This window comes from Streptomyces sp. NPDC050674 (assembly GCF_040654575.1).
In the GTDB taxonomy this organism is placed as follows: domain Bacteria; phylum Actinomycetota; class Actinomycetes; order Streptomycetales; family Streptomycetaceae; genus Streptomyces.
Genome location: NZ_JBFAIG010000018.1, coordinates 55,933 through 112,519, shown reverse-complemented (window position 1 = coordinate 112,519; position 56,587 = coordinate 55,933). Strand labels below are relative to the sequence as shown.

The 56,587-nt window shown below is 69.1% G+C and carries 54 protein-coding genes and 3 tRNA genes (1 of these 57 cut by a window edge); 31 read left to right on the top strand and 26 right to left on the bottom strand.

Features of this window, described 5'->3' with window-relative positions:
- The first annotated feature begins 24 nt into the window (after nucleotides 1-24).
- Together trxB and trxA are read left to right on the top strand one after the other, a co-directional pair.
- Nucleotides 25-993: a thioredoxin-disulfide reductase gene (gene trxB, locus AB0I06_RS27160; RefSeq protein WP_363121448.1), complete on the top strand. Its 969-nt coding sequence runs from the start codon at nucleotides 25-27 to the stop codon at nucleotides 991-993.
- Nucleotides 994-1,039: 46 nt separating this feature from the next.
- Nucleotides 1,040-1,372, top strand: a complete 333-nt coding sequence (gene trxA, locus AB0I06_RS27155; protein WP_030847066.1) for a thioredoxin — start codon at nucleotides 1,040-1,042, stop codon at nucleotides 1,370-1,372.
- A 90-nt stretch (nucleotides 1,373-1,462) separates the two neighbouring features.
- On the opposite strand, the gene AB0I06_RS27150 is transcribed toward trxA, so the two are convergent.
- From AB0I06_RS27150 to rpmH, 9 genes are all read right to left on the bottom strand, one after another.
- Nucleotides 1,463-2,080: a GNAT family N-acetyltransferase gene (locus tag AB0I06_RS27150; RefSeq protein WP_363121447.1), complete on the bottom strand. Its 618-nt coding sequence runs from the start codon at nucleotides 2,078-2,080 to the stop codon at nucleotides 1,463-1,465.
- Between the two features lie 320 nt (nucleotides 2,081-2,400).
- Nucleotides 2,401-3,501 (bottom strand): ParB/RepB/Spo0J family partition protein, encoded by a 1,101-nt coding sequence (locus AB0I06_RS27145; protein ID WP_363121446.1) that lies wholly within the window; start codon nucleotides 3,499-3,501, stop codon nucleotides 2,401-2,403.
- A complete protein-coding gene (locus AB0I06_RS27140) occupies nucleotides 3,498-4,574 on the bottom strand; it encodes a ParA family protein (protein ID WP_363121502.1) in 1,077 nt (358 codons plus the stop codon). The genes AB0I06_RS27145 and AB0I06_RS27140 overlap by 4 nt, the downstream gene beginning before the upstream one ends.
- 289 nt (nucleotides 4,575-4,863) lie before the next feature.
- Nucleotides 4,864-5,580: a 16S rRNA (guanine(527)-N(7))-methyltransferase RsmG gene (rsmG, locus tag AB0I06_RS27135; protein WP_363121445.1), complete on the bottom strand. Its 717-nt coding sequence runs from the start codon at nucleotides 5,578-5,580 to the stop codon at nucleotides 4,864-4,866.
- 125 nt (nucleotides 5,581-5,705) lie between these two features.
- On the bottom strand, nucleotides 5,706-6,218 hold the full coding sequence (locus AB0I06_RS27130; protein WP_363121444.1) for a R3H domain-containing nucleic acid-binding protein: 513 nt from the start codon (nucleotides 6,216-6,218) through the stop codon (nucleotides 5,706-5,708).
- A gap of 15 nt (nucleotides 6,219-6,233) precedes the next feature.
- Nucleotides 6,234-7,523 (bottom strand): membrane protein insertase YidC, encoded by a 1,290-nt coding sequence (gene yidC / locus AB0I06_RS27125; protein WP_363121443.1) that lies wholly within the window; start codon nucleotides 7,521-7,523, stop codon nucleotides 6,234-6,236.
- 3 nt (nucleotides 7,524-7,526) lie between these two features.
- On the bottom strand, nucleotides 7,527-7,901 hold the full coding sequence (yidD, locus tag AB0I06_RS27120; RefSeq protein WP_363121442.1) for a membrane protein insertion efficiency factor YidD: 375 nt from the start codon (nucleotides 7,899-7,901) through the stop codon (nucleotides 7,527-7,529).
- On the bottom strand, nucleotides 7,898-8,269 hold the full coding sequence (gene rnpA / locus AB0I06_RS27115) for a ribonuclease P protein component (protein ID WP_078615240.1): 372 nt from the start codon (nucleotides 8,267-8,269) through the stop codon (nucleotides 7,898-7,900). The genes yidD and rnpA overlap by 4 nt, the downstream gene beginning before the upstream one ends.
- 21 nt (nucleotides 8,270-8,290) lie before the next feature.
- Entirely contained in the window at nucleotides 8,291-8,428 is a 138-nt protein-coding gene (gene rpmH, locus AB0I06_RS27110) for a 50S ribosomal protein L34 (protein ID WP_005482975.1), read from the bottom strand.
- 374 nt (nucleotides 8,429-8,802) lie between these two features.
- On the opposite strand from rpmH, the gene dnaA reads away from it, so the two are divergent.
- The 11 genes from dnaA (at nucleotide 8,803) to AB0I06_RS27055 (ending at nucleotide 22,781) form a co-directional block, all read left to right on the top strand.
- A complete protein-coding gene (gene dnaA, locus AB0I06_RS27105; protein WP_363121441.1) occupies nucleotides 8,803-10,872 on the top strand; it encodes a chromosomal replication initiator protein DnaA in 2,070 nt (689 codons plus the stop codon).
- A 1,008-nt stretch (nucleotides 10,873-11,880) separates the two neighbouring features.
- Nucleotides 11,881-13,011: a DNA polymerase III subunit beta gene (dnaN, locus tag AB0I06_RS27100; protein WP_363121440.1), complete on the top strand. Its 1,131-nt coding sequence runs from the start codon at nucleotides 11,881-11,883 to the stop codon at nucleotides 13,009-13,011.
- 207 nt (nucleotides 13,012-13,218) lie between these two features.
- Entirely contained in the window at nucleotides 13,219-14,094 is an 876-nt protein-coding gene (gnd, locus tag AB0I06_RS27095; protein WP_363121439.1) for a phosphogluconate dehydrogenase (NAD(+)-dependent, decarboxylating), read from the top strand.
- Between the two features lie 54 nt (nucleotides 14,095-14,148).
- Nucleotides 14,149-15,270: a DNA replication/repair protein RecF gene (recF, locus tag AB0I06_RS27090; RefSeq protein ID WP_363121438.1), complete on the top strand. Its 1,122-nt coding sequence runs from the start codon at nucleotides 14,149-14,151 to the stop codon at nucleotides 15,268-15,270.
- Nucleotides 15,267-15,818: a DciA family protein gene (locus AB0I06_RS27085; protein ID WP_363121437.1), complete on the top strand. Its 552-nt coding sequence runs from the start codon at nucleotides 15,267-15,269 to the stop codon at nucleotides 15,816-15,818. The genes recF and AB0I06_RS27085 overlap by 4 nt, the downstream gene beginning before the upstream one ends.
- A gap of 431 nt (nucleotides 15,819-16,249) precedes the next feature.
- A complete protein-coding gene (gene gyrB / locus AB0I06_RS27080) occupies nucleotides 16,250-18,310 on the top strand; it encodes a DNA topoisomerase (ATP-hydrolyzing) subunit B (RefSeq protein WP_363121436.1) in 2,061 nt (686 codons plus the stop codon).
- Between the two features lie 42 nt (nucleotides 18,311-18,352).
- Entirely contained in the window at nucleotides 18,353-20,947 is a 2,595-nt protein-coding gene (gyrA, locus tag AB0I06_RS27075; protein ID WP_363121435.1) for a DNA gyrase subunit A, read from the top strand.
- Nucleotides 20,948-20,965: 18 nt separating this feature from the next.
- On the top strand, nucleotides 20,966-21,757 hold the full coding sequence (locus tag AB0I06_RS27070) for a DUF3566 domain-containing protein (protein ID WP_363121434.1): 792 nt from the start codon (nucleotides 20,966-20,968) through the stop codon (nucleotides 21,755-21,757).
- Nucleotides 21,758-21,870: 113 nt separating this feature from the next.
- Nucleotides 21,871-21,947 (top strand) — tRNA-Ile (locus AB0I06_RS27065).
- Nucleotides 21,948-22,054: 107 nt separating this feature from the next.
- Entirely contained in the window at nucleotides 22,055-22,249 is a 195-nt protein-coding gene (locus AB0I06_RS27060) for a hypothetical protein (protein ID WP_363121433.1), read from the top strand.
- A gap of 154 nt (nucleotides 22,250-22,403) precedes the next feature.
- Complete coding sequence (locus tag AB0I06_RS27055) at nucleotides 22,404-22,781, top strand: SH3 domain-containing protein (protein WP_363121501.1); 378 nt, start codon at nucleotides 22,404-22,406, stop codon at nucleotides 22,779-22,781.
- A gap of 117 nt (nucleotides 22,782-22,898) precedes the next feature.
- Here the strand turns inward: AB0I06_RS27055 and AB0I06_RS27050 are convergent, their stop codons facing one another.
- Complete coding sequence (locus AB0I06_RS27050; RefSeq protein WP_363121432.1) at nucleotides 22,899-23,273, bottom strand: DUF6344 domain-containing protein; 375 nt, start codon at nucleotides 23,271-23,273, stop codon at nucleotides 22,899-22,901.
- A gap of 337 nt (nucleotides 23,274-23,610) precedes the next feature.
- On the opposite strand from AB0I06_RS27050, the gene AB0I06_RS27045 reads away from it, so the two are divergent.
- Nucleotides 23,611-23,739 carry a DLW-39 family protein gene (locus AB0I06_RS27045; protein WP_003999697.1) on the top strand — a complete coding sequence of 43 codons (129 nt, stop codon included), beginning with the start codon at nucleotides 23,611-23,613 and terminating at the stop codon, nucleotides 23,737-23,739.
- Nucleotides 23,740-23,946: 207 nt separating this feature from the next.
- Entirely contained in the window at nucleotides 23,947-25,257 is a 1,311-nt protein-coding gene (locus tag AB0I06_RS27040; RefSeq protein ID WP_363121431.1) for a hypothetical protein, read from the top strand.
- A 37-nt stretch (nucleotides 25,258-25,294) separates the two neighbouring features.
- Here the strand turns inward: AB0I06_RS27040 and AB0I06_RS27035 are convergent, their stop codons facing one another.
- Both AB0I06_RS27035 and AB0I06_RS27030 read right to left on the bottom strand, forming a co-directional pair.
- A complete protein-coding gene (locus AB0I06_RS27035) occupies nucleotides 25,295-26,755 on the bottom strand; it encodes a protein kinase (protein ID WP_363121430.1) in 1,461 nt (486 codons plus the stop codon).
- A 244-nt stretch (nucleotides 26,756-26,999) separates the two neighbouring features.
- On the bottom strand, nucleotides 27,000-27,548 hold the full coding sequence (locus tag AB0I06_RS27030; RefSeq protein WP_363121429.1) for a DNA-binding protein: 549 nt from the start codon (nucleotides 27,546-27,548) through the stop codon (nucleotides 27,000-27,002).
- Between the two features lie 179 nt (nucleotides 27,549-27,727).
- Here AB0I06_RS27030 and AB0I06_RS27025 point away from each other — a divergent pair.
- From AB0I06_RS27025 to AB0I06_RS27015, 3 genes are all read left to right on the top strand, one after another.
- Nucleotides 27,728-27,800: transfer RNA gene (locus AB0I06_RS27025), tRNA-Ala, on the top strand.
- An 847-nt stretch (nucleotides 27,801-28,647) separates the two neighbouring features.
- Nucleotides 28,648-28,821: a hypothetical protein gene (locus tag AB0I06_RS27020; RefSeq protein ID WP_363121428.1), complete on the top strand. Its 174-nt coding sequence runs from the start codon at nucleotides 28,648-28,650 to the stop codon at nucleotides 28,819-28,821.
- A gap of 205 nt (nucleotides 28,822-29,026) precedes the next feature.
- A complete protein-coding gene (locus AB0I06_RS27015) occupies nucleotides 29,027-29,836 on the top strand; it encodes an SAM-dependent methyltransferase (RefSeq protein WP_363121427.1) in 810 nt (269 codons plus the stop codon).
- 33 nt (nucleotides 29,837-29,869) lie between these two features.
- On the opposite strand, the gene AB0I06_RS27010 is transcribed toward AB0I06_RS27015, so the two are convergent.
- The 3 genes from AB0I06_RS27010 to AB0I06_RS27000 form a co-directional block, all read right to left on the bottom strand.
- On the bottom strand, nucleotides 29,870-30,727 hold the full coding sequence (locus AB0I06_RS27010; protein ID WP_363121500.1) for a DUF5753 domain-containing protein: 858 nt from the start codon (nucleotides 30,725-30,727) through the stop codon (nucleotides 29,870-29,872).
- A 120-nt stretch (nucleotides 30,728-30,847) separates the two neighbouring features.
- Nucleotides 30,848-31,087: a DUF397 domain-containing protein gene (locus AB0I06_RS27005; protein ID WP_363121426.1), complete on the bottom strand. Its 240-nt coding sequence runs from the start codon at nucleotides 31,085-31,087 to the stop codon at nucleotides 30,848-30,850.
- A gap of 224 nt (nucleotides 31,088-31,311) precedes the next feature.
- Complete coding sequence (locus AB0I06_RS27000) at nucleotides 31,312-32,013, bottom strand: DUF5324 family protein (protein ID WP_363121425.1); 702 nt, start codon at nucleotides 32,011-32,013, stop codon at nucleotides 31,312-31,314.
- A gap of 337 nt (nucleotides 32,014-32,350) precedes the next feature.
- On the opposite strand from AB0I06_RS27000, the gene AB0I06_RS26995 reads away from it, so the two are divergent.
- Together AB0I06_RS26995 and AB0I06_RS26990 are read left to right on the top strand one after the other, a co-directional pair.
- Entirely contained in the window at nucleotides 32,351-32,878 is a 528-nt protein-coding gene (locus AB0I06_RS26995) for a peptidylprolyl isomerase (protein WP_309096457.1), read from the top strand.
- A gap of 88 nt (nucleotides 32,879-32,966) precedes the next feature.
- On the top strand, nucleotides 32,967-33,857 hold the full coding sequence (locus tag AB0I06_RS26990) for a rhomboid family intramembrane serine protease (RefSeq protein WP_363121424.1): 891 nt from the start codon (nucleotides 32,967-32,969) through the stop codon (nucleotides 33,855-33,857).
- Nucleotides 33,858-34,111: 254 nt separating this feature from the next.
- Here the strand turns inward: AB0I06_RS26990 and crgA are convergent, their stop codons facing one another.
- Nucleotides 34,112-34,366: a cell division protein CrgA gene (gene crgA / locus AB0I06_RS26985; protein ID WP_363121423.1), complete on the bottom strand. Its 255-nt coding sequence runs from the start codon at nucleotides 34,364-34,366 to the stop codon at nucleotides 34,112-34,114.
- A gap of 138 nt (nucleotides 34,367-34,504) precedes the next feature.
- On the opposite strand from crgA, the gene AB0I06_RS26980 reads away from it, so the two are divergent.
- From AB0I06_RS26980 to AB0I06_RS26955, 6 genes are read left to right on the top strand one after another with little or no spacing between them, the layout of a single operon-like run.
- Nucleotides 34,505-35,284, top strand: coding sequence for a DUF881 domain-containing protein (locus tag AB0I06_RS26980; RefSeq protein ID WP_363121422.1), 780 nt, complete (start codon nucleotides 34,505-34,507; stop codon nucleotides 35,282-35,284).
- Nucleotides 35,285-35,307: 23 nt separating this feature from the next.
- Nucleotides 35,308-35,985: a class E sortase gene (locus tag AB0I06_RS26975; RefSeq protein WP_363121421.1), complete on the top strand. Its 678-nt coding sequence runs from the start codon at nucleotides 35,308-35,310 to the stop codon at nucleotides 35,983-35,985.
- 17 nt (nucleotides 35,986-36,002) lie between these two features.
- Nucleotides 36,003-36,200 (top strand): hypothetical protein, encoded by a 198-nt coding sequence (locus tag AB0I06_RS26970; RefSeq protein ID WP_363121420.1) that lies wholly within the window; start codon nucleotides 36,003-36,005, stop codon nucleotides 36,198-36,200.
- Nucleotides 36,197-36,835, top strand: coding sequence for an aminodeoxychorismate/anthranilate synthase component II (locus AB0I06_RS26965; RefSeq protein WP_104779146.1), 639 nt, complete (start codon nucleotides 36,197-36,199; stop codon nucleotides 36,833-36,835). The genes AB0I06_RS26970 and AB0I06_RS26965 overlap by 4 nt, the downstream gene beginning before the upstream one ends.
- Nucleotides 36,832-37,983: a class E sortase gene (locus tag AB0I06_RS26960; protein ID WP_363121419.1), complete on the top strand. Its 1,152-nt coding sequence runs from the start codon at nucleotides 36,832-36,834 to the stop codon at nucleotides 37,981-37,983. Before AB0I06_RS26965 ends, AB0I06_RS26960 begins: the two co-directional genes overlap by 4 nt.
- Before the next feature lie 13 nt (nucleotides 37,984-37,996).
- A complete protein-coding gene (locus tag AB0I06_RS26955; RefSeq protein ID WP_363121418.1) occupies nucleotides 37,997-38,746 on the top strand; it encodes a class E sortase in 750 nt (249 codons plus the stop codon).
- Nucleotides 38,747-39,050: 304 nt separating this feature from the next.
- Here the strand turns inward: AB0I06_RS26955 and AB0I06_RS26950 are convergent, their stop codons facing one another.
- The 7 genes from AB0I06_RS26950 to AB0I06_RS26920 form a co-directional block, all read right to left on the bottom strand.
- Nucleotides 39,051-39,530 carry a hypothetical protein gene (locus AB0I06_RS26950; RefSeq protein WP_363121417.1) on the bottom strand — a complete coding sequence of 160 codons (480 nt, stop codon included), beginning with the start codon at nucleotides 39,528-39,530 and terminating at the stop codon, nucleotides 39,051-39,053.
- Nucleotides 39,531-40,214: 684 nt separating this feature from the next.
- Nucleotides 40,215-42,248 carry a Stk1 family PASTA domain-containing Ser/Thr kinase gene (pknB, locus tag AB0I06_RS26945; protein WP_363121416.1) on the bottom strand — a complete coding sequence of 678 codons (2,034 nt, stop codon included), beginning with the start codon at nucleotides 42,246-42,248 and terminating at the stop codon, nucleotides 40,215-40,217.
- 168 nt (nucleotides 42,249-42,416) lie between these two features.
- On the bottom strand, nucleotides 42,417-43,895 hold the full coding sequence (locus tag AB0I06_RS26940) for a penicillin-binding protein 2 (RefSeq protein ID WP_363121415.1): 1,479 nt from the start codon (nucleotides 43,893-43,895) through the stop codon (nucleotides 42,417-42,419).
- Nucleotides 43,892-45,340, bottom strand: coding sequence for an FtsW/RodA/SpoVE family cell cycle protein (locus tag AB0I06_RS26935; protein ID WP_363121414.1), 1,449 nt, complete (start codon nucleotides 45,338-45,340; stop codon nucleotides 43,892-43,894). The genes AB0I06_RS26940 and AB0I06_RS26935 overlap by 4 nt, the downstream gene beginning before the upstream one ends.
- A 22-nt stretch (nucleotides 45,341-45,362) precedes the next feature.
- On the bottom strand, nucleotides 45,363-46,916 hold the full coding sequence (locus AB0I06_RS26930; protein ID WP_363121413.1) for a Stp1/IreP family PP2C-type Ser/Thr phosphatase: 1,554 nt from the start codon (nucleotides 46,914-46,916) through the stop codon (nucleotides 45,363-45,365).
- A 140-nt stretch (nucleotides 46,917-47,056) separates the two neighbouring features.
- Entirely contained in the window at nucleotides 47,057-47,569 is a 513-nt protein-coding gene (locus AB0I06_RS26925; protein WP_097217959.1) for an FHA domain-containing protein, read from the bottom strand.
- A 10-nt stretch (nucleotides 47,570-47,579) separates the two neighbouring features.
- Complete coding sequence (locus tag AB0I06_RS26920; protein WP_363121412.1) at nucleotides 47,580-48,443, bottom strand: DUF3662 and FHA domain-containing protein; 864 nt, start codon at nucleotides 48,441-48,443, stop codon at nucleotides 47,580-47,582.
- Nucleotides 48,444-48,914: 471 nt separating this feature from the next.
- On the opposite strand from AB0I06_RS26920, the gene AB0I06_RS26915 reads away from it, so the two are divergent.
- A tRNA-Leu gene (locus tag AB0I06_RS26915) sits at nucleotides 48,915-48,998 on the top strand.
- A 102-nt stretch (nucleotides 48,999-49,100) separates the two neighbouring features.
- On the opposite strand, the gene AB0I06_RS26910 is transcribed toward AB0I06_RS26915, so the two are convergent.
- The 3 genes from AB0I06_RS26910 to AB0I06_RS26900 all read right to left on the bottom strand — a co-directional run bounded on the left by AB0I06_RS26910 (nucleotide 49,101) and on the right by AB0I06_RS26900 (nucleotide 52,930).
- Entirely contained in the window at nucleotides 49,101-49,634 is a 534-nt protein-coding gene (locus tag AB0I06_RS26910) for a helix-turn-helix domain-containing protein (RefSeq protein ID WP_363121411.1), read from the bottom strand.
- 138 nt (nucleotides 49,635-49,772) lie between these two features.
- Nucleotides 49,773-52,211 (bottom strand): FtsX-like permease family protein, encoded by a 2,439-nt coding sequence (locus AB0I06_RS26905; RefSeq protein WP_363121410.1) that lies wholly within the window; start codon nucleotides 52,209-52,211, stop codon nucleotides 49,773-49,775.
- The gene (locus AB0I06_RS26900; protein ID WP_363121409.1) at nucleotides 52,205-52,930 is read right to left on the bottom strand and encodes an ABC transporter ATP-binding protein; all 726 of its coding nucleotides are present in this window, start codon (nucleotides 52,928-52,930) and stop codon (nucleotides 52,205-52,207) included. Before AB0I06_RS26900 ends, AB0I06_RS26905 begins: the two co-directional genes overlap by 7 nt.
- Nucleotides 52,931-53,086: 156 nt before the next feature.
- Between AB0I06_RS26900 and AB0I06_RS26895 the strand changes: the two genes are divergently transcribed.
- The 4 genes from AB0I06_RS26895 to AB0I06_RS26880 all read left to right on the top strand — a co-directional run.
- Complete coding sequence (locus AB0I06_RS26895) at nucleotides 53,087-54,358, top strand: sensor domain-containing protein (protein WP_363121408.1); 1,272 nt, start codon at nucleotides 53,087-53,089, stop codon at nucleotides 54,356-54,358.
- Nucleotides 54,348-55,007: a response regulator transcription factor gene (locus AB0I06_RS26890; RefSeq protein WP_363121499.1), complete on the top strand. Its 660-nt coding sequence runs from the start codon at nucleotides 54,348-54,350 to the stop codon at nucleotides 55,005-55,007. The genes AB0I06_RS26895 and AB0I06_RS26890 overlap by 11 nt, the downstream gene beginning before the upstream one ends.
- Nucleotides 55,008-55,104: 97 nt before the next feature.
- The gene (locus AB0I06_RS26885) at nucleotides 55,105-55,773 is read left to right on the top strand and encodes a ScbR family autoregulator-binding transcription factor (RefSeq protein WP_363121407.1); all 669 of its coding nucleotides are present in this window, start codon (nucleotides 55,105-55,107) and stop codon (nucleotides 55,771-55,773) included.
- 117 nt (nucleotides 55,774-55,890) lie between these two features.
- Nucleotides 55,891-56,587: the 5' portion of a cytochrome P450 gene (locus AB0I06_RS26880; protein WP_363121406.1), read on the top strand. 629 nt of this gene lie beyond the right edge of the window; 697 of the gene's 1,326 nt are visible here — the first part of the coding sequence; its start codon is at nucleotides 55,891-55,893; the stop codon falls past the right edge of the window.

Here is a 56,587-nt window from a genome sequence, read left to right as displayed (position 1 = left end):
AGTCCAGAGACGAGGAATCCAGCCGTGAGCGACGTCCGTAACGTGATCATCATCGGCTCCGGGCCCGCCGGCTACACGGCGGCGCTCTACACCGCGCGCGCGTCGCTGAAGCCACTGGTGTTCGAGGGCGCCGTCACCGCGGGTGGTGCGCTCATGAACACCACCGAGGTCGAGAACTTCCCGGGCTTCCAGGACGGCATCATGGGCCCCGAGCTCATGGACAACATGCGCGCCCAGTCGGAGCGCTTCGGTGCCGAGCTCGTTCCGGACGACATCGTGGCCGTCGACCTGAGCGGTGAGATCAAGACCGTCACGGACACGGCCGGTACCGTGCACCGGGCCAAGGCCGTCATCGTGGCCACCGGCTCGCAGCACCGCAAGCTCGGCCTGCCGAACGAGGACGCCCTCTCCGGTCGTGGCGTGTCCTGGTGTGCCACCTGTGACGGCTTCTTCTTCAAGGACCAGGACATCGCCGTGATCGGTGGCGGCGACACCGCGATGGAGGAGGCCACCTTCCTTTCGCGGTTTGCCAAGTCGGTGACCATCGTCCACCGCCGTGACACGCTGCGTGCCTCCAAGGCCATGCAGGAGCGCGCCTTCGCCGACCCGAAGATCTCGTTCGTCTGGGACAGCGAGGTCGCCGAGATCCAGGGCGACCCGAAGCTCTCCGGTCTGAAGCTGCGCAATCTCAAGACCGGTGAGATCTCGGACCTGCCCGTGACCGGACTGTTCATCGCCATCGGACACGACCCCCGCACTGAGCTCTTCAAGGGCCAGCTCGACCTGGACGAAGAGGGGTACCTGAAGGTGGACGCGCCGTCGACGCGCACGAACCTCACGGGTGTCTTCGCTGCCGGCGACGTTGTCGATCACACCTACCGCCAGGCGATCACCGCGGCCGGCACCGGCTGCTCCGCGGCTCTCGACGCCGAGCGCTACCTTGCCGCCCTGGCGGACGAGGAGCAGGCCGAGCCCGAGAAGACCGCTGTCTGACCCCCTCCCTACCCGCCCCACGCACCAACCAGTTAAGGAGCCCGCCGTGGCCGGCACCCTGAAGAATGTGACCGACGACTCGTTCGAGCAGGACGTCCTCAAGAGCGACAAGCCCGTTCTGGTGGACTTCTGGGCCGCCTGGTGCGGTCCCTGCCGCCAGATCGCGCCGTCCCTCGAGGCGATCGCTTCCGAGTACGGCGACAAGATCGAGATCGTCAAGCTGAACATCGACGAGAACCCGGGTACGGCCGCCAAGTACGGCGTCATGTCCATCCCGACCCTGAACGTCTACCAGGGTGGCGAGGTCGCCAAGACCATCGTGGGCGCGAAGCCGAAGGCCGCGATCGTTCGCGACCTGGAGGAGTTTATCGCCGAGTGAACCGGCGCGGCCGTCGCATCGACGGTGCATGTTTCACGTGAAACACGAATGGGCCAGCCCGGAAGGGCTGGCCCATTCGTTTGCCTGCGGCTACAGCGGCCGGAGTGCCGGCTCCTTCTGCACTGCTCCCAGGAGGCGGTCCAACGCCATCTCGACATCTTCCTTCCAGGAGAGTGTCGACCGCAGTTCCAGCCTCAGACGGGGGTGAACGGGGTGCTGTCGAACCGTCTTGAACCCCACCGCCAAGAGATGGTCGGCGGGCAGGACACAGGCTGGTTCCTTCCAGCGTGCGTCCCCGAAGGCCTCGATCGCTTTGAAGCCCCGCCTCAGCAGATCCTTGGCCACCGTCTGAACCATCACCCGGCCCAGGCCCTGCCCCTGGTAGCCGGGAACGATGAACGCGGTCATCAGTTGCACCGCATCGGGCGAGACAGGACTCGTGGGGAACGCTGTGGAGCGCGGGACGTAGGCAGGGGGAGCGTAGAGCACGTAACCCACCGGCACGTCGTCGACGTACACAACTCGCCCGCAGGATCCCCAGTCCAGAAGAACCGCCGAGATCCAGGCTTCCTTCTCCGAGTCCGACGTGCCTCCCTTTACCGCTGCCTCACCGCTGACCGGGTCGAGTTCCCAGAAGACACACGAGCGACAACGCTTGGGAAGGTCCTGGAGGTTGTCCAACGTGAGCGGTACGAGCCGGCGGCCCATGACGGCTGATCCTCGCTTCCTTCGCCCGCCGCCGCATCGCGGGCGGCTGTCAGAGCGCTCCGTTCCTTGAGGAGGCCACCGATGAAACCACCGACGGCTCCCAGCCCCAAACCGGCACTCATCAGTCCGGTGCGGCTCATGGATCGCATGGCCCCTGCCTCCCTCTCAGAGGTGCTGCCAAGTCGTTGCGCCGTACCCGACCGCATCGTATCCACGATGCGATTCTCTCGATACCGCCAAAAAGGAAAGAGCGGACCTCGTTCCGGCACACACCGGACGCGGTCCGCTCTTTCGCAGATTCACCAGAGGCCCCTGGAGACTCAGGACTCGCTCTCCTCGGAGTCACCCTCCAGCAGACTCTTCTGAAGGACCGGCCCCTCGCCCGGAGCGAGGGAACCGAGGATCCGCTCCAGATCCTCCATCGAGGCGAACTCGACGGTGATCTTGCCCTTCTTCTGCCCCAGGTCGACCTTCACGCGGGTCTCGAAACGGTCCGAGAGACGTGTGGCGAGATCGGACAGCGCAGGAGAGACCCGGGCACCGGCACGCGGACCCTTGTGCTTCTGGGCCTTCTGAGGCCGCGACCCCATCAGCGTCACGATCTCTTCGACGGCCCTCACCGAGAGGCCCTCGGCCACGATGCGGTGGGCCAGCCGGTCCTGCTCCTCCGAGTCCTCGACGGAGAGCAGCGCCCGCGCGTGTCCGGCGGAGAGGACTCCGGCGGCGACACGGCGCTGCACGGCCGGCGACAGCTTCAGCAGACGCAAGGTGTTGGACACCTGCGGACGGGATCGCCCGATGCGGTCCGCCAGCTGGTCGTGCGTGCAGCTGAAGTCCCTCAGCAACTGGTCGTAGGCGGCTGCCTCTTCCAGAGGGTTCAGCTGGGCGCGGTGCAGGTTCTCCAGCAAGGCGTCCAGAAGGAGCTTCTCGTCCTCCGTGGCCCGGACGATCGCCGGGATCGCCTCCAGCCCCGCCTCGCGACAGGCCCGCCAGCGGCGCTCACCCATGATGAGCTCATAGCGGGAGGGACCCACCTGCCGTACGACGACCGGCTGGAGGAGCCCGACTTCCTTGATCGAGGTGATGAGCTCGGACAGCGCGTCCTCGTCGAAGACCTCACGCGGCTGCCGCGGGTTCGGCGTGATGGAGTCCAGGGGGATCTCGGCGAAGTGCGCACCGATGGGCGCCGCAGGCGCGACGGGAGCACTCGGCGGCGTCGGCTCCTCTGTTTCACGTGAAACAGTCGGCAGCGTAGCCACCTTCGCCGCGGCCACCCCGCGATCGTTCAATGCAGGCACGGCTGCGGGGGATGCGGAAGCAGTGCCCCCGGCCGCAGCAGCCTGGGCCACCGACTTCTCCGTCGGCGCAGCAGGGATCAGTGCGCCGAGACCACGGCCCAGCCCCCTCCGTCGCTCGCTCACTGAATGCCCTCCACCATGCTCGGGTCGTTCTGTTGTGCGCCGATGTGGGCGTGCGTCGCGTCATAGCTGATGCCGACACCCTTCAGCGCGATCTCTCGTGCCGCCTCAAGGTAGGAGAGGGCACCACTCGATCCAGGATCGTAGGTCAGTACCGTCTGCCCATAACTCGGCGCCTCGGAGATACGGACGGATCGGGGGATGCTCGTCCGCAGCACCTCGTCGCCGAAGTGGGTGCGCACCTCGTCGGCGACCTGAGACGCGAGGCGCGTCCGGCCGTCGTACATGGTGAGCAGGATGGTCGACACATGCAGGTCGGGGTTGAGGTGCCCCCGTACCAGGTCGACATTGCGCAGCAACTGCCCGAGACCTTCCAGCGCGTAGTACTCGCACTGAATCGGGATCAGGACCTCCTGGCCTGCCACGAGCGCGTTGACCGTCAGCAGACCGAGGGAGGGCGGGCAGTCGATGAGGATGTAGTCCAGCGGCTGCTCGTACGCCTGGATCGCACGCTGAAGCCGGCTCTCCCGCGCCACCAGCGACACCAGCTCGATCTCCGCACCGGCGAGATCGATCGTGGCGGGGGCGCAGAAGAGGCCCTCGACATCCGGTACCGGCTGGACGACCTCGGAGAGAGGCCTGCTGTCCACCAACACGTCGTAGATGGACGGGACTTCGGCGTGGTGGTCGATGCCCAGCGCGGTGGAGGCATTGCCCTGGGGGTCGAGGTCGACCACGAGGACCCGGCCGCCGTGCAGGGCCAGCGACGCGGCAAGGTTGACGGTCGTCGTCGTCTTGCCCACACCGCCCTTCTGGTTGGCGACCACCATGATTCGGGTCTGCTCGGGCCGTGGCAGGCCCTCACCGGCTCGGCCCAGAGCCTCCACCGCCAGTTGGGCAGTACGACCGATGGGAGTGTCGTCCATCGGAGGCGGTGTTTCACGTGAAACATCCGCCCCCATCGACTCGGTTCGGGGACCGGGGACCGGATCGGTCATCGGTCCCGCGATGTTGGCGTCGGACCGCAAGGATTCACTCTCCTCGACTTCAGGCTCGCAATGAACAGAGCCTCCCATGTCTTCGGGGTCGTGAACCAGTGAGGCCTGGCGTTCTGTGGAGAAATCCACCTCTGTGGATACCTCAGGTCCCTCATCGAGTGAACCGAGAGGCTTTCGGTCGCGGGGTTCGGCCGCAGCGCGGCCACGACTGATGATGCCGTGCAGCAGTGAGCGACGTTTCACGTGAAACACGATGCACAGCAGCCGTGGCCGAATTGTCGCGACACTCCGGCATGCATAGGTTTGGCAGCTTGTGTGGAGTACGTCTCGTCCTCAGGACGGATCAGCGCCGTCGGACAGCAGCCGCTCAGCGTCGACGACGCGTCCGCCCCGTGCGAGCCGCCTTGGCGCGCTTCGCGGCGAAGCGCACACCGCCCGGGCTCTCCCCGACCTCGACCCGCACGACGGTGGACATCGGATCGACCACGCCTTCACCCACATGCAGGATGGATGTCTCCACCGCACCCAACTTGCTCAGCGCCGCCGACGCGCTCTTCAGCTCCTCCTCGGCGGTGTCGCCCTTGAGCGCGAGCATCTCTCCGTACGGCCGCAGCAGCGGGATGCCCCAGGTGGCGAGCCGGTCGAGCGGCGCGACCGCCCGGGCCGTCACCACGTGGACCGGCTGGATCTTGCCCATGACCTCCTCGGCCCTGCCGCGCATGACGGTCACGTGATCGAGGCCGAGCAGCTCGACGACCTCGCTGAGGAAGTTGGTGCGCCGCAGCAGCGGCTCCAGGAGCGTGATCTTCAGGTCGGTGCGGACCAGCGCCAGCGGAATGCCGGGGAGGCCGGCACCCGAGCCGACATCGCACACCGTCACACTCTCGGGCACGACCTCGGAGAGCACCGCACAGTTCAGCAGGTGCCGCTCCCACAGACGGGGCACTTCACGCGGGCCGATGAGACCGCGCTGCACGCCCGCCTCAGCGAGCAGCTCGGCGTACCGCACCGCATCCGCGAAGCGGTCACCGAACACCGCGCGCGCCTGCTCGGGCGCGGGGGGAAGCTCCGCTGCCTCCGTCACGGGGGACCGTCCTTCCGTACCGCGTCAGCGCACCCGGCGCCGACACCTGAACCACCAGAACTATCAGGCTGACAAAGTTCGGCCCCGCCTGCGCAACAGACGGGGCCGGAGAACGTAGAGGCCGGTCAGGCGGGCAGCACGACGACGAAGCGCTGCGGCTCCTCGCCCTCGGACTCGCTGCGCAGCCCCGCGGCCTTGACCGCGTCGTGCACGACCTTGCGCTCGAAGGGGGTCATCGGCTTCAGCTTCACGGCCTGACCGCTGCTCCTGGCCTCCGCGGCGGCCTTGGCACCCAGCTCGGACAGCTCCGAACGCTTCTCGGCCCGGTATCCCGCGATGTCGAGCATCAGACGGCTGCGGTCACCGGTCTCCCGGTGCACGGCCAGACGAGTGAGCTCCTGGAGCGCCTCCAGCACCTCACCGTCACGACCGACCAGCTTCTGCAGATCACGGCCACCCGTGTCGCTGATGATCGAGACGGAGGCACGGTCGGCCTCGACGTCCATGTCGATGTCGCCGTCCAGGTCGGCGATGTCGAGCAGACCCTCCAGGTAGTCCGCCGCGATCTCGCCTTCCTGCTCCAGGCGAGTCAGGGTGTCTGCACCCTCGGCAGCGGCGGAGGTGGTGCCTTCCGTCACGGGATGGACTCCTTCTTACTTCTTGGACGGGGACTTGGGCCGCTGCGGACCCTTGCGCTGTCCGGACTGGGCCTTGCTGCGGGTACCGCCGGCGGGCTTCGCACCGCCCTTGGTGGCGGCCGAGGCGGGCTTGGCGTCCTCGGGCTCGTCGGCCTTGGTCAGCGACGTCTTCGGCTCGGTCTCACCGGCCGCCTTCGCGCCGGCCGGTCCACCGTGCTGACGCTGCGACTTGCTCTGCCGCTTGGGCTGCTGCCGCTTCGGGGTACCGGCGGCGGTGGTCGGCGAACCGTCCTCGGCCTGCGCCACGGCGGCGGTGTCGCTCTTGATCACGGTGCCGTCGGCCTGGGCGGCGAGGCCGGCCTTGCTCAGGCCGTTGATGAACTTGCGCTCGAACTCGTTGCGGTCACGGCCCTTGGCGACGATGGCCTTGACGATCACCCGGTCGCGGCGCTTGCCGACCTTGTGGTGCTGCGTGACGTGCTTGGCGAGGCGCTCGAGGTAGGCGGCCTGCGCCTTGGAGCCCGGGGTCGGGTTGTTGTGGATGACGTACATCTGCTGGCCCATGGTCCACACGTTGGTGGTCAGCCAGTAGACGAGGACACCGACCGGGAAGTTGATGCCGAAGACGGCGAACATGACCGGGAAGACGTACATCAGCATCTTCTGCTGCTGCATGAACGGGGTCTTCACCGTGGTGTCGACGTTCTTCGTCATCAGCTGGCGCTGGGTGAAGAACTGCGACGCCGACATCAGGACGATCATGATGGCGGTGACCACGCGCACGTCGGTCAGGGAGGCACCGAGTGCTTCCACCTTCGACGCGCTGTCGGTGAACTTGGCCGCCAGCGGCGCACCGACGATGTGGGCCTTCTGCGCGCTCTCCAACAGGCTCTTGTTGATCACGCCGATGGTGTCGCCGGAGGCGATGGCGTTGAGCACGTGGTACAGGGCGAAGAAGAAGGGGGACTGCGCCAGGATGGGAAGGCACGAGGAGAGCGGGTTGGTACCCGTCTCCTTGTACAGCTTCATCATCTCTTCGGACTGACGCTGCTTGTCGTTCTTGTAGCGCTCCTGGATCTTCTTCATCTCGGGCTGGAGCGTCTGCATGGCCCGGGTCGCCTTGATCTGCTTCACGAAGAGCGGGATCAGGCAGATACGGATCAGGATCACCAGGGACACGATCGACAGGCCCCAGGCCCAACCGGTGTCAGGGCCGAAGAGGGCGCCGTACACCGAATGGAACTGGACGATGACCCAGGAGACGGGTGTGGTGATGAAGCTGAAGAGGCTGGCAATCGTGTCCACTAATCATGCTCCTTGGGCATGGGACGGTGTCTCTGCGGCCGGGCTCGAAGGACTCGACGGACTTGTGGGAGAAGTCTGTCCTTCGCTGGCCGGTCCGGCGGCGGAGGGCCCGCCCTTGCGTGCACGCCACGCGTTGCGCAGCATTTCGTGCCACCGCGGGCGCTTGCGCGGCGGGACATGGTCCACACCGCCCAGCGACCACGGATTGCACCGCAGGATGCGCCAGGCCGTGAGTGCCGTTCCCTTGACGGCACCATGCCGGTCGATGGCCGTGAAGCCGTAGTGGGAGCACGACGGGTAGTACTTGCAGACCGGCCCGAGCAGGGGACTGATCGTCCACTGGTAGAGCTTGATCAGAGCCAGCAGCGGGTACTTCATCGCGCGCCCCCTCCCAGCAACCGCTGGAGAGCGGCATCCAGGTCTCGGGCCAGCTGTGCATGGTCGGCGTCGCCCGATCCGGGCAGCGCTCGTACGACTACCAGGCTACCGGGGGGCAGCTGGGCGACTCTCTCGCGCATCAGGTGGCGAAGCCTGCGCTTGACCTTGTTCCGCACGACCGCGCCACCCACGGCTTTGCTCACGACGAAACCCGCACGCGTCGGGGGAGCGCTCTCCCCAGGCGCGTGCGGGTCCGTGGAACCGCTCCGTAGATGGACGACGAGGAGCGGGCGTCCGGCCCGGCGTCCTCGTCGTACCGCGGTCGCGAAGTCCTCGCGCCGCCTCAGCCGATGCTCGGTAGGCAGCACGACGTCATGACCTGATCAGGATCAGGCGGACAGGCTGGCGCGACCCTTGCTGCGGCGGTTCGCGAGAATCGCGCGACCGGCACGGGTACGCATCCGCAGGCGGAAGCCGTGGGTCTTCGCGCGGCGACGGTTGTTCGGCTGGAAGGTGCGCTTGCTCACTCGGGGGCTCCAGAGAAAATCGGTAGTTGCGGGGTGCCGTCCTGGCTGTCACCGTGCGCCCACGAGTAGCTCGCAGTTACGCCCGAGTGCACCGCTGACCGATCACCCAAATGATCTGTGCCCATCGGAGGCAGGCGGCAGCAGCCATCGACAACTCGACCTGGTTACGGTACGCGCGGCTACGCCATCCGGTCAAACCAGGAGTCGCCGGGAGACACTTGTCCACAGGCTGGGGACAACAACTTGAACCGTACCGGCCGCCCTGACTACCGTGACGGAACTCCGATTCGTTCCCTTATCCCTGCCCCACCCGATTTACATCCCGAGCCGTCCCAGAACCACACGTTCGTGGGACCTGTGAGAGAGCGTGCCCTGTGGCTGACGTACCTGCCGATCTTGCCGCAGTGTGGCCACGCGTATTGGAGCAGCTCCTCGGGGAGGGCCGCGGCCAAGGGGTCGAGGGGAAGGACGAGCACTGGATCCGGCGCTGCCAGCCCCTCGCGCTGGTCGCGGACACCGCCCTGCTCGCCGTGCCGAACGAGTTCGCGAAGGGCGTACTGGAGGGTCGTCTCGCGCCGATCGTCAGCGAGACCCTGAGCCGCGAGTGCGGCCGCCCGATCCGGATCGCGATCACCGTCGACGACTCCGCGGGCGACCCGCCGCCCCCACCGGCACCCCAATCACGCCCTCAGTCGCGCTACGAGGAGCACGAGCTCCCCGCCACCCGCCAGGAGCGCGACGGCTACGACCGTCAGGACCGCGACGGCTACGAGCGCCAGGACCGTGAGGGATACGAGCGCCAGGAGCGCGACTACGAACGTAAGGACCGCGACGGCTACGAGGGGTACGGCCGCCACCGGGCCGACCAGCCGCCCGGCGACCAGCTGCCGCCTACGCGCGCAGACCAGCTGCCCACGGCCCGTCCCGCGTACCCCTCCGAGTACCAGCGTCCCGAGCCGGGCGCCTGGCCGAGGCCGGCGCAGCAGGAGGAGTACGGCTGGCAGCAGCAGCGCCTCGGCTTCCCCGAGCGTGACCCGTACGCGTCACCCGGGCAGGACTCGTACGGCTCCCAGGACTCCTACGGCCCCGGACCTCAGGACGCCTACGGGTCGAAGGACGCGTACGGATCCAAGGACTCCTACGGCGGCCCGCCCGCCAAGGACGCCTACGGCTCATCGCAGGACTACCGCCCGCAGCCCATGGAGCGCCCCTCCTACGAGAAGCCGCGATCCGACTACGAGACGTCGCGCGGCGACTACGACCAGCGGGACGGGCGCCGTGAACTGCCCGATCCGCCGGCCGGCTCGGGCCACGTCCACCGGGGCGGTCCGGTCGGGCCGAACCTGCCCACCACGGGTGCGCCCGGCCCGCTGGCCGCGCAGCCCGCGCCGGCGACCGGCCCGGGTGAGCCCACCGCGCGCCTGAACCCGAAGTACCTCTTCGACACGTTCGTCATCGGCGCCTCCAACCGCTTCGCCCACGCGGCCGCGGTCGCCGTCGCCGAGGCACCGGCGAAGGCCTACAACCCCTTGTTCATCTACGGGGAGTCCGGGCTGGGCAAGACGCACCTGCTGCACGCGATCGGGCACTACGCGCGCAGCCTCTACCCGGGCACGCGCGTGCGCTACGTGAGCTCGGAGGAGTTCACCAACGAGTTCATCAACTCCATCCGCGACGGCAAGGGCGACAGCTTCCGCAAGCGGTACCGCGAGATGGACATCCTGCTGGTCGACGACATCCAGTTCCTGGCGGACAAGGAGTCGACGCAGGAGGAGTTCTTCCACACCTTCAACACCCTGCACAACGCCAACAAGCAGATCGTGCTGTCCTCGGACCGGCCGCCGAAGCAGCTGGTCACCCTGGAGGACCGGCTGCGCAACCGCTTCGAGTGGGGACTGATCACCGACGTCCAGCCGCCCGAGCTGGAGACGCGGATCGCGATCCTGCGCAAGAAGGCGGTGCAGGAGCAGCTGAACGCGCCGCCGGAGGTGCTGGAGTTCATCGCGTCCCGGATCTCGCGGAACATCCGTGAGCTGGAGGGCGCGCTGATCCGGGTCACGGCGTTCGCCTCGCTCAACCGGCAGCCGGTGGATCTGGGGCTGACGGAGATCGTCCTGAAGGACCTCATCCCCGGCGGCGACGACTCGGCGCCCGAGATCACGTCGACGGCCATCATGGGCGCGACGGCGGACTACTTCGGGCTGACCGTCGAGGACCTGTGCGGCACCTCGCGCGGCCGCGCCCTCGTCACGGCCCGCCAGATCGCCATGTATCTGTGCCGTGAGCTGACGGACCTGTCGCTGCCGAAGATCGGCGCGCTGTTCGGCGGCCGCGACCACACCACGGTCATGCACGCGGACCGCAAGATCCGCAATCTGATGGCCGAGCGCCGCTCCATCTACAACCAGGTCACGGAGCTGACCAACCGCATCAAGAACGGCTGACGACGACGGCGGACAGCCGCCGAGGGCGCTCCCGGATTCCTCCGGGAGCGCCCTTCTCGTGTCCCGGCGCGTCGGTGCCAGGGACGCGGTTCCGGTCGCTGCCAGGGACGCGGTTCCGGTCGGCGCCCGGGACCCGGTTCCGGTCGCTGCCGCGGCCGTGCGGCCGGGTTTGCGAGCTCCGGCGGCGCGTCAGCGGCCCCCACCTCGCACACCGGGCCGCAACCTTGTGTTCGATTCATCGCCGGGTTACGGCCTCCCTCCACAGATTCGGTGACTTTCTGCCGTCCACAGACTGGGGACCGGGGAGTTGTCCAGATCGTGTCCACAGGCACCGCTGTTGAAAGACCATCAGACCAGCTCAGCTGGTTGTGGATCGGTGGACGAAGGATCTCCACAGACTGTGGACGACGGAATGATCCACAGGCTGTGCACCGAGTTGTCCACCGGCCGCCCACAGGCTGGGGGCGGTTGTCCCCAGCGATCGGTCGCTTCTCCACATGCCTGTCCACTGTTCGGCAACCCGACGCGCCTCCTCACCGGGTCGAGTGAAAGGCGTCACACGAAGGTGCCGGGATGGTCTGTGGGAAACGTGGGTAAACCTGGGGACGGCACTGGGGAGAACTCGCCCCTTCCTGTGCACGGCGTGTGCAGAACTTTCTGTTCTCCACAGATACGCCCGGTTGTCCACCGCCTCCACCCACAGGGCCCGTGGACAAAATTCCTGCCCTGAGCTGGGCAAACGAGGTTATCCACGGTATCCACAGGCCCTACTACTACTCCCGACTAGAGAGAGCTGGGAATCCGTTTCGAAGGGGGTCCTGTGCACAACTCGCTCTTCGGTGCCCGGCTGCCCCTCGTCACGACTTGACCCCGAGAGGCACCTACTGTCAGTGCGGTGCGTCAGACTGGTCCCCGGTGTCCTCCCCCTCACCGGGACCGTCGACACCGAGACAGACGACGAGGGCCAGGCAGAGCGAGAAGCGCCGGCAACAGCAGGAGGCGGCAACAGTGAAGATCCGGGTGGAACGCGACGTACTCGCGGAGGCAGTGGCCTGGGCGGCACGCAGCCTCCCGGCCCGTCCGCCGGCGCCTGTCCTCGCCGGCCTGCTGCTGAAGGCCGAGGACGGCCAGCTGAGCCTGTCCAGCTTCGACTACGAGGTCTCCGCGCGGGTCTCCGTGGAGGCCGAGGTCGACGAGGAGGGCACGGTCCTGGTCTCCGGCCGCCTGCTCGCGGACATCTGCCGGGCGCTGCCCAACCGGCCGGTGGAGATTTCCACAGACGGTGTACGGGCGACCGTGGTCTGCGGCTCCTCCCGGTTCACACTCCACACCCTGCCTGTGGAGGAGTACCCGGCCCTGCCCCAGATGCCGAACGCGACGGGCACGGTCCCCGGCGAGGTCTTCGCCTCCGCCGCCGCCCAGGTCGCCATCGCGGCCGGCCGTGACGACACGCTGCCCGTCCTCACCGGTGTCCGCATCGAGATCGAGGGCGACACCGTCACGCTGGCGTCCACCGACCGCTACCGCTTCGCGGTCCGCGAGTTCCTGTGGAAGCCGGAGAACCCGGAGGCCTCCGCGGTCGCCCTGGTGCCCGCCAAGACGCTCCTGGACACCGCCAAGGCCCTCACCAGCGGCGACCAGGTGATCCTGGCGCTGTCCGGCTCGGGTGCCGGCGAGGGCCTGATCGGCTTCGAGGGCGCCGGGCGCCGTACGACGACCCGGCTGCTGGAGGGCGACCTGCCGAAGTACCGCACGCTGTTCCCGACGGAGTTCAACAGCATCGCCGTCATCGAGACCGCCCCCTTCGTGGAGGCCGTCAAGCGTGTGGCCCTGGTCGCCGAGCGCAACACCCCGGTGCGGCTGAGCTTCGAGCAGGGCGTGCTCATCCTGGAGGCCGGCTCCAGCGACGACGCACAGGCTGTGGAAAGGGTCGACGCCCAGCTGGAGGGCGACGACATCTCGATCGCCTTCAACCCGACCTTCCTGCTGGACGGCCTGAGCGCCATCGACTCCCCGGTGGCCCAGCTGTCCTTCAAGACGTCCACCAAGCCCGCGCTGCTCAGCGGCAGGCCGGCGCTGGACGCCGAGGCGGACGAGGCCTACAAGTACCTGATCATGCCGGTGCGCCTCAGCGGCTGAGCCCGCCCGAGGGCCGGTGAGCCTCTGGGGATCACCGGCGGTTGTCCACAGGCTGAGGACAAACCCGCAGGTGAGGGCGTACGAGTGAGCGCGTATGCCCACAGATGTGCGCGAGCGTCCGGGTTTAGGCTCGGACGCGGGTACGAGAGTGCCCAGCGGTACGCACGTGCCGCCACGCCACGTCGCAGAACCTAAGGAACACAACTGATGGAGCTCGGTCTCGTCGGCCTCGGCAAGATGGGCGGCAACATGCGCGAGCGGATCCGCCGCGCAGGTCACACCGTCCTCGGATACGACCGCAACCCGGACCTCGCCGATGTCCACAGCCTGGAAGAACTGGTGGGCAAGCTCAGCGGCCCGCGCGTGATCTGGGTGATGGTCCCGGCCGGTGAGGCCACGCAGACCACGATCGACCGGCTCGCCGAGCTGCTGGAGCCCGGGGACGTCGTCGTGGACGGTGGCAACTCCCGCTGGACCGACGACGAGAAGCACGCCGAGGAACTGGCGGCGAAGGGCATCGGCTTCGTCGACTGCGGTGTCTCCGGGGGCGTCTGGGGCCTGGAGAACGGCTACGCGCTGATGTACGGCGGCGACAAGGAGAACGTCGCCAAGGTGCAGCCGGTCTTCGACGCCCTCAAGCCGGAGGGCGACTTCGGCTCGGTGCACGCCGGCAAGGTCGGCGCCGGCCACTTCGCGAAGATGGTCCACAACGGCATCGAGTACGCGATGATGCAGGCTTACGCCGAGGGCTGGGAGCTCCTGGAGAAGGTCGACTCCGTGACCGACGTCCGGGAGGTCTTCCGCTCCTGGCAGGAGGGCACGGTCATCCGCTCCTGGCTGCTCGACCTCGCGGTCAACGCGCTCGACGAGGACGAGCACCTCGACGAGCTGCGGGGTTATGCACAGGACTCCGGCGAGGGACGCTGGACTGTGGAGGCCGCCATCGACAACGCGGTGCCGCTGCCGGCGATCACCGCGTCGCTGTTCGCGCGGTTCGCCTCCCGCCAGGAGGACTCGCCCCAGATGAAGATGATCGCGGCGCTGCGGAATCAGTTCGGCGGCCACGCGGTCGAGAAGAAGTAGTCCACAGGGCTGCACGGCAGTCCACAACCGTCCGGGGAGGTCGGCGAAACGACCATGCACGTCACGCATCTGTCGCTGGCCGACTTCCGCTCGTACCCCCGGGTCGAGGTCCCGCTCGACCCCGGGGTGACGGCCTTCGTCGGGCCGAACGGGCAGGGCAAGACCAACCTCGTCGAGGCCGTCGGCTATCTCGCCACCCTCGGCAGCCACCGGGTCTCCTCCGACGCCCCCCTGGTCCGCATGGGAGCCGAGCGCGCGATCATCCGGGCCCAGGTCCGGCAGGGCGAACGGCAGCAGCTCATCGAGCTGGAGCTCAACCCGGGGCGCGCCAACCGCGCCCGCATCAACAGGTCCTCGCAGGTCAGGCCGCGTGACGTGCTGGGCATCGTGCGGACCGTGCTGTTCGCGCCGGAGGATCTCGCCCTGGTCAAGGGCGACCCCGGTGAGCGGCGGCGCTTCCTCGACGAGCTGATCACCGCGCGCTCGCCGCGCATGGCCGGGGTCCGCTCCGACTACGACCGGGTCCTCAAGCAGCGCAACACCCTGCTGAAGTCGGCCGCGCTGGCCCGGCGGCACGGCGGCCGCACCATGGACATGTCCACCCTGGACGTGTGGGACCAGCACCTCGCCCGCGCGGGCGCCGAGCTGCTCGCCCAGCGCCTGGACCTGATCGCCACGATCCAGCCGCTGGCCGACAAGGCCTATGAGCAGCTCGCACCCGGCGGCGGCCCGATCGCGCTGGAGTACAAGCCGTCGGCGCCGGGGGAGGCACACACCCGCGAGGACCTCTTCGAACAGCTGATGGCCGCGCTCGCCGAGGCCCGCAAGCAGGAGATCGAGCGCGGTGTCACCCTGATCGGCCCGCACCGGGACGACCTCCTGCTCAAGCTCGGCCAGCTCCCGGCCAAGGGCTACGCCTCCCACGGCGAGTCCTGGTCCTACGCGCTGGCACTGCGCCTGGCCTCGTACGACCTGCTCAGGGCGGAGGGCAACGAGCCGGTGCTGGTGCTCGACGACGTCTTCGCCGAGCTGGACACCCGCCGCCGTGAGCGTCTCGCCGAGCTGGTCGCGCCCGGCGAGCAGGTCCTGGTGACGGCCGCGGTCGACGACGACGTACCGCATGTGCTGTCGGGGACGCGGTTCGCCGTGTCCGAGGGGACGGTGGAGCGCGTATGACGGAGAACACACCCGGCGCGTCCCGGCCCGCCGAGCCCTCCGGGTCCCTCGAGCCCTCCGGTGTCGACCTCGCGCGCGTGGCGCTGCGCGCCGCCAAGGAGGCCGCCCGCGCGCGGGGAGACGCGGCGCAGCAGAAGAAGCAGGCGCGCCGCGGCGGTCTGCGCTCCGGCGCGCGCGCCGACGGGCGCGATCCCATGGCGCTCGGCTCGGCGATCAACCGGCTGATCACCGAGCGCGGCTGGGAGGCGCCGGCCGCGGTGGGCGGTGTGATGGGCCGCTGGCCGCAGATCGTCGGCGAGGACGTGGCCAAGCACTGCGTACCGGAGAAGTACGACGAGGACGAGTGCGTCCTGGTGGTGCGCTGTGACTCGACGGCGTGGGCGACGAACCTCCGGCTGCTCGCGCCCACGCTGGTCGCGCGCCTCAACGAGGACCTGGGGCACGGCAGGGTGAAGCTGATCAAGGTGCAGGGCCCGGCCGGTCCCGCGCGCCGCTTCGGTCCGCTGCGCGCCCCCGGCAGCACCGGTCCGGGCGACACCTACGGCTGAGCGGCACTGGTTTCCCACCCGTCGACAGCACGTGACTGACATCACATCAAGGGCTTCCGTCCGCTCTTTCGGAGCGTCGGCGGCCCTTCCTTCGTGCGCCCGCACACGGTTGCGAATCGCGACCTGACTCCTAAGTAGCCAAGGGTTGACGGCCGGAAGCGCTGAGTGCCTCCGTGAGCCTCTTGGAGCCCCCATCCGTATATCGGGAGTCGGGCGAGACCCATCGAGGGCGGCACATGCGGACTCAGGTACCGGCAAACCCCCATCAGTGTCAGTGCTACCGGTAGACTGGAAGCAATCCCGCCCCAATCGTGGGGACCGTCCGGGAAAAGCTGAGCAACGCTGATCAAGGCTTACCAACGCAACATGCCGCAGCCGCTCCGGCAACCCGCCGACGAGCCTGGCTCGTGCTGTGCCAGAAAGGGCGCTTCGTGGCCGATTCCGGCAACCCCAACGAGAACATCCCGTCCACCGACGCAGGCGTGACCAGCGAGGCGATCACCTCCAACGGCGAGGTCACCGCCTCGTACGACGCCAGTGCCATCACCGTCCTCGAGGGTCTGGACGCGGTCCGCAAGCGACCCGGCATGTACATCGGCTCGACCGGTGAGCGCGGACTGCACCACCTGGTGCAGGAGGTCGTGGACAACTCCGTCGACGAGGCGCTGGCCGGTCACGCGGACACCATCGACGTGACGATCCTCGCCGACGGCGGTGTCCGGGTCGTCGACAACGGCCGTGGCATCCCGGTGGGCATCGTCCCGTCCGAGGGCAAGCCGGCCGTCGAGGTCGTGCTGACCGTGCTGCACGCGGGCGGCAAGTTCGGCGGCGGCGGTTACGCGGTCTCCGGTGGTCTGCACGGCGTGGGTGTCTCCGTCGTGAACGCCCTGTCCACGAAGGTCGCCGTCGAGGTCAAGACGGACGGCTACCGCTGGACGCAGGACTACAAGCTCGGCGTCCCCACGGCACCGCTCGCCCGGCACGAGGCCACCGAGGAGACCGGCACGTCGGTCACCTTCTGGGCCGACGGCGACATCTTCGAGACCACCGACTACTCGTTCGAGACGCTCTCCCGGCGCTTCCAGGAGATGGCGTTCCTCAACAAGGGTCTGCGGATCAACCTCACCGACGAGCGCGAGTCGGCGAAGGCCACCGCCGGCGCGGACGAGGCGGGCGAGGACGAGAAGCACGAGGTCAAGAGCGTCTCGTACCACTACGAGGGCGGCATCGTCGACTTCGTGAAGTACCTGAACTCCCGCAAGGGAGACCTGGTGCACCCCACCGTGATCGACCTCGAGGCCGAGGACAAGGACAAGAACCTGTCCCTCGAGGTCGCGATGCAGTGGAACGGCGGCTACACCGAGGGCGTGTACTCGTTCGCCAACATCATCCACACGCACGAGGGCGGCACGCACGAGGAGGGCTTCCGCGCGGCGCTCACCTCGCTGATCAACAAGTACGCGCGCGACAAGAGGCTGCTGCGGGAGAAGGACGACAACCTCACGGGTGACGACATCCGCGAGGGTCTGACGGCGATCATCTCCGTCAAGCTGAGCGAGCCCCAGTTCGAGGGCCAGACCAAGACCAAGCTGGGCAACACCGAGGTCAAGACCTTCGTGCAGAAGGTCGTCTACGAGCACCTCACGGACTGGCTGGACCGGAACCCGAACGAGGCCGCGGACATCATCCGCAAGGGCATCCAGGCGGCCACCGCGCGCGTGGCGGCCCGCAAGGCCCGCGACCTCACCCGCCGCAAGGGCCTGCTGGAGACGGCGTCCCTGCCCGGCAAGCTCTCCGACTGCCAGTCGAACGATCCCACCAAGTGCGAGATCTTCATCGTCGAGGGTGACTCCGCCGGCGGCTCGGCCAAGTCCGGCCGCAACCCGCAGTACCAGGCGATCCTCCCGATCCGCGGCAAGATCCTGAACGTCGAGAAGGCGCGGATCGACAAGATTTTGCAGAACCAGGAGATCCAGGCGCTGATCTCGGCCTTCGGCACCGGAGTCCACGAGGACTTCGACATCGAGAAGCTCCGCTATCACAAGATCATCCTGATGGCGGACGCCGACGTCGACGGCCAGCACATCAACACCCTGCTGCTGACCTTCCTGTTCCGCTTCATGCGGCCCCTGGTCGAGGCCGGTCACGTGTACCTCTCCCGCCCGCCGCTCTACAAGATCAAGTGGGGCAAGGACGACTTCGAGTACGCGTACTCCGACCGCGAGCGCGACGCCCTGATCGAGATGGGCCGCAACGCCGGCAAGCGCATCAAGGACGACTCCGTCCAGCGCTTCAAGGGTCTCGGCGAGATGAACGCCGAGGAGCTGCGCATCACGACCATGGACCAGGAGCACCGCGTCCTCGGCCAGGTCACCCTCGACGACGCCGCCCAGGCCGACGACCTGTTCTCGGTCCTCATGGGCGAGGACGTCGAGGCCCGCCGCGCGTTCATCCAGCGCAACGCCAAGGACGTCCGCTTCCTCGACATCTGAGTCGGTCTCAGCTGACCGCATCAGGAAGGATCTTCACCAGCAATGACCGACGAGAACACTCCCGTGACGACGCCCGAGGGTGACGCCCTGGCCATGCGCGTCGAGCCCGTCGGGCTCGAGACGGAGATGCAGCGCTCGTACCTCGACTACGCGATGTCCGTCATCGTCTCGCGTGCGCTGCCCGACGTCCGCGACGGCCTCAAGCCCGTCCACCGCCGCGTGCTGTACGCCATGTACGACGGCGGCTACCGCCCCGAGCGCGGCTTCTACAAGTGCGCCCGCGTCGTCGGCGACGTCATGGGCAACTACCACCCGCACGGCGACTCCTCGATCTACGACGCGCTGGTCCGCCTCGCGCAGTCCTGGTCGATGCGCATGCCGCTCGTCGACTCCAACGGCAACTTCGGTTCCCCGGGCAACGACCCGGCCGCGGCCATGCGGTACACCGAGTGCAAGATGGCGCCGCTGTCGATGGAGATGGTCCGCGACATCGACGAGGAGACCGTCGACTTCACGGACAACTACGACGGCCGCTCCCAGGAGCCGACCGTCCTGCCGGCCCGCTTCCCGAACCTGCTGATCAACGGCTCGGCCGGTATCGCGGTCGGCATGGCGACCAACATCCCGCCGCACAACCTGCGCGAGGTCGCGGCCGGCGCCCAGTGGTACCTGGAGAACCCCGAGGCCTCCCACGAGGAGCTGCTGGACGCGCTCATCGAGCGCATCAAGGGCCCGGACTTCCCGACCGGCGCGCTCGTCGTCGGCCGCCGGGGCATCGAGGAGGCGTACCGCACCGGCCGCGGCTCCATCACCATGCGCGCGGTCGTCGAGGTCGAGGAGATCCAGAACCGCCAGTGCCTGGTGGTCACCGAGCTGCCCTACCAGGTCAACCCGGACAACCTCGCGCAGAAGATCGCCGACCTGGTCAAGGACGGCAAGATCGGCGGCATCGCGGACGTCCGCGACGAGACCTCCTCGCGCACGGGCCAGCGCCTGGTCATCGTGCTGAAGCGGGACGCGGTCGCCAAGGTCGTGCTGAACAACCTGTACAAGCACACCGACCTGCAGACCAACTTCGGCGCCAACATGCTGGCGCTGGTGGACGGCGTGCCGCGCACGCTCTCCCTGGACGCGTTCATCCGGCACTGGGTGACCCACCAGATCGAGGTCATCGTCCGCCGTACGCGCTTCCGGCTGCGCAAGGCCGAGGAGCGGGCGCACATCCTGCGCGGTCTGCTGAAGGCCCTGGACGCCATCGACGAGGTCATCGCGCTGATCCGGCGCAGCGACACCGTCGAGATCGCCCGCGGCGGCCTGATGGACCTGCTGCGGATCGACGAGATCCAGGCCAACGCCATCCTCGAGATGCAGCTGCGCCGGCTGGCCGCCCTGGAGCGCCAGAAGATCGTCCAGGAGCACGACGAGCTCCAGGCGAAGATCAACGAGTACAACGAGATCCTCGCCTCCCCGGTCCGCCAGCGCGGCATCGTCAGTGCCGAACTGGCCGCGATCGTCGAGAAGTTCGGCGACGACCGCAAGACGACGCTGATCCCCTACGAGGGCGACATGTCCATCGAGGACCTGATCGCCGAGGAGGACATCGTCGTCACGGTCACCCGGGGCGGCTACATCAAGCGCACCAAGACCGACGACTACCGCGCCCAGAAGCGCGGCGGCAAGGGTGTGCGCGGCACGAAGCTCAAGGAAGACGACATCGTCGACCACTTCTTCGTGTCCACCACGCACCACTGGCTGCTGTTCTTCACCAACAAGGGCCGCGTCTACCGCGTCAAGGGCTACGAGCTGCCCGACGCCGGCCGGGACGCGCGCGGTCAGCACGTGGCGAACCTGCTCGCCTTCCAGCCGGACGAGGCGATCGCCGAGATCCTGGCGATCCGCGACTACGAGGCGGTCCCCTACCTCGTGCTCGCCACCAAGGCCGGACTTGTGAAGAAGACGCCTCTGAAGGATTACGATTCGCCCCGCTCCGGCGGTGTCATCGCGATCAATCTCCGCTCGATGGAGGACGGTTCCGACGACGAACTGATCGGCGCCGAACTGGTCTCGGCGGACGATGATCTGCTTCTGATCAGCAAGAAGGCGCAATCCATCAGGTTCACCGCCTCGGACGACACCCTGCGTCCGATGGGCCGTGCCACCTCGGGCGTCAAGGGCATGAGCTTCCGCGAAGGCGACGAGCTGCTCTCGATGAATGTTGTTCGACCCGGTACGTTCGTGTTCACTGCCACAGACGGCGGGTACGCGAAGCGGACCGCCGTCGACGAGTACCGCGTCCAGGGTCGCGGCGGCCTCGGCATCAAGGCTGCCAAGATCGTCGAGGACCGTGGATCCCTCGTCGGCGCGCTGGTGGTCGAGGAGACCGACGAGATCCTCGCCATCACGCTGTCGGGCGGTGTGATTCGTACGCGAGTCAACGAGATCAGGGAAACCGGCCGTGACACCATGGGCGTCCAACTGATCAATCTGGGCAAGCGCGATGCCGTCGTGGGCATCGCTCGCAACGCCGAGGCAGGACGCGAGGCGGAGGAGGTCGACGGCGATGTGGTCGTCGACGAGACCGCCGAGGGTGCCGAGACCACCGGCACGGACGAGGGTGAGGCGCCCTCGTCCGAGTAGCACGAGGAGTGAGTCAGCGTGAGCGGAGCCACGGGCGCCGGACCGGCCGGAACCTCCAGGGGTACGGAAGCGGACGACGGCGGTCGTGGCTCCGCCGCGCGTGCGGCGGACCCGCACACGACCAACCTGAAGGCGATCAAGTCCCCGACCAAGGACACGCCCTCGCCTGACGCGCATGAATCACAGGGGGGAACTGTGACGGACACCCGAGGTCCGCAGACCCAGCAGCACAAGACCGGGGCCGGCCCGTCCGCCTCCGGCGCGAAGCCGAAGCCGGCCACGCAGGAGCCGGCCACGGCCTCTCCCCTGCCCGGGGAGCGCCAGACGCAGCAGCAGGCCGGTCCGTACCACCCGCCGCAGGCCTACCCGGCGCAGCAGGCGGCGGCCGGGGGGAACGCCGCCGTACGGCGTCCCCGCCCGGGAGCGGGCACCACTCCGCGCGTCCGCAAGGCGCGGCTGCGGGTGGCCAAGGCCGACCCGTGGTCGGTGATGAAGGTCAGCTTCCTGCTCTCCATCGCCCTGGGCATCTGCACGATCGTGGCGTCCGCCGTGCTGTGGATGGTCATGGACGCGATGGGCGTCTTCTCGACGGTCGGCGGCACGATCTCCGAGGCCACCGGCTCCAACGAGTCCAACGGCTTCGACCTGCAGGCCTTCCTGTCGCTGCCCAACGTCCTGATGTTCACGTCGGTCATCGCGGTCATCGACATCGTCCTCGCGACGGCCCTCGCGACGCTCGGCGCGTTCATCTACAACCTGTCCGCGGGCTTCGTGGGCGGTGTCGAGCTCACGCTCGCCGAGGACGAGTGACATCACCTCGGTCGTTGCCCTGACGATGTCCCGCCAACCGATTTTGGGACTGCGCATGTCGTGCGCTAATCTTCAGGAGTCAGCGCGCGGGACACACTCCCGAACAGCGCGGCGGGGCTATAGCTCAGTTGGTTAGAGCGCATCCCTGATAAGGATGAGGCCACAGGTTCAAATCCTGTTAGCCCCACCAGCGAAAAGACCCCCAGTCGACAGCGACTGGGGGTCTTTGGCATCCACGGCTGACGTCAGCCGATGATCGGGTCGCAGGTGTGCCGGCCTCGGAGCGAGGGGGGCGTCATGACCGAACGAGACTGGTACGACGACGGCGACTACGACAGCGCAGCCGAGCGGGCCGAGCGGATGGCTCGAACGGGATGGATGGCGATCCTGGGCGTGACAGGGCTGGCGGGGGTTGCCGCGCTTGCCGTCATCGGTGCCTGCCTCGCCGCTGCCGCAGGCATGTTCTACGTCGTCATGGTCATCACCCGCTAGCACGCCACCAGGCATGTCAGGAGCGCCCCGCTGGTCTGACCGGAGCGCCGGGGTCGCTCGCCTCCGGACATCGCCTGGGCTTGCTGGAAGGTGACGATGTGAAGCCCCTGCGCAAGGGCTGAGGGCGTTCCCCTGGCTTCCCCGCGTGCTCGATATGATCACTGGCCGACCGATCCGACCAGAGAACGGGGAAATGGTGCGCACAACACTGGCGTCGCTGCTCGGTGCCGCAGCGGTGACGGGTGCTCTGGTGATGGGGGTTCCAGCCACCGCCTCCGCAGCCAGCCTTCCCTCCGCCTGCCCGAAGGACCTCATCCTTCCCGTGCCGCAGACGCAGAAGACGTCGACCACCGTCAACCTGCGCAGCGGCCCCGGGACGAGCTACACATCCAAGGGTTCCCTGGCGAAGGGCACCAAGTTCGATCACTACTGCTCGACTTACAAGTCCCAGTCCTGGGTCTACGGCAAAGTGCTCTCCGGCGCCAACAAGGGCAAGTGGGGTTGGGTCGCCGAAAGCTACCTGAAGTACTAGTAGCTGCCGCGCTCATTCTCACCAGGAGCAACGCGGACCGCGAAACCCCCGGTCCAGTACGAAGACCCCCGACCTGTAGCGGTCGGGGGTCTTGTGTGTCCGGGGTCTTCCGCGATCTCAGCGTTGCAGGGGTGCGAAGCGGTCCGCCGTACTGTCGGGGTCGGCGTCGGGGTCCTCGTCGGTGCAGTCGGTGCCGGGGGAGAGCGCCGTGTCCGCGGACGAGCGGTGCCGGCAGCGGGGGGTCTTGCCGTGGGCCTCGGCGCGGATGCGCTGCTTCATCGTGGGGGGCAGGGCCTTGGGGGAGGACCAGGGGAAGGCCGCCGGTGCCGCCGTCCGCTGCTGCGGGATGCTCGCGCCGTTGCTGTTGCTCTTCTGCTCGCTCTGCGCTACAGCCGGGGCGGCCGTCGTGGTGACGAGTCCGAGCGCCGTGCACAGCGCGAGGAAGGCGGTGACGATGGCGGTCCACAGCTTCATGACCTTGTTCCGGGCCATGGCCCCTCACTTTCGGGTTGGGCGATTTGCGTACTTTCCTCATGATGTGTATGGGGGCCGAGAAGTGGTGGATCTCGACCCGTGGCGCGTCGATGTTCAGATCAACACCACTCGTATGGCCGCAAGAGGCCTGAAAACGTGAGGAGAGCGGCGAAGGGAGGTCAAAGTAACCGTCCGTCGGCGTGCGATCACCCTCCGATCGGAGCGGTGTACTCCGCTTCTATCCCGGTTCGCGGGAGGGGAGTTGAGGGCCGACTCAGGTCACCGATCGGTATCGGTCGGTGTGTATAGTCGGGCGCCAGAGGTCCCCTACGTCAAGGAAAGACGAGGTCGCGCGGTGAAGAAGCTTCTCCTGGTCGCACTGGCCGCCATCGGCGGGCTCCTCGTGTACCGCCAGATCCAGGCGGATCGCGCCGAGCAGGATCTGTGGACGGAGGCGACTGACTCCGTGCCCACGGGTTCGTGAGTCACGACAACCCAGACCAAGCACACCCCGGCCGCCTCGCGGTCGGGGTTTTGTGTGCCGAGGCCCGGTCGTGAACCCGGCCGGCGCGGCAGGATGGGCCACGGCTTCACGGATTCGTGGTCCGGCGAGGGTGAGGGGTGGCGCGTGAGGGGACCGTGTCGTACGGCTTGGGGACGGCGCACGAGTGCGTGGCGCCGCCGTCCGGCGGTGGCCGTACGCCTGGGGGCCGTGGCGGTGGTGCTGGGGACGACGGCGGCGGTGACCCCCGGACAAGCCGCCGCCATGGCGGGGCAGACCTTCGCCGCGGACGTCTCCAAGGCCGCGGACGCGCCGGGTTCCTATGCCTTCGCCGCCGACGCGCGGAGCGTCGAGGGGGCCAGGAATACCGGGGACGCCGCTCTCCTGAAGCCCGGCCGTACCTACAAGAGCTCCCTGCCCGCCGACGGCAAGGTCAACTACGGCCTGGAACTCGACGCCGCGTCGAACGCGTACGTCTCCGTCACCGCAGTCCCCTCCCCCGACAGCACCGTCTCCGTCGTCGACGGCGTCAAGGTGACCGTCCAGGACGCCGAGGGGAACACCTGCTCCGACGACACCACCGTCTTCGGGACCGCCCGCAGCCCGCACCCCGTCGCCGCCTGGGGCATGCGGGAGATCTCGCCCGGCAAGTCGCTGTGCCGCAAGGCCGGTGCGTACTACGTGTCCGTCGAGCGCGCGGACCCGGACGGTGAGGGCTCCTCGCCGGACACCTGGGACCTGGAACTCGTCACCCTGACGGAACCGCGCACCGCGAGGGCCGAGGCGACCGGCGCACCCCAGGTGTGGGACTCCGCCACGCCCCAGCCGGTCCAGGGACAGCCCGAGCGCCGGAAAGGCGGCGCGGGATTCACCGGCGCCACCCCCCTCGACCAGGGCGTCTGGCGGGATGACATCCGGCCCGGCCAGACGCTCTTCTACAAGGTGCCGGTCGACTGGGGACAGCAGCTCTCCGTCACCGCCGACCTCGGCAGCTCGGACTCCGGCGCCACCGGCTACACGCCCGACGCCCTGAACCTGGCCCTCTACAACCCGGCACGCGGTCACATCGCCGACGTGGGTGTCGGCTACGACGGCGACCAGAGCTCCAACAGTCTGCCTCCCCTCCCACCGGTCGACCACGCCAACCGACACGCCGCCACCGCGCAGGTGAGCGCGATGCGCTTCGCCGGCTCCTACTACCTCGTCGCCCACCTCGCGGAGGGTGTCGCCGACGCCTACGGGGACGGCCCGTTCGCGATGACGCTGCGGGTCCGGGTGAGCGGGCAGGCCGGGAGCGGGCCCGCCTACGCGGGGGAGTCCGAGCCGAAGGGCGTCTTCGAGGTGTCGGAGGCGGACCGGGAAGCGGCCGCGGAAGGCGTGGCCGGGGGCGACGACACCGCGATGAGGGCACTCGCCGTGGGCGGGATCGGCACCGGCAGCGCCCTGCTGGTGGGACTCGGGGTGTGGACCGTGGTCGCTCGGCGCAGGAGCGCCGGGTAAGGGAGACGGGCGCTCGCCGGCACGCGGCCGGCATCCCTCACAGGCGTGTCAGGGCCCAGAAGCCCACGGCGTAGCAGGCCAGCGCGAGGAGCAGCAGGGGCACCGCCACCTTGGCCGGAGGGCCGGGGCGGGGAGCGCGTCGTGCACGGTGCCGTGACGGGGTGGGGCTGTCGGAGCGGGCCGGTGGGCTCTGGGCGGTGTACGAGGCGGTGGAGGCGTCCGTGCGGTAGTGCTCCGCAGGGAGCGGCGGCGCGCCGGAGTACACCGGTGGGAGCGGCTGGGCGGGGGACAACCGGTGGGTCGGGTCGTAGGGGGAGGCGGATGCCGGCCGGTACGGGGCGGGCCGGGACGGCTCCGGCGTGGGTGACGAGGTGACGGTGGCCTGCGGGGGTGGCAGATGGAAGCTGCCGGTGTCCGACATCGAGGGCGTCCGGGCGGGGTCGGAGCCGGTGGCCCGTCTCGGGTCGGCCGGCGTCGCCGGGCCGTGTTGCCGGCGAGGCTCGGTGTGCTGCCCGCCGGGCACCGGCGTATCGCCCTCGCCGTCTGTCCGCCGGGGCGGCTCCTCGCCGGTCCGCGAGTCGGGCAGCCCCTGTCTCGGGCTCAGCCCCTTCGCTCGCTCCAGCGGCCCTTCGGGGGCGAATCCCCCAGGGAGCGGCCCGAGTTGGTCGAAGATCTCGATCAGTTCGTCGTCCGGGCCCGGCTCCGGGAGGAGCTCCACGGCGGCGGCGAGGGCCTTGCGGGCCCCTGTGGCCGTCCGGAACCGCGCTTCCGGGTCCGGCTGGAGCAACATGGCCACCACCTGCCACAGCGGCTCCGGGATGCCCTTGGGGGCCCCGGGTGTCCCGTGCTCGGCGAAGTACTGGATCAGCGCCTTGCTGTCCGGCTTGGCGCCCTCCAGCAGATACAGCGCGACCAGCCCCACGGCGAACAGATCGGCGGGGAAGTCCGGTTCGGCGCCCATCATCTGCTCGGGCGCGAGATAACCGGGCGTTCCGACCACGAGGTTGGTTTCGGTCAGGCGGGGCTCGCCCAGCCGCATCGCGATGCCGAAGTCGGACAGCCGCAGCCGCGGCCGGCCCGTGCCGGTGGCCTCCAGCAGGATGTTGGCGGGTTTCACGTCACGGTGCACCACGTCCTCCGCGTGCACCGCGGCCAGGCCCGCCAGCAGCTGGTCGAGCAGGGTGCAGACGAAGGCCGGCGGCAGCGGGCCGTAGTCCCCGACGAGATGGACCAGCGATCCGCCCGCCACCAGGTCCATGGTGAACAGGACCTTGTCGTCGTCGGCTGCCCAGCTGGTGGGGGCGAGCACATGGGGATGATCGATCCGCAGGGCCTGTTCGCGGACGAAGCGCAGCAGCGAATGCGCGTCGCTCTGGAGCAGGACCTTGGCGGCCACGTAGCGACGGCGGCGGTGGTCCCAGGCGCGCCAGACGGCGCCGACCCCTCCGCGCCCGATCGGGTCGACCAGTTCGTACCGGCCGGCGAAAACCTCACCCATGGCTGTACGTCGCTCCTCCCCCTGCGGCTTCCCCCCTTGCTTCCCCCTCGGTGAGCGCTACGACTCCCCGACGGGCGAAAGACTCCCCCGGCCCCCGGCTCCCCCGATGAGCGACACCTCCCCCTCGCGTCGAACGGTCCCCCGTACGGAACACGCCCCCTCGTGCCCGTCCGTACCGTGACGTGTCCCCCGTCACTTCACCCGCGGCCCGCTGCCGAACCCCCTTCGGCGGGCGGGCCGGGGATCAGCTCTGGTGGGACTGGTAGTGCGTGACCGCGTCCGAGGTGCGGCCGGCCCCGTAGACCCGGAGGAACTCTGCCAGCTCCGGATGGGTCGGGGCGAGGGTGTCGGCGGCGTCGATGATGTCGCCCGCCGCCGCGACCGAGCGCAGCAGCGACTGGATCTCGCGCACGACGCGCTTGACCGTGGGCGCCCCCGAACTGCTCGTCGTCTGCGTGGTGTTGCTGAGCACCGAGCCCCCCTGCGACTTCTTGATCTCCTCCATGCGTTCGGTGGCCTCGGCCGCGCTCACGTTGCCGTCCGCGACCTGCCCCGCCAGGTCCTGCAGCAGCTGCACCCGCTGCACCACAGCGGGGTTGCCGATCTTCGCCCGCTGACCGCTCATCAGCTGCGACAGCATCGGCGCGGACAGTCCCAGAACCCCCGCGAGACGAGCCTGGTTGAGACCAAGATCGTCGATGAGCCTACGGAAGAGCGCCCCCAGTGGCTCCCCGTACCAGTTCCGCTGCAGTTCCCGCGCTCTTGCGGTCGCTTCCTGCTGTGCGGCGTCCATTGCGTCTCCCCATCGCTTCCCCATACGGCGGTTCGCGGTAGCGAACCACGCCGAGCATCTTACGGAGAGTGGTCGGCGACGGGGACCCCCAATCTTTTTGCGGAACCACGGGGGTGACCCGGTACTCTTGTCTCCGACGCCCGCCGGGACGCGGTTCCTCCGGCTGGACGTCACTTTCCGGGGCCTTAGCTCAGTTGGTAGAGCGCTGTCTTTGCATGGCAGATGTCAGGGGTTCGACTCCCCTAGGCTCCACACTTCGAGAGCCCCTTCGGCCTGGGAAAACCCGGGCCGGAGGGGCTCTCTCCGTGCGCGGCCCGCTGGTGCCGGCCGGGCTCGGGGAAGGCGGTCGACGCCGGGTGATCGGCTACCCCCGCCGCCCCTTGGCGCCAGGCGTGTCCGCGGTGAGCGCCCGCAACGCTCGGTGCCCTGGGGCGCCGGACAATGTGGCGTGGCGTCCTCCTTGTGCGGCCTCGGGCGCGGCCATGCCCCGACCGCATGCTCCGGGCCGGACGGCGCACCCCCTGGAGGGCGCGGAGAAGGGGGCATCCCTTGCACTCTTATTGCATCTGCACGTGCAGATATCCGGAATGAAATGCTCCCGTCAGCCTTTCTGGGGCTCCGAGCCCGAGCTGTGAGGCCGCAGCGAAGGAAGCTCTACTGGAAGCGCTATCTGCTTCAGATGCCGACTGATCGATGCCTTATCGAAGAAAGTCGATCAAATGTGACCACGCTTCTAACGAAAGTGTTCTCGATTGGATTCCGCGGGCGTCACGTCCGATCTGCGTACGGTGGGGTGAAGCGCGGTGTGTTTAATGGTTGTCGCCGCAGGTTCAACAAATCCCGCTGTTGCATCGTCCGAACGCGTGGCGGGCCTTCGACGGGACCGCTACTGTGGCGACGTCATAGCGTGCGGCGCGCGCCCGTAAACGATTCAGCGCACGCAAATGCCCCAGGGTGCTGTCACACCCCGGGGCACGCGCGATCAAGGAAAGGAGAAATACTCCACGTGATCGACAGGTTTGGCCGAGGATGGATGAATGCGCTCCCGGCCGACAGTGAAGTTAGCAGTTGGCGCCAGTGGGGTCCACAAATTCGCCGGATGACCATCTGGAGAGTGGAAGTGGGCCTCGGTCTGCTCCTGGCGACCGGGGTGCTGGCGTGGCTCTTCGTGCGGGACCCCGGCTGGACGGCCATGGGTGTCGCGACCGGCGTCCTGGGCGTCGCCCTGCGGAGCCGCTCGTCCATCGGCTACATGCGTATCCGCGTCGAATGAGACGTGAGGGCCGGCCCCGCTGTGGTCAGAGCGGGGCCGGCCCTCACGGCTCGCGGCCGGCCGCGGTCCCGCGCCTGGAGACCGACGACCCGATCGCCGGCTGGCCCGATCGCCCGATCGTCACCTGTTGTTGCCCCAAGTGCGCCTCTACCATGGCTAGTTCACCCAGGACGCTGTCTGGGTGCCGCTCCGGGGAGGACGATGTATGGGCCATTACACGCCGACAGACCGCGAGATCGATGTCACGACTCCGAGCGTGGCTCGCATGTACGACTGGCTGCTCGGGGGAACCGACAACTACGCGAGCGACCGGGAAGCATGCGACCACCTGCTGCGGATCGCCCCCAGCAGCAGGGAACTCGCGCTCACCAACCGGGCGTTCCTGCGGCGGGTGGTCCGCTTCCTGGCCGAGGAGCGGGGGATCCAGCAGTTCATCGATCACGGCTCCGGCCTGCCCACGCAGGACAATGTGCACCAGATCGCGCAGAAGGCCGACGAGCTGGCGCGGGTGGTCTACGTGGACAACGACCCCATCGTGCTCGCGCACGGCCGCACCATGCTGGAGGAGAACGCTCGGACAGCGGTGCTGTGCGCTGACATGCGTGAGACCGACTACATCTTCGAGCACAGCGACACCCAGCGGCTGATCGACCCGACCCAGCCCACCGCAGCCCTCTTCGTCTCCGTCCTACACTGTCTCCCGGACGAGAGCGATCCCGGCGCGCTCCTGCGCGACGTGGCGCGTCGGCTGGCCCCGGGCAGCTACCTGGTGGTGTGCCAACTGGTCAGCGACAACAAGGCGGTCCGGGACGGTGTCACCGACCTGATGGCAACCGCGACCGGGGGGCGTTGGGGACGCGTCCGTTCCAAAGCGGAGGTGACGGAGTTCCTGCGGGACTGGGAGCCCGTCGAGCCGGGGTTGGTCGAGGTGAGCCAATGGCGACCCGATTCCCAGCCCACCGTATGGAAGCAGGGAAACGAGTGGGAGGAATGGGGCGGCGTCGTCGCCCTGTGAAAGAAAGAAGCGGCCATCCCAGAGTGCGCGGACTCACTGGTACTTTTCGATGGCCCTGCGCAGCAGTTCCTCCGTGCGCTTTCGGGAAGCCGCTCGTTCCATCAGGCGATTGAGAACCAACCGGTAGCGCTCCGTCTCCTCCGGGCGGGTCAGATACGTCGCACTGCCGATGCTCTCGACATAGACCACTTCCGTCGGCCGGCCGTCCCGCAATCGCAGATGCGTGATGGGATACGGAGGTGAGACATCCCCGCTGTGAACGAATTCGACGATCCGGATATTGGTCCCGGGCACCTGTCCCAGGGCCAGCAACTGTTCCAGCTGGCGTCTCATGACCCGCCGGCCTCCACGAGGCCGATGGAGCACCCCTTCGTCCAGCAGTGCTGTGAGCACAGGGCGATCCGGCTGCCGCAGAATCCGCTGCCTGTCCAGCCGCAGAGCGACCCGCCGCTCGTTCTCGGCGTCCATCGGAAGGGCGGCGGAGATCACCGCTCGTGCGTAATCACGAGTCTGCAATAAGCCCGGCACGACGAGGGCCTCGTACATGATGATCCGCTCAGCACCCTGCTCGAGGCTTATCAGCCTCTTCAGGAAGTCCGGGGTGACATCGCTGTACTGCGTGTACCAGGCGCCGTTGGAGGACTGGGAGAGCAGATACTCGATCTCCGCCAGCTCTTCCCGGCCGGCCCCGTAGAAGGCCGCGAGATCACGGACGTCCCGCGCTTTCGGCTGGGTGGCAGCCCGCTCGAGGCGGCTGATCTTGGCGGCGGAAGCACGGATCGTCACCGCCGCCTCACTCAAGGTCAGACCCCGCTGGAGACGCAGCCTGCGCAGCCGCTCTCCGAGGAGCCGTGCTGCGGGATCCGGCTGTGACTGCTGCCCCGAGGGCATCGACGCTGCAGGCCCATCAGATCCCACGCGTACGCACTCTCCTCTGCGAGATCAACGCTTGCCCGAGTCTCGCAGAGCGGAGAACCCGATGGGACCGGACAAGCGTCGTCCTGCGCAGGGCTACGCAGTCAGTCCGTCGAACTCACCGTCCCGAGCTCCGGCCACAAAGGCTGCCATCTCCTGCCGCGTGTACACCAGGGCGGGCCCCGAGGGGTGGCGTGAGTTCCGGACGGCGACGCGCCCGTCGGGGAGCCCGGCGACTTCAACGCAGTTGCCCGCCCCTTGACTTGCCGTGCTCTTGATCCACCGGGCGCCCTTGATCCGGTCGGCGGGAACACCGTTGTCGTACTGCATGTACATCGCCTCCGACAGTCATACGGTTGCAATTTCGCGTGCAATTGCACGACGGTGAGCTGTCACGATAGAGGCCGCCACCCCTCCGGAAAATCCCTCACACGGGTGTCTCACGAGCGACTCGCAGATCCAGGACAGCTCCCTGACCTGGAGGTCACGGTGACACAGCTCGGCGGGGCAGGAGACCCTCAAGTCTCCTGCCCCGCCGAGCTGTTGAACGTCAGGCGCTCTCAGGAACGGTCGTCGCGCCGGGCGGCTTCGTCCTCCGCCTGCTTGGCCTCGACCTCAGGGTCCAGGACCGCCTGGCCGGTGCCGTCCACGGAGGACAGGCGCCCCGACTCGGGAACCTCCGTCGCGGCCGGCGGCTCCACCAGCCAGTCCGGGTTGGCCTGCTTGTCCCACCACTTCCACGCGGCGAAAGCACCGCCCGCGACCGCGCCCAGAATCACCAGCGTCTTCACGGCCTTGCCGGCCCTGGCCCGCCGTTCGTGCTTGCGGACCAGCTTCTGGATCTCCTTGGACGTCACCTGACCGCGCAGCGCGGCCAGGGCGGCCGCACTCCGGGCGGCGGCCTCGGTCGTCACCGGCACGGCCGCGGCCATCGCCTGCTCGATCCTCGGCCTGGAGTACTCCGCCGCCTGACGGGCGGCCTTGCGGGTGCGTTCGGCGGCGTCCTGGGCGGCCTGGTCGACCTTCGGCGGCACATGCGTGCGGGCCTGTTCCAGATACGGCTGCACATGGGTGCCGTACTGGACGCGTGCCTGCCCTGCGGCCTGCGTCACCTTGGGCGCCAGCCGTACGCGTGCCTCGTGTGCGTAGTGGGCGGCCCTGTCCTTGGCCGTGTCGGCGTAGGGCGCCACCACTTCCGCGGCGTGCAGCACGCTGTCCTTCGCCGAACCAGTCGCGGCGCGCACGCTGTCGATGCGGGTCACGGGTTCCTCCTCCTCGGTGGCGTACGGTATTTCGACTTTCCACCCTTTTACGGATCATGCCTCCCGGTGCACGACCAGGCATGCGCGGACGAGCATCCGGGTCACGCGAACCGGCATCCAGTGCCGATCACGTGCGATAGCGGATGAATAGGGGGTAACAGGAGCTTGTCGTCGACAATGCCACGGATCGCCGCCGAGCGCCCCCGCCCCGGAACTACTCGACAGGTTTTCTGCCCGCCCCGCCGAGGGTTTCCCCCCGTCGCACCGAGGCCGGACGACGCGCGGGCCCGACCGTGCGAGGATCAGGGAGTCACAGAAAGACAACGGAAGGCAGATCGTGGCCGAGCAGCTCTACGCCACCCTGAAGACCAATCACGGCGACATCGAAGTCCGGCTCCTGCCGAACCACGCGCCCAAGACGGTCAAGAACTTCGTCGAGCTCGCCCAGGGCGAGCGGGAGTGGACCCACCCGGAGACGGGACAGAAGTCCACGGACAGGCTCTACGACGGCACGGTCTTCCACCGGGTGATCAGTGGCTTCATGATCCAGGGCGGTGACCCGCTGGGCAACGGCACCGGCGGCCCCGGCTACCAGTTCGAAGACGAGTTCCACCCGGACCTGCGCTTCGACAAGCCCTACCTGCTGGCGATGGCCAACGCCGGCCCGGGCACCAACGGCTCGCAGTTCTTCATCACCGTCTCCCCGACGGCGTGGCTGAACCGCAAGCACACCATCTTCGGCGAGGTCACCGACGCGGCCAGCCAGAAGGTCGTCGACACCATCGCCACGACCCAGACCAACCCGCGCACGGACCGCCCGCTGAACGACGTGGTCATCGAATCGGTCGTCATCGAGACCCGCTGAGCGCGAAGGCTCCCGCAGGGAACCAATCGCCCCGCTCATCCGTAAGGATGAGCGGGGCGGGCTTATCTCACACGACCTAGGGGAGACCATGGACGACCAGGCTGCGGGCAGCCCGCAGGACGCCCACAGCGTCCCCATGTGCTACCGCCACCCGGACCGCGAGACGGGCATCCGCTGCACCCGCTGCGACCGTCCGATCTGCCCCGAATGCATGGTCAACGCCTCCGTCGGCTTCCACTGCCCCGAGTGCGTGCGCACCGGCTCCGGCACGGGACACCCGCCCACGGCCGCCATTCCCCGGACGATCGCGGGCGGTTCCGTCGCCGCCGACCGCCGACTGCTGACCAAGATCCTCATCGGGATCAACCTGGCCGTGTTCATCGCCGTCCAGGCCGACAAGGCACTGCTGGCCGATCTCGTCCTGCTCGGCGCCTGGCCACCCGCACCCTTCACACCCACCCAGGGTGTGGCGGGCGGCGAGTGGTACCGCATGGCGACCTCGATGTTCACGCACCAGGAGATCTGGCACATCGCGTTCAACATGCTCAGTCTCTGGTGGCTCGGTGGCCCGCTCGAAGCCGCACTCGGCCGTGTCCGCTACCTCGCGCTCTACTTCATCTCCGGGCTCGCGGGCAGCGCGCTGGCCTACCTGCTGACTCCCCCCGAGACGGCCACGCTGGGTGCCTCCGGCGCGATCTTCGGCCTCTTCGGCGCCACCGCCGTGCTGATGCGCCGGCTCAACTACGACATGCGGCCGATCATCGCCCTGCTGGCGATCAACCTGATCTTCACCTTCAGCCCGGGTTTCAACATCTCCTGGCAGGCCCACATCGGCGGCCTGGTCGCCGGTGTCGTCGTGGGATACGCCATGGTCCACGCCCCGCGCGAACGCCGCGCCCTGGTCCAGTACGGCACCTGCGCCCTCGTCCTGGCCGTGGTCGTTCTGGTGACCGTTCTGAGGACCGCGCAGCTCGTCTGAGCAGGCGTTGTCCACAGCGTGTGGCCGATCCTGTGCACGCTGTGCGGGAACGCATGTGCCCCCTGTCACTGACCTAGGTTTCCGCAGGTCAGGCAGGGGGCGAACAGGTTTTCGAGTGCCGGTACTTCCGTCATACCGGCGTCAACGTCCAACGGGTTATCCACAGATCGTCTTCATTATCCCCATGTGGAAAACCGCTGTGGATAACTCAGCGAACACCCCTGGGCAGAGCTGCGTTCACCTTCCGGTGACCGCTACTTCCACTGGGTCGAGACGCCGAATCCGGCGGCGATGAAGCCGAAGCCCACCACGATGTTCCAGTTGCCCAGCGAGTCCAGGGGCAGCGAACCGTCGGTGACGTAGAAGACGACGATCCAGGCCAGGCCGATGAGGAACATGGCCAGCATGACGGGCGCGACCCAGGCACGGTTGGTCAGCTTGATCGCGGTCGTCTGCTTGGCAGGCGGCGGCGTGTAGTCGGCCTTCTTGCGGATACGTGACTTCGGCACGAGGGTCTCTCCTGTCGATGCGCTGCGTGGCCGCGCAGGTAACTGGTCGGTCTGGGGGCAGCGTGAGGGGACTCCGATTGCTCCCCCGGGCGTCCGTTAGCGTAGTGCTTCCGCCGCGCCGAAGGAGATAAGGGTACGTTGAGCAATTCTGCCGACTCCCCCGGGACGGGATCCACCCCTGAGCGCGCGCGCCGTTTCCGGCCGGTGCGCATCCTCACGGCGGCCGTCTTCGCTCTCGCGGGGCTCATCTTCTTCACCAGCTTCAACACGGCCAAGGGCACGAACATCCGCACGGACACCTCGCTGCTGAAGCTGTCCGACCTCATCCACGAGCGCAGCCGTGAGAACGGCGAGCTGGACGAGAGCAACGGTGCCCTGCGCACGGACATAGAGGCGCTGGCCGAGCGTGACGACGGCAGTACCAAGGCCGAGGACGACAAGCTCACCGCTCTGGAGAAGCGCGCGGGCACGCAGAAGCTCAAGGGCGAGTCGGTGACCGTCACGCTCAACGACGCCCCGCCGGACGCCACCGCCAAGCTCCCCGGCTATCCCGAGCCGCAGCCCGACTACCTGGTCATCCACCAGCAGGACCTCCAGGCCGTGGTGAACGCGCTGTGGCAGGGCGGGGCCAAGGGCATCAAGGTCATGGACCAGCGGCTGATCTCCACCAGCGCGGTGCGCTGTGTGGGCAACACCCTGATCCTCCAGGGCCGGGTCTACTCGCCGCCGTACAAGATCACGGCGGTCGGTGACCCCGACAAGCTGAAGAACGCGCTCGCGGCCTCCCCGGCGATCCAGAACTACATGGTCTACGTCAACGTCTACGGGCTCGGCTGGAAAGTCGAGGAGAACGGCCCGGTGACGCTGCCCGGGTACTCGGGCACAGTGGATCTGCACTACGCGAAGCCCGTGGAGTAGCGGCCAGGCCGGGGGAGCTGCCGGTGCGCGTGATCGTCAGGACCGTCAGCGAACTCTGCATCACCGTCGGCAGCGTGATCGTGCTGTTCGTCGTCTATGTGCTCTTCTGGACCGGTGTCCGGGCCGACGGCGTCATGGACGATCAGATCGACCTGCTGCGTAAGGAATGGTCGAGGCCCCGCCCGCCGGCCGGCGACTCCCCCGCGGGCCCGGGCCGGCCCGCGCCATACGCCCAGGGCAGGCCTTTCGCGATCATGTACATCCCGCGGCTCGGTTTCACGTGGAACAAGCCCGTGCTCGAAGGCACCGCCACCGGCATCCTGAAGAAGGGGCTCGGCCACTACGCCGAGACCGCCCAGCTCGGGCAGGAGGGGAACTTCGCGGTCGCCGGCCACCGCCGTACCCACGGCGACCCCTTCAAGGACTTCCCCCAGATCAGGCGCGGTGACGCGGTGGTGTTGACCGAGGGCACGACCTGGTTCACGTATCGGATCGACAAAGGCCCGTACAAAACAGTGCCCTCGGACATCGAGGTGATCGACCCTGTCCCACGTACCTCCGGGTACACGCGTTCGGGACGCTATCTGACGCTGACCACGTGCGAACCGGAATGGGGACACAGTCATCGGCTGATCGTCTGGGCGCACCTGGACTCCACCCAGCCTGTGGAGGCCGGGAAACCAGAGGCGCTGCGCCGTTAGTCTGGTGGCTGTACGGCGTGGGTCTGGTGCCGTGGTACGACGGAAGGGACGGCATGTACGGCTGGATCTGGCGGCATCTGCCGGGGAACACGTGGGCCAAGGCAGTGATCTCACTCGTCCTGGTCGTGGCCATGGTCTACGTCCTCTTCCAGTACGTCTTCCCGTGGGCGGAGCCGCTGCTGCCCTTCAACGATGTGACGGTGGACAACCAGTGAGCGCGCGCATTCTCGTCGTCGACAACTACGACAGCTTCGTCTTCAACCTGGTCCAGTACCTGTACCAGCTGGGCGCCGAGTGTGAGGTCCTGCGCAACGACGAGGTGTCCACGGCCCATGCCCAGGACGGCTTCGACGGTGTCCTGCTCTCCCCGGGTCCCGGCACGCCGGAGCAGGCCGGGGTCTGCGTCGACATGGTCCGGCACTGCGCCGACACGGGTGTCCCGGTCTTCGGTGTCTGCCTCGGCATGCAGTCGATGCAGGTGGCGTACGGCGGTGTGGTGGACCGGGCGCCCGAGCTGCTGCACGGCAAGACCTCGCTGGTCGAGCACGGTGGCGGGGGCGTGTTCGCGGGCCTGCCGTCGCCGTTCACGGCGACGCGTTACCACTCGCTGGCCGCCGAGCCCGCCACGGTCCCGGCGGAGCTGGAGGTTACGGCCCGTACGCACGACGGCATCGTGATGGGTCTGAGGCACCGCGAACTGCCGGTCGAGGGCGTGCAGTTCCACCCCGAGTCGGTGCTGACCGAGCACGGGCACCGGATGCTGGCCAACTGGCTGGTGGAGTGCGGCGACCAGGGCGCGGTGGCGAGGTCGGCCGGGCTCGCCCCGGTGGTGGGCAGGGCCACGGCGTGACCGCGCTGCGCCCCGAGCGCGAGTCCGACACCTCGTACGGGCAGCAGTCGTACGGGGCGCGGGGTGCGTTCGAGGAGTGGCGGGGTGGGGAGTCGTACGGGGTGTCCCCGCACTCGCAGCCGCAGCCGCAGCAGTCGTACGCGTCGTACGAACCCGTGCCGGAGTCGTACGGGCCCGTGCCGGACGAGCCGTATCTGCCGCCCGCCGACGAGGAGACGGTGGCGCTGCGGATACCGGATCCTCCGCCGGGGACAGGTGCCTCCACGACGGGCTCTGCGGCTTCCTCCGGCTCACGGCGGGACGGATCCTCCCATGAGGGCCGCGCGGCCCGGAGAAAGGCCGCCAAGCGCCGTCAGGGGCGTCATGGTGGGGCGTCGGGCGCGTCGGACACCTCGTCCGCTCCGGCCGCTGCCGGGGGCCGGTCGGGGGCGCCGCTGTCGCGGGTCGAGGCACGGCGTCAGGCCCGGGCGCGCAAGCCCGGTCCGGCGGTGGTCGCCAGCCGGGCGATAGGCGAGGTGTTCATCACCACCGGCGTGCTGATGCTGCTGTTCGTCACCTACCAGCTGTGGTGGACCAACGTCCGGGCGCACGCTCAGGCCGGCCGGGAGGCGAGCAGCCTCCAGAACGACTGGGCGAGCGGCAAGCGCAACCCGGGTGTCTTCGAGCCGGGGCAGGGCTTCGCCATCCTGCACATTCCCAAGCTGGACGTGGTGGTCCCGATCGCCGAGGGCACCAGCAGCAAGGGCGTGCTCGACCGGGGCATGGTCGGGCACTACGCCGAGGGCGCGCTGAAGACGGCGATGCCCGGTGACAAGAGCGGGAACTTCGGGCTGGCGGGCCACCGCAACACCCACGGAGAACCGTTCCGGTACATCAACAAGCTCGCTCCCGGTGATCCGATCGTCGTGGAGACGCAGGACGAGTACTTCGTCTACAAGATGGCGTCGATCCTGCCGGTGACGTCACCGAGCAACACGAGCGTCCTGAATCCCGTGCCCACGGGTTCCGGATTCACCAAGCCCGGCCGCTACATCACGCTGACCACGTGCACGCCGGAGTTCACCAGCAAGTACCGGATGATCGTCTGGGGCAAGATGGTCGAGGAACGGCCGCGCAGCAAGGGCAAGCCGGATGCGCTCGTCAGTTAAGGGCAGATGACCAGTGGCAGCGACCACCGACACCGACCACGACAAGCACACCGGCGGGGCGTCCCGGCCGCCTGCGGCGCGCCGCGGGCCCGGCCCGATCGCCCTGGCGGTCAGCTTCTTCGGGGAACTCCTCATCACCGTGGGCCTGGTCCTCGGGCTGTTCGTCGTCTACTCGCTGTGGTGGACGAACGTGGTCGCCGACCGGGCGGCCGGCAAGCAGGCGGACAGGGTCCGTGACGGCTGGGCGCACGGCCGGGGCGGTCCCGGCGCGCTGGACACCAAGAACGGCATCGGCTTCCTGCACGTGCCGGCGATGAGCGGCGGCGAGGTGCTGGTCGAGAAGGGCACGTCGAGCAAGATCCTCAACGACGGTGTGGCCGGTTACTACACCGACCCCGTCAAGGCGACCCTGCCGATGTCGGGCAAGGAGGGCAACTTCTCCCTGGCCGCCCACCGGGACGGTCACGGCGCGAAGTTCCACAACATCGACAAGATCAGGAAGGGCGACCCGATCGTCTTCGAGACGAAGGACAAGTGGTTCGTCTACAAGGTCTACGACATCCTCCCCGAGACGTCGAAGTTCAACGTCAAGGTCCTCTCCCAGGTCCCGAAGGAGTCCGGCAAGAAGAAGCCGGGCCACTACATCACGCTGACGACCTGCACGCCGGTGTACACGAGCACGTACCGCTACGTGGTGTGGGGTGAGCTGGAGCGGGTGGAGAAGGTGGACGCGGCGCGTACGCCGCCTCAGGAGCTGCGCTGAGCCGCGATGTACGGCGGTGATGCCGCTGTCGGCTGCGATGTTGAGGGCGTCGCGGGTTGCGGGGCATGTCGCCACGAACAGGGCCAGGTCGGAGTGGTGCAGGACCTTGGCCGCCCGATGAACTTCTGGACTTCGGGACTGGTGATGGAAAGGTAGGGCGCGAATCTCTTGCACTGGACGACGATGGGCCTCCAGCAGTGGTGCGGCCTGGCTACACGAACCGACAGCTCGCGATCGCTTACCAGGCCGCACTTCACCTCGCGGGTATCCTCACCTGGACCCGCCGCTGACCGAGAGCCAGAACCTAGTTCCAGTCGGTGCAGGAGTTGAGCTTCCTGTCGCCTTCGAAGCGCGCGACCTCGACCCCCGTGTGCTCAATGCCGTAATCGGCCTGTGCGGTTGTACTGACCGTCAGGGTCTCCCCGTTGCCCTTGGTGTTGGAGCGCCACGGCCACTTGAAAACCTGCTGGCTTCCGACAGGCTTTGTGAGAAGGCGGACTCGTACGTGGTGGTCGTCGGCGGACGTGTCCGTAACCGACAGTGCGATCTTGAACTCGTCGAAGGGCCAGTGGTCCCCTGAAGGTACAGAGGCTCCCATACTGCCTCGCGCCCCGGTCGTGGAGCAGCTCGCAGTGCCCACAGCACCTTGAGGGCCGAACGCAGCAGTTGCGGTTTCAGCCCCAGCTTCAGCGGCCCGGGGTGTGGCTGACGCCTGACCGCTCAAGGTGATAGAGGCCACCACCGCTGCTGTACAGGCCGTGGCTATGCGCGTGCGCGTCTTCATGCCGCTTCTCTCCTCTTGGTTGCCGGTGTCCCGATCTGTCTGTGGACGGGACCGCCGGGTGATCACGGGGAGTGATCGTGGTCGAGACTCTCAGAGAGCACAAGCTAATTTCGAACTGGTGGTCGATAATTAGCCACTGCTGAACGTGGGGAAATGCCCGACCTGGTGAGTTTTGCGCGCCGAGGAAGGCGAAGGGGTGATCGCCCCTCCACTCGTGTGGGCGGTAGCCGGTTCTGCACGTGTGATGCGCGGAACGAGCCATCGGTCCATCGGTCAGGTGAGGCGTTCGGAAAGGATCCATTGTCCGCCCGGAATTGACAGTCCGACGCCACCACAATTCTCGGCGGCAGAGTAACGGCGGCCATGTGTTCGGCATCAGCAGCTGAACCGAGCTGTAGGGTTCGCGCCCGGCGGCAGCGAGACGAATGCCCTGGCACTCGGACAGCACGTCCAGACCGGCAAAAGAACCAGGAATCGAGCGGGACGGGTTCCACTCAATCGCTTGAAATCGTCATTTGCCTAAAGCCCCGCCTTTCGGTCGTTCGGATGAGGCGGGTTTCCGGCTCCTTTCCCCACCCTGTGAACGACTTCAGGAGGCGTGACGTCCGGACCTCCGAATGGTGAAACCCCGGCATCTCTCAGGATGCCGGGGTTCTCCGTGATGGCGGGTCTTTCCGCCGGAGGTCAGTCGTCCTCGTTGCCGCCGGTGAGGCCGCCGAAGATGCCGCCGTTCCCGCCGCCTCCGTTGTCGTTGCCGCCGTTGTTGTTCCCGAAGCCGACGGTCTGGAGGGTGATCGTCGTCCCTGCCGGGTCGTCGACCTCCTGGTCGCCCTGCGGGGCCTGGGCGATGACGCGGGCGTTGTCGCTCTGGTCGCTGCCACCAGCGAACTGGATCTTGGTGAAGCCGGCCTGCGCCAGGATCTGCTTGGCCTGGCCGACCGTCTGGCCGACGACCTGCGGGACCTTGACCTTCTGCTGCTGCTTCTTCTTGCCGATCTGGATGTTGACCGACGAGTTCGGGTCGACCGACGTGCCGGCCTGCGGCGTGGTCTGGATGACCTTGCCGACCTGGCTGTCGTCGTCGGTCTCCACCTCGGTGCAGTTGCCGACCAGGTTGCTGGCCTGCATCTGCTGCTTGGCCTCATCACAGGTCCTGCCCAGCACGTCCGGGACGGTGGACTTCTCCGCCTCCTTGGCGATGGTCAGGGTGATCGTGGAGCCCTTCTCCACCTCTTCGCCCGTGGTCGGGTTCTGCTCCAGCACCTTGCCCGGTTCCTCGGGAGAGGTGCGGGTCTTCGTCTCGATCTTGAACTCGTACTTGTCGCCCGCCAGTTTTTCCTTGGCCTCGTCGACACTCAGGCCGGTGACGCTGGGAACCGTCACCTTGGGCGCCCCCGTCGACAGGACCAGGGAGATGGTGTCGCCCTTGTTGACCTCCGCCCGGAACTCCGGGTTCTGGGAGCAGACTTTGCCCTCGGGCTGCTTGTCGCAGGGCTTGCTGGAGAAGGACACCTTGAGGTCGGAGTTCTCGGCCAGCTTCTCGGCGCTCTGCTTCGTCTCGCCGACGAATTTGGGGGTGAGGACTGTGTCGTTGCTCACGCCGTCGCCGCTGACCGCCCACCGGCCGATCAGGATCGCGCCGACCAGGACCAGGAGGCCCGCCACGACCAGCAGGATGGTGGAGGTGTTGGACTTGCGCTGCTGCCCGCGGCGCCGGTCGGGGCGGTCGTCGTAGCCGTAGCCGCCGTCGTCCGGGTTCATCGGGGGCAGCATCGAGGTGGCGCCCGCGCCGGAGTCGGCGCGCAGGGCCGTCGTGGGCTGGTCGTCGGGGTAGCCGCCGTAGCCCACCGCGCCCATGGCGGCAGTGGCGGCGACCGGCTGGCCGTCGAGGCAGGCCTCGATGTCGGCGCGCATCTCGTCGGCCGACTGGTAGCGGTAGTCCGGGTCCTTGACGAGCGCCTTCAGCACGATCGCGTCCATCTCGGGCGTGATCTCGGGGTCGAAGACCGACGGGGCCTGGGGCTCCTCCCGGACGTGCTGGTAGGCCACGGCCACCGGGGAGTCGCCGACGAACGGCGGACGCACGGTCAGCAGTTCGTAGAGCAGACAGCCGGTGGAGTACAGGTCGGAGCGGGCGTCGACCTGCTCGCCCTTGGCCTGCTCCGGCGAGAGGTACTGGGCAGTGCCGATGACCGCGGAGGTCTGCGTCATCGTCATGCCGGAGTCGCCCATGGCGCGGGCGATGCCGAAGTCCATGACCTTGACCTGGCCGTTGCGCGTCAGCATGACGTTCGCCGGTTTGATGTCGCGGTGGACGATGCCGGCGCGGTGGGAGTACTCCAGGGCCTGGAGGATGCCGATGGTCATCTCCATGGACCGCTCAGGCAGCAGCTTGCGGCCGGAGTGCAGCAGCTCACGCAGGGTCGAGCCGTCCACGTACTCCATGACGATGTACGGGATCGACACGTTGTCGATGTAGTCCTCGCCCGTGTCGTAGACCGCGACGATCGCGGGATGGTTGAGCGAGGCGGCCGACTGGGCCTCCCGGCGGAACCGGGCCTGGAAGGAAGGGTCACGCGCGAGGTCCGCGCGCAGCGTCTTCACCGCCACGGTGCGTCCGAGGCGGGTGTCATGCGCGAGGTAGACCTCCGCCATGCCACCACGCCCGAGCACCTGGCCCAGTTCGTACCGGCCGCCGAGGCGACGCGGCTCTTCCATAGCTACCTACCAGCCCTCTCCGTCGGTCCCGACCGGCACGCTTGTACGGTCGAGGCTGCCGTCCGGGCCTACCGTACCCGGCTCGTTCTGTGTGACCTGGCCAAGCCCGTCAGCCGATACAGGACCGGTATCGCAACGTGCACCGATGTGAAGCAGACGTGATCGGGGTCACTTGTTGCTGTTGATGACCGCCTCCATCACGTTCCTCGCGATCGGTGCCGCGAGGCCGCCTCCGGAGATGTCGTCACGGACGGCGTTGTCGTCCTCGACGACGACCGCCACGGCGACCGGCGAGCTGCCGTCCTTGTCCTTGGCGTAGGAGATGAACCACGCGTAGGGGTTCTCGCTGTTGTCGACGCCGTGCTGGGCGGTACCGGTCTTGCCGCCCACCGTGACGCCGTCGATCTTGGCGTTGGTGCCCGTGCCCTTGTCGACGACCGTCTCCATCATCGACTGGAGGATCTGGGCGTTCTCCGCCGACAGCGGCCGGCTCAGCTCCTCGGGGTCCGTCTTCTCGATCGGGTCGAGGCCGGGCGACTGGAGCGCGTCGACCATGTACGGCTTCATCAGCTTGCCGTCGTTGGCGACGGCCGAGGCGACCATGGCCATCTGCAGCGGGGTCGCGGCGGTGTTGTACTGGCCGATCGACGACAGCGCGGTCTGCGAGGGGTTCATGTCGTCGGAGAAGACCGAGGCGTTGGCGCGGACCGGCGTGAACTGCTCCTCGTCGAAGCCGAACTTCTTGGCCATGTCCAGCATCTTGTCGTTGCCGAGGTCCGAGCCGATCTTGCCGAAGACGGTGTTGCAGGAGTACTGGAGGGCGACCCGCAGCGTGGCGTCCTTGCAGGGGATGTTGCCCTCGTTGGGCAGCTTGGTGGTGGTGCCCTTCATGATCCAGGGATCGGGCGAGTCCGTCTTTTCGTCGGCGCTGGTGTACAGCCCGTCCTCCAGCGCCGCGGCCGCGGTGACCACCTTGAAGGTGGAGCCGGGCGGGTAGGTCTCGCGCAGTGCCCGGTTGAGCATCGGGTCGTCCGGGTTGTTCTTCTTCTGCAGCTTCTGCCAGGCCTCGGTGTCCGTCGTCGTGGAGTTCCCCGCGAAGGACGATGGGTCGTACGACGGGAACGAGGCCAGGGCCAGGATCTTGCCCGTCGACGGCTCCAGGGCGACGACGGCGCCCTTGCCGCCCTGCTTCTTCAGACCGTTGTACGCGGCCTTCTGCGCGGCGGCGTTCAGCGTGGTGACGACGTTGCCGCCCTGCTGCTTCTTGCCCGTGAGCATGTCGAGTGTGTTGCGGAAGAACAGCCGGTCGTCGTTGCCCGTGAGGATGCCGTCCTCGATGGACTCGAGCTGGGTGGCGCCGAAGGCCTGCGAGGCGTAGCCGGTGACCGGCGCCCACATCGGGCCGTTCTTGTACGTGCGCTTGAACTTGAAGTCGCTGCCCGACGACTCGGCGGAACCGGTGACCGGCTTCCCGCCGACGATGATGTTGCCGCGGGGAGAGGCGTAACGCTCGATGGTGACGCGGCGGTTGTTCTTGTCGGTCCTCAGCTCGTCGGCCTGGACGTACTGGATCCAGTTGTCGCGGATCAGCAGGGCCAGGACGAGCAGGCCGCAGAAGATCGCGATCCGGCGCAGGGGCTTGTTCATGACGGGCGGACCACCTGGGTCATCTCGGCGTCGGGGTTGGCGGCGGGAGCGGGAGCCGGGCGGCGCGCGGTGTCGCTGATCCTCAGCAGGATGCCGATCAGCGCCCAGTTGGCGATCACGGAGGAACCGCCGTACGCCACGAACGGCAGCGTCATACCGGTCAGCGGGATGAGGCCCATCACACCGCCGGCCACGACGAAGACCTGGAGGGCGAAGGCGCCGGACAGGCCGATCGCCAGCAGCTTGCCGAACGGGTCGCGGGCCGCGAGGGCGGTGCGCACGCCCCGCTCGACGATCAAGCCGTAGAGCAGCATGATCGCCATGACGCCCGCCAGGCCCAGCTCCTCGCCGAAGGTGGCGAGGATGAAGTCGGAGTTGGCGGCGAAGCCGATGAGGTCGGAGTTGCCCTGTCCGAGACCGGTGCCGAGGGTGCCGCCGGAGCCGAAGGCCCACAGGGCCTGCATGGACTGCTCGGTGTGGCCCAGCTTGCCCTGTCGGCTCAGTTGGTACTCGAGCATCGGGTTCAGCCAGGCCTGCACACGTGTCTGGATGTGCGGTTCGAAGCTGGCCACGCCGACGGCGCCGGCCGCGGACATCAGCAGACCGAAGACGATCCAGCTGGTCCGCTCGGTGGCGACGTACAGCATGATGACGAACATCCCGAAGAACAGCAGGGACGTACCGAGGTCGGTCTCGAAGACCAGGATGAGGATCGAGATCACCCAGACCACGAGGATCGGGCCCAGGTCGCGGCCGCGCGGCAGGTACAGGCCCATGAAGCGGCGGCTGGCCAGGGCCAGGGCGTCCCTCTTGACCATGAGGTAACCGGCGAAGAACACCGCGAGGGCGATCTTCGCGAACTCGCCGGGCTGGAGCGTGCCGAGGCCGGGGATCTTGATCCAGATCTTGGCGCCGTAGATGTTCGCGCCGAGTCCGGGCACCAGCGGCAGGACCAGCAGGAGCAGCGCACCGGCCATGGAGATGTACGTGTAGCGCTGCAGGACGCGGTGGTCCTTGAGGAAGATCAGCACGGCCACCAGCAGGGAGACGCCCATCGCGGAGTACAGCAGCTGCCGGGGAGCCGCCTCGACGAACTGCTTGCTCGCCTGGAGCTTCTCCGACTGGTCCAGCCGCCAGATGACCACCAGCCCCAGCCCGTTCAGCAGGGTGGCCAGCGGCAGCATCAGCGGGTCCGCGTACGGCGCGAACTTGCGGACGACGAGGTGGCCGACGCCCGCGAGCAGGCCGAGCCCGAGTCCGTAGCTCAGCAGGCCCGGAGGCACCGAGTCGTGGAGGGCCAGGCCGACGTTGGCGTAGGCGAACACCGGGATGACGACGGCGAACACCAGCAGCGCGAGCTCGGTGTTGCGCCGGCTCGGCGCGCCGATGGCGCCGATCGTGGACGTGTGGTGCGTCGCCGAGTGCGACGTATTCGTACCGCTCATCGTGTGACAGGGCCTCTCACGGCTACTGCTTACCGCACAGCGAGACGACCTTCTGCTCTTCCTCAGAGAGGCTGGGGCCGGGGCTGGGAGTGGGTGCGGTCGTGGTCGGGGGCGTGGACTTCTCCGGTGCCGACGGTGAACCCGACGGGCTGGACGGGTTCGGCGTCGGTGTGGCCTTGGACGTGAAGGAGGCGGGAGTGGTTCCCGTGGTGCCCCCGGCCTCGCCTTCGCCGGTCTTGGAGTTGTTCTTGCTCTCGGCTTCGCGCCGCTGCGCCTGCTTCTTGCACGCGGAGGCCTGCACCGACAGTTCCTGGATCTTCGCCTGGGCGTCTTTCAGTCCGCCCTCGGGGATGGTCGCCTCGACCAGCTTCTGCTGGTAGGGCGGCAGGTACTTGAGTTCGATCTCGGGGTGGTCCTTCTCGACCTTCGAGAGTGAGACCCAGGCCAGGTCCTGGCTGATGCCCCGGTACAGCGCGACGTGTTCGTCCTCGGTGCCGACGTAGTACTGCGTCTGCGTCCAGCGGTAACCGCCGTACAGGCCGCCGCCGATGACGGCCAGCGCGAGGATGCCGTACAGGGATCTCTTCAGCCACCGGCCCTTTCTGCGGGGCTTGGTGAAGTCGTCGTCGCCGTAGTCGAAGCCGGACGCCGGGATGTAGCCGGTGGTGTCGCCGGAGCCGGGCGGGCCGAACTCGCCGCCGCCGCCCTGGCCGTGACCCCGGCGGCCGAGCCCGGAGGCACGGCCCGCGGGGGTCTGCATGATGCCGTTGTCGTGCAGCTGGTGCTGGTTCTCGGCGACGGCGCCGACCACGACCGGGGTGTCGGACAGCTGCCCCGCGAGGGTGTCGCCGGTGTCGAGGTCGAGGACGTCGGCGATGATGACCGTGATGTTGTCCGGGCCGCCGCCGCGCAGCGCCAGCTCGATCAGGTTCTGGACGGTCTCCTGGGGGCCCTGGTAGCTGGCGAGGGTGTCCTCGAGGGTCTGGTGGGACACGACCCCGGACAGGCCGTCGGAGCAGATCAGGTAGCGGTCGCCGGCGCGGACCTCGCGGATCGACAGGTCCGGCTCGACATGGTCGCCGGAACCGAGGGCGCGCATCAGCAGCGAGCGCTGCGGGTGCGTGGTCGCCTCCTCCTCGGTGATGCGGCCCTCGTCGACCAGGCGCTGCACCCAGGTGTGGTCCTGGGTGATCTGCGTGAGGACGCCGTCGCGCAGCAGGTAGGCGCGCGAGTCGCCGACGTGGACCAGGCCGAGGCGCTGGCCCGTCCAGAGCAGGGCGGTGAGGGTGGTCCCCATGCCCTCCAGCTGGGGGTCGTCCTCGACCATGGAGCGCAGCTGGTCGTTGGCGCGCTGCACGGCGGTGCCGAGCGAGGTGAGGATGTCGGAGCCGGGGACGTCGTCGTCGAGGGCGACGATGGTGGAGATGGCCTCGGAGGAGGCGACCTCACCGGCCGCCGCGCCGCCCATGCCGTCGGCGATGGCGAGCAGGCGGGGGCCGGCGTACCCGGAGTCCTCGTTGCCCTCCCGGATCATGCCCTTGTGCGATCCGGCCGCGAAGCGCAGTGACAGACTCATGCGCACCTCGCCTGTCGGCTCCGGGTACAGCCGGTCGTGTCGAGCCACACTGCCCACCCTCCGGTCGGGAGCGCGCCGGGGGCCGGGGTGGGGCCCGCCGCTGCGTGCTCGCTCCGCTCGCGCCTATCCATGATGTAGCACTACTTCCGCAGCTCGATGACGGTCTTGCCGATGCGGATCGGCGCGCCCAGCGCAATCGGTGTGGGAGTCGTCAGCCGGGACCGGTCCAGGTAGGTGCCGTTGGTGGAGCCGAGGTCCTCGACGATCCACTGGCCGTCGCGGTCCGGGTAGATCCTGGCATGGCGGCTGGAGGCGTAGTCGTCGTCCAGCACGATCGTGGAGTCGTGCGCCCGGCCCAGGGTGATGGTCTGGCCCTGGAGCGCGACCGTCGTGCCGGTGAGGGTGCCCTCGGTCACGACCAGCTTGGTGGGAGCGTTGCGGCCGCGGCGGCCGCCGGCGGGCTGCTGGCGCTGCGGCGGTGGTGCCTGGCGGGCGGCGGCCTGCTGCTGGCGGCCCGCCTCGCGGCGCGAACCGCGCTGGGTGACGCGCGTACCGAAAAGGTCGCTGCGGATGACCTGCACGGCCACGATCACGAACAGCCACAGTACGGCCAGGAAACCCAGCCGCATGACCGTGAGGGTCAGCTCTGACATTGCCCCCGCTTCACCCTTCGGCTTGCCGGTAAATGATGGTGGTGCTGCCCACGACGATCCGCGAGCCGTCGCGGAGCGTAGCGCGGGTGGTGTGCTGCCCGTCCACCACGATGCCGTTGGTGGATCCGAGATCCTGGATCGTCGAGGGCGTTCCGGTCCGGATCTCGCAGTGCCGGCGGGAGACGCCGGGGTCGTCGATCCGCACGTCGGCGTCGGTGCTGCGGCCCAGCACCAGCGTCGCGCGGGAGATCTGGTGGCGGGTGCCGTTGATCTCGATCCAGTGGCGGGTGCGTCCGCCGGCGGCCGGTGCGGCCGGGGGCCGCTGGGCGCCCGCGGCGGGCGGGTAGCCGTACCCGCCGGGGCGGCCGCCGGGGGGCGGCGAGGCGGGCATGGGCGGGGCGCCGCCGGGTGCGGCGGACGGCGGGTAGCCGTAGCCGCCGGGGCGTCCAGCCGGTGCGGCGGGCGCGGCGCCGCCCCCGGGGCCGCCCTGCTGGCTGCTGGAGGAGGCGAGCGTACGGCTGCGCACCCGGTACAGGCCGGTGTCGAGGTCGTCCGCCTTCTCCAGGTGCACCTTGATCGGGCCCATGAAGGTGTAGCGCTGCTGCTTGGCGTAGTCGCGCACCATGCCGGCGAGTTCGTCGCCGAGCTGGCCGGAGTAGGGGCTGAGCCGCTCGAAGTCCGGGGTGCTCAGCTCGACGATGAAGTCGTTGGGCACGACCGTCCGGTCGCGGTTCCAGATGGTGGCGTTGTTGTCGCACTCACGCTGGAGAGCTCCCGCGATCTCCACGGGCTGCACCTCGGACTTGAACACCTTGGCGAAGGTGCCGTTGACCAGACCTTCGAGACGCTGCTCGAACTTCTTCAGGACTCCCATGGGGCACCTCCTCCGTACTGCCGTCCTGTGTACTGCCCTGCGGGCCGATTGCCTGGTACTGCTTACTGATCGTATCCACGCGCCGCTCGATCGGCTGGTTCCCCCTGTCAGCCCCGCCGACGGGTGTCGACGCATGACGAAGTTCCCTGTGGAGCTCTCCTTCGAACTCCTCCGGTGCTACTGCTGCGCGTAACCGCCTCACGTATGCCTGACAAGGATCGTAGAGGCGGCCGGAGACCAGTGTCCCGCACCCGGCTGTGGACCCGGGCCCCCTCCTGCGGAGACGGCGGGTACCGGTACGAGGTTGATACGTGAACCGGTACGCGTTGATACGTGGCAGGGACATCGAAGGTTCGGCGGCGGGTCCGCAGGCGGCGATAAGGGATGTGAATCCACCCCTTCCAGCGTGCTAATGTTCTGGGTGTCGGAAGGCGCCCGCCCCAAGGGGCAGACGCCCAGGACACACCCAATGCGCGGGTGGCGGAATAGGCAGACGCGCTGGATTCAGGTTCCAGTGCCCGCAAGGGCGTGGGGGTTCAACTCCCCCCTCGCGCACCGTGGGAACGGGCGGCATCGATCAGATGCCGCCCGTTCTTCGTTTTGGGGGTGTGACGGTCGTCTCGGGCCGTCTCCCGCGTGCGCTGTGTGAGGAAGGTCTCAGGCCTGGTCGGTCCGGCTTTCCCCCAGGGTCCGCCCCGGGGCGAAGCGTTCCCGTACGGCCCGGGTGTCGAGGAGGCGGGCGGGGTAGCCCGGGCCGGTGCGGACGGACATGTCCCGCTGGCGCAGGGGCTCGCCGCAGGCGGAGCAGACGACCCGGGCCTCGGTGTCGTGGTCGCACGAGGTGTGGTGCAGGACCACCGGGGCTCCTTCGTCGCCGGCCAGCCAGCGGTCGCCCCAGGCGTTGATCGCGGCGAGGACGCCGAAGAAGTCGCGGCCCTTGTCCGTCGGCAGGTACTCGTGGCGGACCGGGTCGCTCTGGTAGGCGCGCCGCCGCAGCAGGCCCTCGGCCTCCAGGCGCCGCAGCCGGTCGGTGAGGGTGTTGCGGGCGATGCCGAGGGTGCCGATGAAGCCGTCGAAGCGGGTTTCGCCGTAGAAGACCTCGCGCAGGACCAGCAGGGTCCAGGCGTCGCCCAGGATGTCGGCGGTGCGGGCGATCGAGCAGGGCCAGGTGCCGAACGACGTCCTTCTCATGGGTTCACTGTAGAAGGCCGTTCCCTGTTCGGTCTCATGATGAGATCGACCCGGCCGGGCGCGGGACCCGCGCGTCGGCGCGGACGACCCTGCCGGTCGTGCGCGTCGGCGCGGTGCGATCCCGCCCGGCCGGGTGGGTCATGTGCGCGTCCCCGCGGAGCCCGCCGGGGCGCGGCGCAGGGCGAGGGCGGCCGGGACCGTCGCGGAGACCACGGCCAGCAGGGCGCAGAGGGCCGCCGTCGTGGCGAGGGCCTGCCACGGGAGGGTGACGGTGGGCCGGACCGACAGCAGGGCGAGGGCGCCCCACAGGCCGGCCAGGTTGACGCCGGTGACCAGGAGGCCGAGGAGCGCCCCGGCCGCGACCGCCGTCAGGGCCTCGGCACCGGTCAGCCGCAGGACCTGCCACCGGGTGGCTCCGGCCAGCCGCAGCACGACCAGGTCGCGGGCCCGGTCGGAGGCCGCCATGACCGTGGTGTTGACCACGGAGATGCCCGAGTAGAGCAGGGCGATGCCGAGGACCAGGAAGAGGCCGAGGCGGGTGGTGCGGTCGGTCTCCGGGCGGGTGGAGCTGATCCAGTCGTCCCCGGTGAGCACCCGGCCGCCTGCCGGGCCGACCGCCTCGCGCAGGGCGGCGGCCACGGCGGCCGGGGCCGTGCCGTCGCGGAGGGCCACGTCCACGCGGTCGACGGCGGCGCCGGGGGCGTTGCGCGGGGTGACGTAGACGCCGTTGTCGCCGGTGCCGGTGGTCATCACCGCGGCTACGCGGAGGGTGCGGGGTGTTCCGTCGCCGAGCCAGACCCGGACCCGGTCGCCCACCCGGTGCCGCTGCCACTCCTCGTTGACGACGATCGAGTTGTCGTCGAGGTCGCCGAGCCTGCCCCCCGCGATCGGCAGACGGGTGGTGGCCGCCAGGGCGCCGGGGGTCGCGGCGCGGGCCTCGGAGCGGATCAGGGCCACGCCGTCCTCCAGGACGTGGACGGCCGTCGAGGAGGTCGGGGAGATCCGGGCGTGCGGTATCGCGTGGAGCTTGCGCAGGGTGTTCGCGTCGAAACTCGTTCCGGCCGAGGGGGTGACGACGAAGGCCGCGGTGGTGCGGTCGCTCGTCTCGGTGGTCTTCGCGTCGTTCAGGGTCGCGGTGGCGCCCAGGAGTGAACCGGCGAGCGCGACCGTGACCAGGACGGGGGCGGCGAGCGCGGCGGTCCGGCGCACTCCGGTGGCGGTGTTCTCCCGGGCCAGCATGCCCACGGCCGACGGGAAACAGGTCAGCAGCCGGGTCAGGGGCCGCAGCACGAGGGGCGCGAGCAGGGCGCCCGCGGTGATCAGGAGCATCGGGCGGCTGATGTAGGTCTTGCGGTGCAGCAGGTCGGACGGGTCGCCGATGAGGGACCAGGCCGCCAGCGCGACGGCCGTGAGCAGCAGGACCGCGCCGCACAGCAGGCGGCCCCGGGTCAGCGGCGCGCTGTCCACGACTGCCTCGCGCAGGGCCTCGGTGGGGGCGGTGCGCCCGGCCCGCCAGGAGGCCGCGATCGCTCCGCACAGGGCGACGAGCAGGCCCGTCCAGAAGGCCGCGTGATACGGCCAGGTGTGCTCCCCGAGGGCGAACCAGGCGGGGGCGAGCCCTTCGTCGACGACCCGGGCCACCAGCGGCGGTGCCGCGTGGGCGCCCAGCGCACAGCCGGCGGCCGAGGCGAGGACGCCGACGGCGAGGGCCTCGGCAAGGACGGTCCGGCGGATCTGGGCCGGGGTCGCCCCGGCGGTGCGCAGCAGGGCGAACTCCTTGCGGCGCTGGGCGACCGCGAAGGCGAAGGTCGAGGCGACGACGAAGACGGACACGAAGGCGGTGACGCCGCCGGCGGTGCCGAACAGGGCGTTCGTCGCGGTGAGCGCCTCACCGTCACGGCCGGGATCGGCGTCGGCGAGGCGGCGCGCGGCACCGGTGAGGACCGAGGCGCTGCCGCCCACCGCCTTCCGTACGGACGCGGGGTCGGCACGCACCACCAACTGGGCGGCTTTCGGCTGTAGTCGGGCGGCGCGGGCGTCGGTGAAGAACACGGCGTTCTCGAAACCGCGTGCCGCGAGGGTGCCGACGACGCGGACGGGGCCCCGGTCGGTGCGGACCCGTTGGCCGGGGCGCGCCCAGTCGCCGGTGACGACGGCCTCGTCGGCCGCCAGCGGTGCCCGGCCGCCGGTGAGGTCGTAGGGGGCGAACGCGGCGGTGGACCAGGGGTGGCCCACCAGGTCGGCGGGGCCGCCCCGCGCCCGCACGGGGAACGCCCGGTCCTCGACGACCGGGCCCAGCTGCCGCAGTCGCGCGACGGTGGCGGGCGGTACGGGGCGCGGGTGGGCGAGGGGGGATTCCTTGGCGCCGACCGGGGTCGGGACGCGCAGGGTGTCCTGGCCCTTGACCACGACCGGCGCCGCCGCGAAGCGTTCGGGGCCGCGCTCCGGCGCGGTGGTGGTCGCGGCCAGGGCCAGGCCCATCACGGTGAGCAGGGCCACGCCCAGGCCGAGCGCGACGAAGCTGCCGGTGAAGGTGGTCCAACGGGTGCGCAGGGTGCGCAGGGTGACACTCAGCACGGCACGGCCTCCAGACGGGTCATGCGGGTGGCGATGGTGTCGGCGTCGGCGCCGGTCAGCTCCCCGGTCACGCGGCCGTCGACGAGGAAGACCACACGGTCGGCGTACGCGGCGGCCACCGGGTCGTGCGTGACCATCACGACCGTCTGGCCCTCCCGGTCGACCATGCCGCGCAGCAGCTCAAGCACCTCGCGGCCGGTCCGGGTGTCCAGGGCGCCGGTCGGTTCGTCGCCGAACAGCACGTCCGGCCGGATGATCAACGCCCGGGCCAGGGCGACGCGTTGCTGCTGGCCGCCGGAGAGCTGCGAGGGCCGGTGCCCGGCCCGGTCCGCGAGGCCGACCTGTGCCAGTGCCCGTCGTATGTGGTCCGCCGGGACACGGCGGCCTGCCAGGCGCAGGGGGAGGGCCACGTTCTGCGCGGCGGTCAGCGAGGGCAGCAGGTTGAACGCCTGGAAGACGAACCCGACACGCTCTCGCCGCAGCAGGGTGAGGCGGCGTTCGCTCAGCCCGGTCAACTCGGTGCCGCCCAGGGTGACCGAGCCGGAGGTGGGCCGGTCCAGGCCGGCCGCGCACTGGAGCAGCGTCGACTTGCCGGAGCCGGACGGGCCCATGACGGCGGTGAAGGTCCCGGAGGGGAACGCTAGGGAGACCGCGTCGAGCGCGGTCACGGAGCCGTAGGTCCTGGTGACCGTGTCCAGCCGAATGGCGTCGTGTGTCATGGGTTCCCCCCGGTGTCGGTGTGCTTCCACCAAACCGGGCGGGGGCGGGTCCGCGCACTGCGGCGGGGCCTAGACCTGGGGTAGGGCCAGGCATACCCCCGGGTCTCCGTCTGAGCCCATGGCCGGGGGCGGCCGCCCGCTTCTACGGTGATCCCCATGCATCCTCACAACGTGTGGCAGGCCCTGTCCCGCCCCGGCTATCCGCTGTCGGCGTGGCCGTGGCGCTCGGCCGTCTACCTGCTCACCGGCGCGGTGACCGGAGCCGTCGTGCTCGTGGGGATCGTGGTGTCGGCGGTGGCCGGCGGGGTGCTCGCGCTCGCCCTGGTGGGGCTGCCGCTGCTGCTCGGGACGGCCCTGGCGGGCCTTCCGGTGGCGGCGGTGGAGCGGCTGCGGCTGCGGCTGGTCGACGCGGAGCCGGCGCCCGATCCGCACCGGGCGCCCACGGAGCCGGGGCTGCGGGCCTGGCTGTCGACGCGGTTGCGGGAGCGGGCCACCTGGCGGGAGCTGGGTCACGCCCTGCTGTTCGCGGGGCTGTTGTGGCCGGTCGACGCCCTCGCGTTCGCCGTTCTGCTGCTGGGGCCGCTGTCCGTGGTGGCGACTCCCGTGCTGATGGCCGTCCTCGGCGAGGCGAAGGTGCTGAAGGTGTGGCTGGTCACCACCTGGCCGGCCGCCGTCGGGTGGGCCGCCCTCGGGCTGGTCCTGCTCGTGCTGGGCGTCTATCTGCTGGGTGTGGTGGCCGGGGCCCGGGCCGGTCTGACCCGGCTGCTGATCGCGCCCCGGGAGGCCGATCTGGGGGCCCGGGTGGTCGAACTGGCCCGCTCCAGGGTGCGGTTGGTGGACGCCTTCGAGGCGGAGCGGCGGCGTATCGAGCGCGATCTGCACGACGGGGCGCAGCAGCGGCTCGTCGCCCTGACGATGACGCTCGGGCTGGCCCGCCTCGACGCCCCGCCCGGCCCGCTCGCCGACCAGCTCGCCAAGGCGCACCAGGAGGCGGGCGCGGCCCTGGCGGAGCTGCGCGAGCTCATCCACGGCATCCATCCCAAGGTCCTCGCCGACTACGGCCTCGAAGCCGCCGTCGCCGACGCCGCGGACCGTTCGGCCGTGCCCGTGGACGTCGATCTGGAGCTGCCCGGACGGCTCTCCCCGGCGGTGGAGGCCGCCGCCTACTTCGTGGTGTGCGAGGCGTTGGCCAACGTGGGCCGGCACAGCGGCGCGGACCGGGCCGAGGTGAGCGGCGGGCACCGCGACGGGCGGCTGCTGCTGCGGATCCGTGACGACGGGCGCGGTGGGGCGCGGGCCGGGGAGGGCAGCGGGCTGACCGGGCTCGCCGACCGGGTGTCGGTGCTCGATGGCAGACTCTCCCTGTCCAGTCCGCCGGGCGGACCGACCCTGCTGTGTGTGGAGATCCCTTGTGAGCCTGCGAGTTGAGCGACCGCTGCGCGTCGTCCTGGCGGAGGACAGCGTGCTGCTGCGGGACGGGCTCGTCGGACTGCTGACGCGCTGCGGGCACGAGGTGGTGGCGGCCGTGGGGGACGCCGAGGCGCTGGTCGCGGCCGTCGGGGAGCACGACCCGGACGTGGTCGTGACGGATGTGCGGATGCCGCCCGGCTTCCAGGACGAGGGCCTGCACGCGGCCGTGCGGCTGCGCCAGGAGCGGTCCACGCTGCCCGTGCTGGTGCTCAGCCAGTACGTGCAACGCCGGTACGCCGCCGAACTGCTGGACTCCGGCGACGGCACGGGCGTCGGCTATCTGCTCAAGGACCGCGTCGGCCAGGTCGAGGAGTTCGTGGAGGCGCTCGGCGACGTGGCGGACGGCGGCACGGTCGTCGACCCGGAGGTCGTGCGGCAGCTGCTGCGGCGCCGCCGGGACCCGCTGGAGCGGCTCACCCCGCGTGAGCGGGAGGTGCTGGCGCTGATCGCCGAGGGCCGGTCCAACAGCGCGATCGCCCGCGAACTGGTCGTCTCGGAGGCGGCCGTGGGCAAGCACGTCTCCGGCATCCTCACCAAGCTGGACCTGCCGCCGGCGGACTCGACCCACCGCCGGGTGCTGGCGGTGCTGGCGTATCTGCGGTCCTAGGTCGTGTCCGCACGCGCGGGCCGTATCGACGCGTTGTATAAAAACCAGCGAGTTGGTTTCATTGCGTCGCCATCAGAGCCCTGCAGGGGAGCCACGGGTGACCAAACAGGACCGGGCCGTCCGGACCCGACGCGCGCTGATCCGTTCGGCGGCCGAGCAGTTCGAGGACCGGGGCTATGTCCGGGCCAGTCTGGCGGAGATCAGCGCGGGAGCCGGAGTCAGCTCCGGCGCGCTGCACTTCCACTTCGCCAACAAGGCCGCCGTCGCCGAGGCCGTCGAGCACGCGGCGGCCCGCGCCCTGCGCGCGGTCGCGGTCCGCGGCCACGGGGGCGACGGCTGTGCCCTGCAACGCCTCGTGGACCTCACGCACCACGTCGCCCGGCTGCTGTGCGCGGACGTCGTGGTGCGGGCGGGACTGCGGCTCAACGCCGAGGGGGTCGCCGGGCGGGTGCGGGATCTGCGCCGGGAATGGCGGGAGTGCGTGCTCGGGCTGCTGGCCGAGGCGGAGCGCCGGGGTGAACTCGCCGCGGGTGCGACGCCGCACCGCACCGGGGCCGTCGTCGTCGCCGCCACGACCGGCATCGAGGTGCTGGCCCGGGAGGACCGCGGGTGGCTCGCCCGGCCCTCGCTGACCGACGTGTGGCAGCTGTTGCTGCCGTGCGTGGCGGAACCGCGGCTGGCCGGGACGCTGAATCCGGCGGGGAGTGAAGCGGCGGCCCCGGATTCCCGGGCGGAGCCGGGCCAGTTGGGGCTCGTGGTGCGGTAGGACGCGCCTCGGTCGACGGTGGGTGAAGCCGTGGCCAAAACAAACCGGATCCCAAGTTTTTTCGGCCCGCGAACCGCAGGATGGTCCTCCAGCATCTGGACCAAGGAGCGATGAGTCATGGCACAGCGGGCCTGCCCCTTCCTGTCGGTCGACCCGTCCGGTCAGGACCTCTACGGCGAGATCGCCCGGATCCGTGCCGAGGGCCGGGCCGTGGAGGTCGAACTCCCCGGCGGTGTCCGGGTGTGGTGGATCACCGGCCTTGAGCTGAACAAGCGGCTCCTGGCCGGTCCCGAGTCGAGCAAGGACGCCTACCGGCACTGGCCGGCCTGGATCAACGGCGACATCTCCCGCACCTGGCCGCTGGCCATCTGGGTCTCGGTGCGCAACATGGTCACCGCCTACGGCGCCGACCACACCCGGCTGCGCAAGCCGATGGCCGCCGCCTTCACCAAGCGCCGCGTGGACGCGCTGCTGCCGCGCGTCCAGGCGATCGTCGACCGGGCACTGGACGGCCTGGAGCGCGTCCCGGAGGGCGAAGTCGTCGACCTGCGGGCCGCGTTCGCGGCGCCGGTGCCGCACGAGGTGGTGTGCGAGCTCTTCGGCGTACCGCCCGGCGAGGACGGCCCGCGCGCGGCCCTCTACCGCATCATCAACCGCTTCTTCGACACGGCGATCAGCCTGGAGGACGCCCAGGCCAACGCCGTCGACCTGTACGGCACACTCACCGCGTTCCTCCGGCACAAGCGCGAGCACCCCGCCGACGACCTGACGACGGCGCTCATCGCCGCGCGTGACGAAGGCGAGCTCAGCGAAC

What these genes read in the sequence shown, in the direction of transcription:
- AB0I06_RS27005 (WP_363121426.1), bottom strand. Translation starts at nt 31,087, where the DNA reads ATGTACATGCAGTACGACAACGGTGTTCCCGCCGACCGGATCAAGGGC.
- AB0I06_RS26990 (WP_363121424.1), top strand. Translation starts at nt 32,967, where the DNA reads ATGGACGACCAGGCTGCGGGCAGCCCGCAGGACGCCCACAGCGTCCCC.
- AB0I06_RS26895 (WP_363121408.1), top strand. Translation starts at nt 53,087, where the DNA reads ATGCATCCTCACAACGTGTGGCAGGCCCTGTCCCGCCCCGGCTATCCG.
- AB0I06_RS26935 (WP_363121414.1), bottom strand. Translation starts at nt 45,340, where the DNA reads ATGAGCGGTACGAATACGTCGCACTCGGCGACGCACCACACGTCCACG.
- AB0I06_RS27150 (WP_363121447.1), bottom strand. Translation starts at nt 2,080, where the DNA reads ATGGGCCGCCGGCTCGTACCGCTCACGTTGGACAACCTCCAGGACCTT.
- AB0I06_RS27055 (WP_363121501.1), top strand. Translation starts at nt 22,404, where the DNA reads ATGATCACTGGCCGACCGATCCGACCAGAGAACGGGGAAATGGTGCGC.
- AB0I06_RS27015 (WP_363121427.1), top strand. Translation starts at nt 29,027, where the DNA reads ATGGGCCATTACACGCCGACAGACCGCGAGATCGATGTCACGACTCCG.
- AB0I06_RS26920 (WP_363121412.1), bottom strand. Translation starts at nt 48,443, where the DNA reads ATGGGAGTCCTGAAGAAGTTCGAGCAGCGTCTCGAAGGTCTGGTCAAC.
- yidD (WP_363121442.1), bottom strand. Translation starts at nt 7,901, where the DNA reads ATGAAGTACCCGCTGCTGGCTCTGATCAAGCTCTACCAGTGGACGATC.
- AB0I06_RS26940 (WP_363121415.1), bottom strand. Translation starts at nt 43,895, where the DNA reads ATGAACAAGCCCCTGCGCCGGATCGCGATCTTCTGCGGCCTGCTCGTC.
- AB0I06_RS27085 (WP_363121437.1), top strand. Translation starts at nt 15,267, where the DNA reads ATGACGGAGAACACACCCGGCGCGTCCCGGCCCGCCGAGCCCTCCGGG.
- AB0I06_RS27140 (WP_363121502.1), bottom strand. Translation starts at nt 4,574, where the DNA reads ATGGGAGGCTCTGTTCATTGCGAGCCTGAAGTCGAGGAGAGTGAATCC.
- AB0I06_RS27030 (WP_363121429.1), bottom strand. Translation starts at nt 27,548, where the DNA reads ATGGACGCCGCACAGCAGGAAGCGACCGCAAGAGCGCGGGAACTGCAG.
- AB0I06_RS27010 (WP_363121500.1), bottom strand. Translation starts at nt 30,727, where the DNA reads ATGCCCTCGGGGCAGCAGTCACAGCCGGATCCCGCAGCACGGCTCCTC.
- pknB (WP_363121416.1), bottom strand. Translation starts at nt 42,248, where the DNA reads ATGGAAGAGCCGCGTCGCCTCGGCGGCCGGTACGAACTGGGCCAGGTG.
- AB0I06_RS26900 (WP_363121409.1), bottom strand. Translation starts at nt 52,930, where the DNA reads ATGACACACGACGCCATTCGGCTGGACACGGTCACCAGGACCTACGGC.
- gnd (WP_363121439.1), top strand. Translation starts at nt 13,219, where the DNA reads ATGGAGCTCGGTCTCGTCGGCCTCGGCAAGATGGGCGGCAACATGCGC.
- AB0I06_RS26910 (WP_363121411.1), bottom strand. Translation starts at nt 49,634, where the DNA reads ATGAGAAGGACGTCGTTCGGCACCTGGCCCTGCTCGATCGCCCGCACC.
- recF (WP_363121438.1), top strand. Translation starts at nt 14,149, where the DNA reads ATGCACGTCACGCATCTGTCGCTGGCCGACTTCCGCTCGTACCCCCGG.
- AB0I06_RS27020 (WP_363121428.1), top strand. Translation starts at nt 28,648, where the DNA reads ATGACCATCTGGAGAGTGGAAGTGGGCCTCGGTCTGCTCCTGGCGACC.
- AB0I06_RS27060 (WP_363121433.1), top strand. Translation starts at nt 22,055, where the DNA reads ATGACCGAACGAGACTGGTACGACGACGGCGACTACGACAGCGCAGCC.
- gyrA (WP_363121435.1), top strand. Translation starts at nt 18,353, where the DNA reads ATGACCGACGAGAACACTCCCGTGACGACGCCCGAGGGTGACGCCCTG.
- AB0I06_RS26950 (WP_363121417.1), bottom strand. Translation starts at nt 39,530, where the DNA reads ATGAAGACGCGCACGCGCATAGCCACGGCCTGTACAGCAGCGGTGGTG.
- AB0I06_RS26930 (WP_363121413.1), bottom strand. Translation starts at nt 46,916, where the DNA reads ATGAGTCTGTCACTGCGCTTCGCGGCCGGATCGCACAAGGGCATGATC.
- AB0I06_RS27050 (WP_363121432.1), bottom strand. Translation starts at nt 23,273, where the DNA reads ATGGCCCGGAACAAGGTCATGAAGCTGTGGACCGCCATCGTCACCGCC.
- AB0I06_RS27035 (WP_363121430.1), bottom strand. Translation starts at nt 26,755, where the DNA reads ATGGGTGAGGTTTTCGCCGGCCGGTACGAACTGGTCGACCCGATCGGG.
- AB0I06_RS26925 (WP_097217959.1), bottom strand. Translation starts at nt 47,569, where the DNA reads ATGTCAGAGCTGACCCTCACGGTCATGCGGCTGGGTTTCCTGGCCGTA.